The organism is Niastella vici (assembly GCF_002077945.1).
In the GTDB taxonomy this organism is placed as follows: Bacteria; Bacteroidota; Bacteroidia; order Chitinophagales; family Chitinophagaceae; genus Niastella; species Niastella vici.
The window spans coordinates 1-57,671 of record NZ_LVYD01000065.1; the positions used below are offsets into that span (position 1 = coordinate 1).

General features: G+C 39.9%; 56 protein-coding genes, 1 pseudogene and 2 riboswitches (1 of these 59 running past the window's edge). Of the genes and pseudogenes, 52 read left to right on the forward strand and 5 right to left on the reverse strand.

Translation table 11 applies throughout. From position 1 onward, the window contains the following. Positions 1–488 precede the first annotated feature (488 nt). From A3860_RS29270 to A3860_RS40685, 4 genes are all read left to right on the forward strand, one after another. Positions 489–1,409, forward strand: a complete 921-nt coding sequence (locus tag A3860_RS29270) for a tyrosine-type recombinase/integrase (protein ID WP_158085398.1) — start codon at positions 489–491, stop codon at positions 1,407–1,409. A 1,007-nt stretch (positions 1,410–2,416) separates the two neighbouring features. Then, positions 2,417–4,783, forward strand: a complete 2,367-nt coding sequence (locus A3860_RS29275) for a translocation/assembly module TamB domain-containing protein (protein WP_081153442.1) — start codon at positions 2,417–2,419, stop codon at positions 4,781–4,783. 10 nt (positions 4,784–4,793) lie between these two features. After that, complete coding sequence (locus tag A3860_RS29280; RefSeq protein ID WP_081153444.1) at positions 4,794–5,930, forward strand: hypothetical protein; 1,137 nt, start codon at positions 4,794–4,796, stop codon at positions 5,928–5,930. A gap of 5 nt (positions 5,931–5,935) precedes the next feature. Then, positions 5,936–6,214, forward strand: coding sequence for a hypothetical protein (locus tag A3860_RS40685; protein ID WP_143774317.1), 279 nt, complete (start codon positions 5,936–5,938; stop codon positions 6,212–6,214). 1,206 nt (positions 6,215–7,420) lie between these two features. On the opposite strand, the gene A3860_RS29290 is transcribed toward A3860_RS40685, so the two are convergent. From A3860_RS29290 to A3860_RS41290, 4 genes are read right to left on the reverse strand one after another with little or no spacing between them, the layout of a single operon-like run. Further along, a complete protein-coding gene (locus A3860_RS29290) occupies positions 7,421–8,113 on the reverse strand; it encodes a hypothetical protein (RefSeq protein WP_081153447.1) in 693 nt (230 codons plus the stop codon). A 12-nt stretch (positions 8,114–8,125) separates the two neighbouring features. Beyond that, positions 8,126–9,031 carry an ATP-grasp domain-containing protein gene (locus A3860_RS29295; protein ID WP_143774318.1) on the reverse strand — a complete coding sequence of 302 codons (906 nt, stop codon included), beginning with the start codon at positions 9,029–9,031 and terminating at the stop codon, positions 8,126–8,128. Positions 9,032–9,048: 17 nt separating this feature from the next. Then, positions 9,049–9,921 carry a hypothetical protein gene (locus tag A3860_RS29300; protein ID WP_081153451.1) on the reverse strand — a complete coding sequence of 291 codons (873 nt, stop codon included), beginning with the start codon at positions 9,919–9,921 and terminating at the stop codon, positions 9,049–9,051. Positions 9,922–9,941: 20 nt separating this feature from the next. Further along, a complete protein-coding gene (locus A3860_RS41290; RefSeq protein ID WP_081153453.1) occupies positions 9,942–10,961 on the reverse strand; it encodes a hypothetical protein in 1,020 nt (339 codons plus the stop codon). A gap of 1,277 nt (positions 10,962–12,238) precedes the next feature. Between A3860_RS41290 and A3860_RS29310 the strand changes: the two genes are divergently transcribed. The 37 genes and pseudogenes from A3860_RS29310 to A3860_RS29495 all read left to right on the forward strand — a co-directional run bounded on the left by A3860_RS29310 (position 12,239) and on the right by A3860_RS29495 (position 47,900). After that, positions 12,239–13,531 (forward strand): phage integrase SAM-like domain-containing protein, encoded by a 1,293-nt coding sequence (locus tag A3860_RS29310; protein WP_081153455.1) that lies wholly within the window; start codon positions 12,239–12,241, stop codon positions 13,529–13,531. Between the two features lie 698 nt (positions 13,532–14,229). Further along, complete coding sequence (locus tag A3860_RS29315) at positions 14,230–15,531, forward strand: site-specific integrase (RefSeq protein ID WP_081153457.1); 1,302 nt, start codon at positions 14,230–14,232, stop codon at positions 15,529–15,531. Between the two features lie 876 nt (positions 15,532–16,407). Continuing rightward, positions 16,408–16,887 (forward strand): DUF3347 domain-containing protein, encoded by a 480-nt coding sequence (locus A3860_RS29325; protein WP_081153461.1) that lies wholly within the window; start codon positions 16,408–16,410, stop codon positions 16,885–16,887. A 78-nt stretch (positions 16,888–16,965) separates the two neighbouring features. Next, a complete protein-coding gene (locus A3860_RS29330) occupies positions 16,966–17,568 on the forward strand; it encodes a DUF3347 domain-containing protein (RefSeq protein ID WP_081153463.1) in 603 nt (200 codons plus the stop codon). Continuing rightward, positions 17,565–17,873 (forward strand): annotated as a pseudogene (locus A3860_RS42360) (heme-binding domain-containing protein); the annotation flags it as partial. The gene A3860_RS29330 and the pseudogene A3860_RS42360, both read left to right, overlap by 4 nt. A gap of 67 nt (positions 17,874–17,940) precedes the next feature. Further along, positions 17,941–18,015, forward strand: a complete 75-nt coding sequence (locus A3860_RS42145) for a heavy metal-binding domain-containing protein (protein ID WP_394334800.1) — start codon at positions 17,941–17,943, stop codon at positions 18,013–18,015. 86 nt (positions 18,016–18,101) lie between these two features. Further along, on the forward strand, positions 18,102–19,106 hold the full coding sequence (locus A3860_RS41755) for a multicopper oxidase domain-containing protein (RefSeq protein WP_216823532.1): 1,005 nt from the start codon (positions 18,102–18,104) through the stop codon (positions 19,104–19,106). Next, entirely contained in the window at positions 19,057–19,710 is a 654-nt protein-coding gene (locus A3860_RS41760) for a hypothetical protein (RefSeq protein ID WP_216823533.1), read from the forward strand. Before A3860_RS41755 ends, A3860_RS41760 begins: the two co-directional genes overlap by 50 nt. Before the next feature lie 134 nt (positions 19,711–19,844). Continuing rightward, a complete protein-coding gene (locus A3860_RS29355; RefSeq protein ID WP_081153471.1) occupies positions 19,845–21,932 on the forward strand; it encodes a copper-translocating P-type ATPase in 2,088 nt (695 codons plus the stop codon). A 387-nt stretch (positions 21,933–22,319) separates the two neighbouring features. Beyond that, positions 22,320–22,706 carry an HYC_CC_PP family protein gene (locus tag A3860_RS42450; RefSeq protein WP_449406714.1) on the forward strand — a complete coding sequence of 129 codons (387 nt, stop codon included), beginning with the start codon at positions 22,320–22,322 and terminating at the stop codon, positions 22,704–22,706. A gap of 151 nt (positions 22,707–22,857) precedes the next feature. Beyond that, positions 22,858–23,289: a heavy metal-binding domain-containing protein gene (locus tag A3860_RS29365; RefSeq protein WP_158085399.1), complete on the forward strand. Its 432-nt coding sequence runs from the start codon at positions 22,858–22,860 to the stop codon at positions 23,287–23,289. 53 nt (positions 23,290–23,342) lie between these two features. Next, a complete protein-coding gene (locus tag A3860_RS29370) occupies positions 23,343–23,933 on the forward strand; it encodes a hypothetical protein (protein ID WP_081153474.1) in 591 nt (196 codons plus the stop codon). A 272-nt stretch (positions 23,934–24,205) separates the two neighbouring features. Beyond that, entirely contained in the window at positions 24,206–24,742 is a 537-nt protein-coding gene (locus A3860_RS29375) for a hypothetical protein (RefSeq protein WP_081153475.1), read from the forward strand. Between the two features lie 192 nt (positions 24,743–24,934). After that, positions 24,935–25,873 carry a 4Fe-4S dicluster domain-containing protein gene (locus A3860_RS29380; protein ID WP_081153476.1) on the forward strand — a complete coding sequence of 313 codons (939 nt, stop codon included), beginning with the start codon at positions 24,935–24,937 and terminating at the stop codon, positions 25,871–25,873. A 16-nt stretch (positions 25,874–25,889) separates the two neighbouring features. After that, a complete protein-coding gene (gene nrfD / locus A3860_RS29385) occupies positions 25,890–27,269 on the forward strand; it encodes an NrfD/PsrC family molybdoenzyme membrane anchor subunit (protein ID WP_081153478.1) in 1,380 nt (459 codons plus the stop codon). Continuing rightward, positions 27,259–27,852, forward strand: a complete 594-nt coding sequence (locus A3860_RS29390; protein WP_081153479.1) for a hypothetical protein — start codon at positions 27,259–27,261, stop codon at positions 27,850–27,852. The genes nrfD and A3860_RS29390 overlap by 11 nt, the downstream gene beginning before the upstream one ends. After that, positions 27,849–28,268: a c-type cytochrome gene (locus A3860_RS29395; RefSeq protein WP_081153480.1), complete on the forward strand. Its 420-nt coding sequence runs from the start codon at positions 27,849–27,851 to the stop codon at positions 28,266–28,268. Before A3860_RS29390 ends, A3860_RS29395 begins: the two co-directional genes overlap by 4 nt. Positions 28,269–28,320: 52 nt before the next feature. Continuing rightward, positions 28,321–29,484 (forward strand): hypothetical protein, encoded by a 1,164-nt coding sequence (locus A3860_RS29400; RefSeq protein WP_081153481.1) that lies wholly within the window; start codon positions 28,321–28,323, stop codon positions 29,482–29,484. Between the two features lie 25 nt (positions 29,485–29,509). Further along, positions 29,510–29,773 carry a c-type cytochrome gene (locus A3860_RS29405; protein ID WP_081153482.1) on the forward strand — a complete coding sequence of 88 codons (264 nt, stop codon included), beginning with the start codon at positions 29,510–29,512 and terminating at the stop codon, positions 29,771–29,773. A 6-nt stretch (positions 29,774–29,779) separates the two neighbouring features. Then, on the forward strand, positions 29,780–30,715 hold the full coding sequence (locus A3860_RS29410) for a hypothetical protein (RefSeq protein ID WP_081153484.1): 936 nt from the start codon (positions 29,780–29,782) through the stop codon (positions 30,713–30,715). 5 nt (positions 30,716–30,720) lie between these two features. Then, positions 30,721–31,116 (forward strand): DUF6799 domain-containing protein, encoded by a 396-nt coding sequence (locus A3860_RS29415; RefSeq protein WP_081153485.1) that lies wholly within the window; start codon positions 30,721–30,723, stop codon positions 31,114–31,116. A gap of 111 nt (positions 31,117–31,227) precedes the next feature. Then, positions 31,228–31,758, forward strand: a complete 531-nt coding sequence (locus A3860_RS29420) for a YceI family protein (protein ID WP_081153486.1) — start codon at positions 31,228–31,230, stop codon at positions 31,756–31,758. A gap of 31 nt (positions 31,759–31,789) precedes the next feature. Further along, positions 31,790–32,419: a DUF4136 domain-containing protein gene (locus A3860_RS29425; RefSeq protein WP_081153487.1), complete on the forward strand. Its 630-nt coding sequence runs from the start codon at positions 31,790–31,792 to the stop codon at positions 32,417–32,419. An 80-nt stretch (positions 32,420–32,499) separates the two neighbouring features. Beyond that, entirely contained in the window at positions 32,500–32,664 is a 165-nt protein-coding gene (locus tag A3860_RS41295; RefSeq protein ID WP_158085400.1) for a hypothetical protein, read from the forward strand. A 10-nt stretch (positions 32,665–32,674) separates the two neighbouring features. Further along, a complete protein-coding gene (locus A3860_RS29430) occupies positions 32,675–33,193 on the forward strand; it encodes an SRPBCC family protein (RefSeq protein ID WP_081153489.1) in 519 nt (172 codons plus the stop codon). Further along, positions 33,190–34,878, forward strand: coding sequence for an alpha-amylase family glycosyl hydrolase (locus A3860_RS29435; protein ID WP_216823534.1), 1,689 nt, complete (start codon positions 33,190–33,192; stop codon positions 34,876–34,878). The genes A3860_RS29430 and A3860_RS29435 overlap by 4 nt, the downstream gene beginning before the upstream one ends. Positions 34,879–34,997: 119 nt before the next feature. Continuing rightward, entirely contained in the window at positions 34,998–35,303 is a 306-nt protein-coding gene (locus tag A3860_RS29440; RefSeq protein ID WP_081153491.1) for an ArsR/SmtB family transcription factor, read from the forward strand. Between the two features lie 58 nt (positions 35,304–35,361). Next, positions 35,362–36,633, forward strand: a complete 1,272-nt coding sequence (locus tag A3860_RS42150) for an efflux RND transporter permease subunit (RefSeq protein ID WP_081153492.1) — start codon at positions 35,362–35,364, stop codon at positions 36,631–36,633. 14 nt (positions 36,634–36,647) lie between these two features. Next, a complete protein-coding gene (locus A3860_RS42155; RefSeq protein ID WP_081153494.1) occupies positions 36,648–38,594 on the forward strand; it encodes an efflux RND transporter permease subunit in 1,947 nt (648 codons plus the stop codon). Between the two features lie 20 nt (positions 38,595–38,614). Next, complete coding sequence (locus A3860_RS29455) at positions 38,615–39,868, forward strand: TolC family protein (protein ID WP_081153495.1); 1,254 nt, start codon at positions 38,615–38,617, stop codon at positions 39,866–39,868. Positions 39,869–39,871: 3 nt separating this feature from the next. Then, complete coding sequence (locus A3860_RS29460) at positions 39,872–41,212, forward strand: efflux RND transporter periplasmic adaptor subunit (RefSeq protein WP_081153496.1); 1,341 nt, start codon at positions 39,872–39,874, stop codon at positions 41,210–41,212. A gap of 10 nt (positions 41,213–41,222) precedes the next feature. Then, complete coding sequence (locus tag A3860_RS29465) at positions 41,223–42,362, forward strand: efflux RND transporter periplasmic adaptor subunit (RefSeq protein ID WP_081153497.1); 1,140 nt, start codon at positions 41,223–41,225, stop codon at positions 42,360–42,362. A gap of 230 nt (positions 42,363–42,592) precedes the next feature. After that, the gene (locus A3860_RS29475) at positions 42,593–42,877 is read left to right on the forward strand and encodes a DUF5676 family membrane protein (RefSeq protein ID WP_081153500.1); all 285 of its coding nucleotides are present in this window, start codon (positions 42,593–42,595) and stop codon (positions 42,875–42,877) included. A 6-nt stretch (positions 42,878–42,883) separates the two neighbouring features. Then, positions 42,884–45,595 carry a cation-translocating P-type ATPase gene (locus A3860_RS29480; protein WP_081153501.1) on the forward strand — a complete coding sequence of 904 codons (2,712 nt, stop codon included), beginning with the start codon at positions 42,884–42,886 and terminating at the stop codon, positions 45,593–45,595. Positions 45,596–45,818: 223 nt separating this feature from the next. After that, on the forward strand, positions 45,819–46,706 hold the full coding sequence (locus A3860_RS42160) for an Arm DNA-binding domain-containing protein (protein ID WP_081153502.1): 888 nt from the start codon (positions 45,819–45,821) through the stop codon (positions 46,704–46,706). Beyond that, positions 46,703–47,392, forward strand: a complete 690-nt coding sequence (locus A3860_RS42165; RefSeq protein ID WP_081153504.1) for a KAP family P-loop NTPase fold protein — start codon at positions 46,703–46,705, stop codon at positions 47,390–47,392. Before A3860_RS42160 ends, A3860_RS42165 begins: the two co-directional genes overlap by 4 nt. A 37-nt stretch (positions 47,393–47,429) precedes the next feature. Continuing rightward, positions 47,430–47,900, forward strand: coding sequence for a hypothetical protein (locus A3860_RS29495; protein ID WP_081153505.1), 471 nt, complete (start codon positions 47,430–47,432; stop codon positions 47,898–47,900). 302 nt (positions 47,901–48,202) lie between these two features. Here the strand turns inward: A3860_RS29495 and A3860_RS29500 are convergent, their stop codons facing one another. Further along, entirely contained in the window at positions 48,203–48,487 is a 285-nt protein-coding gene (locus A3860_RS29500; protein WP_081153506.1) for a hypothetical protein, read from the reverse strand. 18 nt (positions 48,488–48,505) lie between these two features. Beyond that, a riboswitch (Fluoride riboswitch) is annotated at positions 48,506–48,581 on the forward strand. A 45-nt stretch (positions 48,582–48,626) separates the two neighbouring features. On the opposite strand from A3860_RS29500, the gene A3860_RS29505 reads away from it, so the two are divergent. From A3860_RS29505 to A3860_RS29555, 11 genes are all read left to right on the forward strand, one after another. Then, a complete protein-coding gene (locus A3860_RS29505; RefSeq protein WP_081153507.1) occupies positions 48,627–49,988 on the forward strand; it encodes a voltage-gated chloride channel family protein in 1,362 nt (453 codons plus the stop codon). After that, positions 49,973–50,338, forward strand: a complete 366-nt coding sequence (locus A3860_RS29510; protein ID WP_081153508.1) for a DUF190 domain-containing protein — start codon at positions 49,973–49,975, stop codon at positions 50,336–50,338. Before A3860_RS29505 ends, A3860_RS29510 begins: the two co-directional genes overlap by 16 nt. Positions 50,339–50,346: 8 nt before the next feature. Next, entirely contained in the window at positions 50,347–50,715 is a 369-nt protein-coding gene (gene crcB / locus A3860_RS29515; protein WP_081153510.1) for a fluoride efflux transporter CrcB, read from the forward strand. Between the two features lie 13 nt (positions 50,716–50,728). Continuing rightward, positions 50,729–51,169: a universal stress protein gene (locus A3860_RS29520; RefSeq protein WP_081153555.1), complete on the forward strand. Its 441-nt coding sequence runs from the start codon at positions 50,729–50,731 to the stop codon at positions 51,167–51,169. Between the two features lie 41 nt (positions 51,170–51,210). After that, a riboswitch (Fluoride riboswitch) is annotated at positions 51,211–51,278 on the forward strand. A 31-nt stretch (positions 51,279–51,309) separates the two neighbouring features. Continuing rightward, positions 51,310–52,674: a chloride channel protein gene (locus A3860_RS29525; protein WP_081153511.1), complete on the forward strand. Its 1,365-nt coding sequence runs from the start codon at positions 51,310–51,312 to the stop codon at positions 52,672–52,674. Positions 52,675–52,698: 24 nt separating this feature from the next. Beyond that, entirely contained in the window at positions 52,699–53,928 is a 1,230-nt protein-coding gene (locus A3860_RS29530; RefSeq protein ID WP_081153513.1) for a cation:proton antiporter, read from the forward strand. Positions 53,929–53,960: 32 nt separating this feature from the next. After that, entirely contained in the window at positions 53,961–54,149 is a 189-nt protein-coding gene (locus A3860_RS29535; protein ID WP_081153514.1) for a hypothetical protein, read from the forward strand. A 34-nt stretch (positions 54,150–54,183) separates the two neighbouring features. Further along, positions 54,184–55,416, forward strand: a complete 1,233-nt coding sequence (locus A3860_RS29540; protein ID WP_216823535.1) for an MFS transporter — start codon at positions 54,184–54,186, stop codon at positions 55,414–55,416. A gap of 31 nt (positions 55,417–55,447) precedes the next feature. Next, positions 55,448–56,728 carry a phosphopyruvate hydratase gene (gene eno, locus A3860_RS29545; protein WP_081153515.1) on the forward strand — a complete coding sequence of 427 codons (1,281 nt, stop codon included), beginning with the start codon at positions 55,448–55,450 and terminating at the stop codon, positions 56,726–56,728. A 10-nt stretch (positions 56,729–56,738) separates the two neighbouring features. After that, positions 56,739–57,278, forward strand: coding sequence for an inorganic diphosphatase (locus tag A3860_RS29550; protein ID WP_081153516.1), 540 nt, complete (start codon positions 56,739–56,741; stop codon positions 57,276–57,278). Beyond that, positions 57,275–57,671: the 5' portion of a metallophosphoesterase family protein gene (locus tag A3860_RS29555; RefSeq protein ID WP_081153517.1), read on the forward strand. 395 nt of this gene lie beyond the right edge of the window; the window shows 397 of its 792 coding nt (coding positions 1–397); it begins with the start codon at positions 57,275–57,277; its stop codon lies off the right edge, out of view. Before A3860_RS29550 ends, A3860_RS29555 begins: the two co-directional genes overlap by 4 nt.

The window sequence follows — 57,671 nt, forward strand, 5'->3', positions numbered from 1 at the left end:
ACGAAGAACCAACATGACAAGAATTTACATTTTGGTTGAAATCTAAGATAAAGTCTATCCCCCAATGTAACTCCCCGCTAAATATTTGTCTCAATTCATATGGCAATTGAAAATTATCAGGAAGAAACCATTTGAAGTCACAACGACAGCTTAATGTTAGTAAAGCATTTTTGAAGTCGGCAGGTATTTTGTAATTCAGCTGCTGTTTAATCTCATAAACATTGTCAAATGATGTTGGGGTATCAAAAATTAAAGATCTTGCATTGCCACCTAGAATTTCTATCTGATGTAAAATATTTGTAAGTCGTTCTTTTATTGTCGAATTAAATAAAATCTAACATAGAGAGGCTTATCGAAATAGCGGATATCTATGTTCCTGCTTAACCGAGTTGACAATTGTTTTTCTGTTGAATTTGGCACTGCTGCCGACACTTTGGTAAACCAGTGTTAATCGTTTATTCTTTTCCATCAAGTCTACAAATCTTCCGTTGCTAAGACAATACATTACCAGTAAAATAGGGTTGGTCAAGGAGGCGACGCTATGTACTATGGGCCAGATGAAAAAGCATGTACAATCCTATCAGCGCTTTCAAAAAAAGAAAATTACATTTGATTCGTTTGGGCCAGAGGTTTATCAAAAATTTGTCAAATATCTTAGCTATGATATTCCACTGCTCAGGCGCAATAAACCAACCAGGGGACTTAGGATTAATACCATTGGCAAAACAATTAAACACCTAAAGTCTTTCCTGAAAGATCGTATGGCCAGAAAAATTATTCCCTATCAGGATTTAAGCTTTTTTAAATACCTGGAAGAAGAGGTAGACGCGGTGTATTTGGATTGGAGTGAACTATCCACCATTTATCACTTAGATTTATCCAAGAAGGCTTATTTGGTTAAATATAGAGATTTGTTCGTGCTGGCTTGTCTGACAGGCTTTCGGTATGGCGATTTTACCAACCTGCAGGCCAGTGAACTTAGAAATGGGTTACTACATGTGGTGCAAGAAAAAACGGCTGGAATTGTCATTGCTCCCCTGCACGAAGATGCACGCAAAATTCTGATTGATCAGTACCATATGCAAATACCAAAAGTAAGTATGGTCAATTTCAATTACTATGTAAAGGAAGTTGCGCGCCTAGCTGGGCTTATTCAGCCGGTAATGATTACCCATAAGAAAGGAAATACGATAGAAGAAGAAACACGCCCCAAATATGCCTGGATATCTTCCCATACGGCGCGTCGTTCCTTTTGCACCAATGAATACCTGGCTGGGACACCCGCTGATTTGATAATGACTATTAGCGGGCATAAATCGGAAAAAGCCTTTCGCAGGTATATCAAAGCCGATCAACTGCAAAAAGCAACGCTGATAAAAAAGCTCTGGGAAACTCGTCCGGGATTATAAGGCGCCGGTTCGCTCTTGGCTCCTGTAAACCGATCTACCTGCAAGTGGCATATGTCAGAATGCGCCCTTGTCACTTTCATAAATGAACGGTCATATAATTAAGCCACCATTATTGAAACTATCAATTTTTTTCGAAGGGACCGTCGTATGCCGTTTTGGTACCTGGATAGACTAAGAGAGACTGCAAAGGACTCGTGGCAAATAAAGGTTTGGCGCCAGTAAAAAATAGAAAAATTCGATCTCTTTAGATGCCATGTGAAGAGGTTGTTTTTATAGATCAAAAAAGCTGAGGAACGAATTTTTGCCAGATAGCCCTACTTGGTCATAGACCTGTTGAGGCAAAAGCGTGAAAATCGTCCTTTCATTGATTTTAAATACTGATCAGTTGATCAAACGCCTTTACCATAATCATATAGTAACTATCAAAAAAACAGATGTTGATCAACGAATTTTTATTCCTGCTGGATTTGCTGGTTGAGTTAGGGAGTTCCACTGCCTACCTGTTTCGGGAAAGCGATCAGCTACAAAAACATGGTTAGTCCTCAAAAGATAAACCTATTAGATCAAAAGCTCTTGCCTTTTAGTAACACATTAAGGAAACGATTTAGCAGTCATCTAGAAGGCATCTTTTGAAGTTACCTAAATTGCTTAGAGAGTGTTCATAAAGCAAAGAGTATTAAGAAAACGATGAAAAGAATACCGTTAAAAAACGGTACCTGAAACCACAGAATCTTGTTTATATTTAATTTAATATTCGTTGAAGCACTATTCTAGAAGCCGCATATAAAGGCGTGTCTTTGATAACATTTGGATATAGAGTGATTTGTATTTTTTAAAAAATCAAAAGACTTTGTGATCCGCACTAATTAGGATTACTCTTACATCAATCATGACCCGATAAATTCACTTACCCTTTTGAAAACTAAGCAGGCGAATTAAAGTAGATTATTATCTGTTTAATTTAGCAGTGAAAAGGATAGTACAAGGACATTATTTTAACATATAATATGCGGACAATTAATTATTTGCTGCTTTTAGTTAGCTTATCTTACTTTCCCACGTCCTTAACTGCTCAAGATTCTCAGTTTAATGAGCTATTTAAGAGTCTTGACAGTGCAAATTTCAATCTTAAAATAGGGCTAAATCCTGGAGTCTATTACAAGAAACTATCGAATAGAAGTCTCTTTTTGGAAATTATTAAAGGTACCTCTGCTATTGGGAAAATACGAATGAGCGGTGGAAAAATTGTCTATTTAAATTATCAATTTTCACAGCCCGTGATATTGAGTGATATCGGCAACGAACACTGTGATGGATTATATATAAAATCAATATTATTCCAAAATGACTTTCTCTCTATCGATTCTTTTTCCGTATCAAAAAAGAAATACTGTAAGGCTTCCGATCTTAAAAATATAAAAGCATTAAGAAATAACTTAGCGAAGCCAGATAGTATAAATAAGGTGTTACGCGGTTCTTTATTCAAATCAGAGAGCATGACGGAGTGGGATTCCTGCACTTCTAATTTCAATAATTGCAAATCTATAAAAAATATTGTTGAAAGTGTTTCTTTAGAAACGCCTGATGGATATATTCGATTCAAGAAGGACTTCAAGTTCTTGATTGGCGATCAAACAAATTATAGTAATTACATAATAACGGGCGACTCTGATTTTGTCAAATTTTCACAACTTGATGTCATTACAGATCCACTTTCTTGTGAAATTAATGCAACCGGCACTTTTTCGACCCTACGAGAAGCAAACTTGGAAAGCCAAGGTTGTAAATTTAAGCTTGGCTCACCGAATTTCTCTGACCTTCAAATCCGATTATCATCAAAAATAGGAATTACTCGGCTTTCAGGGAACATAAAAGCAATTACTAATGACGCGTTTATAGAATCAATGGGAGCAAACACATCGTGCTTTTTTATTGGTAATGGTTCAGAAATAAACTTCCAAAATTTCGAATTAGTAAATCTCCCTGAAAATTGTGTGCACTTAAAAATAGGTATGGGGTCTACGATCAGTATGAACATTGACAGTGCGGAATTAACCGTCAATGAGCTCACCTCGCTGCGCTTAATAAATTCTAAGATTCGAACTTTGCAAATTTTCGGCGAGTTTTTTAGCGAAAAGAAAACAAATTATATTCAAGCATCGGCATTTGATGTTACATTTAATTTAAGGGATAGCAAGATTGCCGTAAATCCATATTCCACCCTGTTTATAACAGCTGGAAATTTTCATGCCAGATCACTAGAGATGAATACCACATTGTATCCTTTTGTCCGGGGGCAATTTGATGTTTGGGATCTCACAATAAAACCAGGTACTATTCTCGCCGGAAGCAAAGATGGTTTTGCTTTTCAATTGAGTGAAGGTTCGAAAATAAGTCAGGATCCCAAAGATCCTATTCGTTTTGAAAAAGACGAGCCTTATCCGTTAGGTACAATAGTTTGTAATTTATCATTTTCACAATTCCTTGCAAACAGTCAAAAGCAATTCAGGTTAACAAGTGGCATCCTTAGAGGAAACTTGTCGTATTTGGGGAATGAGCAATTTGTAGGGGCCAATCTAAATTTAGAAGGCGATTTAAACACAATTGTAAATTTTAACGTACAGACACCAGTTTCTACCAGGTTTAAGATTTCCGAGGGAAGGCTCACCTTTTCGAAACAGATGCTACCGGATTTTACAGGGAGTGCATCATTTCAACTCAATCCAATAACAAATCCGCTTGTAATCCAGACGCCTTGCTTTGACGACGATCAACTAGATTGGCAAGGCCTCAAAGATGAACACCTTTACCCATTAAAACTGAATATCTACATAGATCATCCTGTAGTTTTTCGGCGATTTAAGATTGCATTTAAGAATGACATAATTCAAGGCTTTTCAGGAGAGTCAAGCCCTACTTCCTTAACTCTGGAAACCCCTGCGGGATACGGTGAATATGACCCTGACCATGATGATTGCAATGAAATTAGTACAAATACAAATAACCAAGACAGGGGTGATGACGACATTAAAGATAAACAGGAAATAGGTAGAGCTTCGACTGGTGTTGTTCCTAGTTGCACTATTCATGCATGGCTCAAAATTGCACGTTACCCGGTACCCTACTCAATAAATTTTGAGTATAAAATTTCTCCAATTTCGAAATTGCCGACAATTGTTTTCTTTCCGAAAATTAATACTACAGATTTAAAGTTAGAATATATTCGACATGGCTGCGATGATATTGTTCGTGAAACCATCGGTAGTTTTTTTTTAAATATAGATGATCTGCTAACAAAAAAAATTCAGGATGCTATTGATAAAGTAGCGGCAAGAATTTCTCAAGGCATAACTATTCCAATTCCACGATACTAAATTTTTAACAATGAATAAGAAACTCCTATTGATTTGTGCGTTGGTTATGCAGTCCCTGTTTTCAATTGGTCAACAAAAATTCGTTACTATCTGCACAAGCGATTCCTTGACTGATCGGCTAATTCAATCTTTATTTCCTCTAGAATGTACAATAGGGCAAACTAATTATCGAGTTACATTTTTTGAGGCACATTATACAAAACCTTTAACAAGTTTAAGTGGGCAATTCATAATGGTCGGGAAGCCAGGAGCAGCCGAAAAAATCAGACCTCGTAGGGTTTTACCGTCCGGCAATTTAAACAACGTGCAATTAGCTGCCGCTTTAACAAATGGAGCCGAAGTCTCAGATAGTCTCTTTATCGGAGTAATCCGCATTATCTGGGTAGGTGGAATACTAAAAATAAAAGCCGATAATGTAAAATTATTTGTGAAGGGAGCTCCTGCTACTTTTGAACCAATACTTTCTCAACTTACGAAGAATGAAAAATTGAACTTTTCCTTTCCAGTTAAAAATATCAATATTTCAGTAGATAATGATTCCGCCGAAAAGCAAATTACATTTAACATCAAACCATATTTCAGAACTAATAATTTGGATTTCGTTCTAGCGCCTGCGAAAGTTTTTATATTAAATAACATTCCAAACCCTATCGCTCGGTTTCAGTCTATTGTGTATGGAAATAATTCAGTTATTATTCTTCCGTTCGAATTACTTAATTACTTATCCTCGACAACCTTTGCAGCTTTCAAAAAGAGATTGTCAAGAGATGGGTTTGATTTTGATCTTAGCAAGTTTAGGATCAAGAACCAACAGGCATTAACTCAACTACGCTTCGATATGTCCAATCCACAAACCGGAACAAAATATGATGCTCAACTATTTAGCGATAGTGATGGAAAGTTTCAGGAATGCAAGATCACAGCACTTACGGGTGGACTTATAGCTCAAAATTTTGCCAGAGATATGCAGACCAAATTCAACTCGAATTATGCGAACAAGCCGCTTTTTAGTCAAACAGACATACATAAGGAATTTACATTCAAAATACGAGAAAAGGACTATATTTTATTTTTAGACATAGTTGATATTAAATCTAGTCAGACTGACATGAGAGCTTTTAACCATATTCTTTTAGTACAAAAATGAATACAATGAAAAGGATGATTATTGTTATACTAATCCACAGTTCAGCACTTTTATCATCGTGCGAAACTTTGGAAGCGATTTTTGGCTCTGGAAGTGACGAAAAATATGTAATACGAAGACAGTCTACGAGTAATGTATGCCAAGTATGGATTTCTACTGCATCGCCAGTTGGAGATCGGATTGGTGGAGAATATAATTCAAGAGAGGAGGCTCAAGCAGCAATGTGTGAATTTTTGCGTAATGGCACATGCCAAGAAGTAAACCCTTCGGGTGCATGTCGATAAAAATTCAGCAGCTCTTTTCACTTCGCAATCTCAGAACATCAACATTATGACTGACCTATTCCAAGTTGTCTATCATATATTGAATACATGAATAAGTCTTGTGCATTAGGCCTAATAATGGCATAATGCGATTAATTTTGACATTATTAAGATCTTTAGGAATCCAGTGTATTCACGCCATGAGATGTAACAGATTGTCAATGTATCGTTTTATAACTACTACACAGGGTCATTTTTTTCTGTTAGGCAAAAGAAACTTTCACAATCTGGATAGGGGGTAACTCGAGAGACATAAAAATGATTTACCTGTTCAGAATCTGATAAATTTCCAAATCCCCGACGTTTTCTCAAAAAAAACCGTTACCTATTCAGCACGGAACGGCTGGCATTTGGGAACCCAACGAGATTTTTTGAATGGCTATGGGTTAGGAGATGATTATCCTTGTTGTCCATATTCACGCTGGTGCCGTAACCTTCGTATTGTTCCTATCCGTCTTCCTATCCGCCATATATTTGGCTACCGGCGTTTTAATTTTTTGAAAACCCGATATACCCCGTCTCCACCATGGGATTCAACTGGATGTACTTCTGCAGCAACTTGACCGGTTTGCAGTGTATCGGAAAATTGATCCCACGCAGCGGCCTTGTGATGCTGTATTTTCCCTCCAAGATAAGCCGCACGATGTTGTTGTTTTTATCACCGCTCAACATGCCGCCACCAATGAAATAGAAAGAGATTCCCGAGAAAAGAGATGGACAAAGATCTCTGGCCTATCTATTGAAGAATCAAGAAGTAGCGTTGGAAAATCCATCACTTTCTTTGATCAGTTAATGTGAACTTGGATTAGACAAAATTGGACTTTTGTCGAGATTAAACACATTGCTGTAAAAAAAAGACAAGGCAGATATTGGCAACGGTAATGATGACAATGACGATGACTCCGATGAAAGTGAACAAGAGATCGCTGTCATGGTAGAAGAAGCTATTACAGTTATCCAAAATATTAGCTGTGAACTATTGGAAGCATCGGGGCAGCCAAGAGGTTAAAAGAGATAAGGGGGCGGCTGTCACTATAGAAGATTACGAACACTGAGGCATTGACGAACTTACCCAAATAAAAAAAACACTTATAGAGTTAGCGAAAACAATTGAGGCACTTCAAAGAAGTTCACTATTTTTTCCAGTCGCCCTTAAGCTCCTATCGCTTACCAGTAGGCCATCCAGGTATTGTTCAAATTAATAATATGTCCTTGCAAGGTGATTCTTTTTTCCGTGCCTTCGACTAATTGAATAGGAGCAATTCCGTGTAGGTATAATCCTTCAAATATTGCTATTTTACCAACCTCATATGATTGATAGGCCGATTGAATGGAGCCTGTTAGAGCGGGGATATCCTGGAAGCGTATACCCTTAGACATAACTTCATCATAGGATAAATTCCATAAATTAATGCCGGCCCCTGATTTTGGTAGTTCTAATGCGAGTGTAAAGGTTATAAATCTTGGCAGGATTTTTACCGGCATTTTCCATGATAAACTTTGATGAGGCAAATCAAAGTGCATGCCTCCTCCTGCATAGGGAGTCTCCAAAACAAAAATGTGAAAGCCTGGTATAGACACATTTTTGTAAAAAAACACTTCATCCATTACATAGGCGGATAAAACCAGTAATACTTTTTCATATAGTTGATTAAAATTGGCCCAAAGAAGTTCATTAAAAACCTTGGCTTTATAATAATAAGCACTCATGTTACATGTGTTTTGATACACAGGTGAACCTAAGGTATAAAGGACATTGCCATGTGCTTCCCAGTGTTCAGAAAGCTTTTCAATTTTATTAACTGCTTGTTCGCATTCACCAGAGTTTAACACTTCATAAAACTTTGCTAAGTAGCTCATGGCAAAATGGGTTTAAGATAGAAGATGATTCAAAATATCAATTGATATAGCATTCCCCAGAACCCTGTCATAACTATCATAACCAGGCATTGGATTCATCTCAAGACAATGCCATTCATTGGTTTCAGTCACTTTAAAATCAAAACCTGCAAGAACTATTCGCCGTTCTTTGGCATATGAAATACATAAGTTTATTAACAACTTAGGTGCTTCAGTGTTATCTATCGCTTTCATATTCGAATAAGTGCCTTTCTTTTTATAATAGCGATAATCTATAGCATCCGATTTTATTTCAACAGCAAATGCCTTATCATTGAAAATATGTATACGGACATCTTTGCCAGAGATATATTGCTGAAAAAAGACCGGCGCATTAATCAAAGTTTCCTTTCTGGATGAATCTTGTGGTTGGGTAACATCAACAATGCTTCTGGTCGAACTGTTAGATTTATAAATAGAAATGAATTTGTTATTGAATTGCTCGAAATCAGAAGGAATGGATGTAGACATTGAAGTCGGGATTTTAAAACCATGTTTCATAAGCAAATAAGTCTGGAAGGGTTTTGAAGCATTATCCCAACCCGCATTAATCGGGTTTATGATTTTAAGCTTAGTCGCTAAGAGAACATAATGCAATGCCTTGTATCTTGACATGGCTCTCATATAATTAATGCTGTCATACTTCTCAGGTAGAGGCGGAGAAAGACGCTGGTAGATACCTGAAAAATCTTTAAGACAAAATCTTTCAAAGTTATAGACAACTTCTGGGTCGGTTGTGTTTGCAGATTCTATATAGCCGTTTTCATAATAGGCCTTTAAATTTAAAAACCTGAAAGGATAGTTACCCATTGTTGCAATATTCAATATATGATAGATTGTATTGTCGCCAGGGAATCCTATTATTAATACTTGTTTCATGCCATTCTGAATCTTTGTTAATGGAAGCAACCACTTGATTTTTTTAAACAACTTTTTATTTCTTCTTTAACTTTAATGGGCAAAGGCACTGGGCTATAGGTGGAGATAAAACTAAATTGAGGCCCCATTTTGTCTATTATAAATACACAAAAGGCAATATCTAATTTAAAATAGCCTAATAGGTCGCCGACATATTTTTCAATAGAGGAAAGAGGTAACTCGACATAGGACATATTGCTCTTATGCGAATAAGAAAAATAAAAGGATCTATCATCTATCTTCAAACATATAATATATTCACTTTCCGCATCCCATTTTCCTGCGAAGTACATCTTTTCTCCATCTAATTGCCCCTGGTCATATAAAAGGAAGTTATGATGATCAGATAAATCGATTACAGATAACAATATATTATTTTCAAAAATCTTCGCCAACTCAGCACCTTTAAAAAGTTGTTCATTATAAGTAGGAATTCCAAGCTGTCTTGCAAGTTGCCTTACTTCACATCGATCCCAAATTTTCATATCAATGCCCAATGACGGTCTATTAATAACTGGTCCCTGGGACATTTCAAGTAATGCAGAAAACATAGCCCTTATTTCGCTTACACTGTATTCCTTGTCAATCCAGTTAACCCCTCTGTGATTTCCAATTATCGGGTACAGGTAAATAATCAAACTGTCATGTTCAAGTTTTGTTTTTGCTCCTTCCTTTGTTACTAGTTTTATATTACAATCACTTGAATTGAAATTTATTGTAGCCTGCAAGGATGACAAATCATCAATAATAACAAATGGATATTCTGACTCTTCTAGCGCTTCTGCTATTAGGTATACAAGTGGATCTGAAGGACTACCAATAACAAGGTTATTTGTAAGTGAAAACTGCATGATCTAGGCTATTGAAGCGTTTATATAAGGGGGGTAAAATGGGCATTTTTTCCATATCGATTATATCTGAAAACACCTAAAGAATTATATATCTTGTAAAGCGAGATTCTATCAATCACCATAACAGGATCAAAAACAATACTTCCTGGATCAAACACGGTTTCACTGCCACCTATTTTTGCATCACCGGAACCTTCTTTATCTTCCTTGTCTTTATCATCTTTATCCCCTTCTTTTGTATCTTTGTCTTTATCCTTTCCATCCTTCGCCCCATCCTTCGTCCCATCTTTCGTCCCATCTTTCGTCCCATCTTTCGTCCCATCCTTCGTTCCATCTTTGGTCCCATCCTTCGACCCCTCTTTTCCACCTTTATCTTCTTTACATCCTGAACAACAATCAATAGCATTTACATTAAAATTGGGTGCAATCAACTGTGCAAGATCAGTTTCTTCATATAATTTATAAGTTAAAGATGGACGGTGCTCAAAAGTTATAAAAGTAGAGTAACGAATAACTGACCGATTGTCTCCAAAATAATCATGTAATTCACTTTCTGCTAAAAATTCCACTGGAATTCTTCTTTCTTTAATTTTTCGATTTAAATCCTCGACAAAACCATGATGGCTTTTTTCCGAATGAGCTTGCTTATAAAATACTATTTTCTTTACAGGCATTTTTTGCAGCGCATTCATTATAAGCGCCAGTAGTTGTACCTGCACATTCTTTATTTCTCTGGGGGTTTCTGCATTGATAAGCAAATACGGAATAAAGAGCGAATGGGGATACTTCTTTAAATCCAAGATGACAGAACCCACCACCATATCGTCTTTTACTCTTCTTACCATGATAAGGGACAGATTCAACATGGCATCGCTAATTAAAGCAGTATGGAATCGGCTGGAATAAAAAGAACCAAAGTCTTTAGGCCAAAGTACTTCAGCTATTGCATTAAAATCATCTCGTCCCTCACCTATGTGAAAAAAATATTCCTTTTCAGAACTATGATTTTTTTCAAAATCATGAAAATGATTTCGTTCCATAAAATATAGTTTAGTTGTTTATAAATCCCCACAGAGACAAATGCTACACCAACAAGGGTGTAACCAATAACTTCACTAAAACTTTCTGGCTTTCAGAATTTAAGTAAATATTGACTTGACGATTTTAAAAATTAAATGTCTACTCTTTTATTGGACCTTCGGCTATTCCATTTATTGAGCACCATTTTAGGGGGAAGGATTAATTCTTTAACTGTAGAGTATTTTCCCCTGTTGTATGAAACAATATAAATTTACAACTCTGTCCTAAATTAAAAATCGGTAAAAACACCCTATTTTCACTTAGTTTTTACTGTATATAAGCGCCTGACAAAATGATATACTAAATATTCTCTTTATAATTTTTTGCAAAATTGAACAACAGTTATTTTTGTATGATTGAATTTTGTAGCTTTTAACCTTATTATTCTAGTATTAAATCTTTTTTCATCTACTTTCTAGCCCTCATGTTGTTGTAACAGAGCGTTTATGTAAAGTTGCTTTTAAATAAAAAAGGACCCATGTTATGCGATCCTTTTACGTGAGGTTCCAAGCAGACTCGTCGAGCCGTATAATTAATTGAGAATAAACTTGTGCCATTTTTTAGTCGATTAATGGTCAATCAAAACGATCCTTCTAACCTACAAACACAATCGCACAAAAATTTCTGTCACGGCCGATTAGATCAATGAAGTAAAAAATCTAGATGTTTTCCTTTTTGATAAATACTTAGAAACACTAACCGTATTAGTTTGGAGCGAAAGTCCAGAGATTAATGATAGCTCGACATTATTTCTTTTATTTTTCCATAGACTCACCCCCTTGATCTTACTAGAATAAATAAACTGTTCAAGCTCTTAAGCATTGAACGGAGTAGGAAAGCGCTGGTTAAATTAATTACAAGTGTTTACAAGGTTGTACAATGAGGATTATTTTATAAAGGTTGCATTGGCGTAAATATTCACAATAAAGCCCGCTATATTCATTAGGCAGCTGCGGTAATGGCAATTGTTTTGTACTACCTTCCATGATCTGCTTAGCAATCGCGCAGTATAAAACGCCTACAGCCGGATCGGACCAAAAAAAATACACAAGTGTTCCCAAAAGGGTGTTTTGTCATTTGTTAGTTCCGGTGTTTGTAGGTTTCTTGTCCCTTTCTACTCGCCAAAATTTGTAAAAGCTGTAAATTTGCTTCTCTCTCTGCTGTTCTATCATTTATAGGCCTTTTCTTAGCTTATCCTTCCACAAGCGCCCTTTGATCGCATTAAAACTTTGCGAACATGCGACAGCCAATAAAATTAATCATCAAAAAAGGGAATGTGCATAAAGATGAGACCAGCCCGATTTTTGTACAATACTGTTATTCAACACAAAAAAGGGTTTTACTTAGCACAGATATAAACATCCCTGCAAAATATTGGAATAAAAAAACTTGCTCCATACTGACCTCCTTACCTACGCAATACGGAGATCCGAAAAGGCTTGAAGCGGATTTGCGAGCTAAGCTTAGGCGGGCTGAACAAATTGTTGACTATGCTTTTCAGGATGCCAATACCAACCCTATACGATTTTTAAAACGGTACTTTAAAGAAGGAGATGATCAATATTTGCATCATGTTGATTATGATAATAACATAAAGGATGTGTTTTACCAGATGGACCTGTATATTGAAAGTAAAACAGGATTGGTTAAAGACGCGACCTTATCTACACTAAGGCAAATGAAGCGGCATGTACAAGCTTTTCAGCGCTATAAAAAAAAGAAATTCACCTTTGATTCGTTTGGCCTGGACTTTTATCAAAAATTTGTCAAATACCTTACCTATGACATTCCGGTACTCCGGCGCAATAAACCTACCAAGGGACTTAGAATTAACACCATTGGCAAAACGATCAAACACTTCAAGTCTTTTTTGAAGGATCGCATGGCCAGAAAGATAATCCCCTATACGGATTTGAGTTTTTTTAAGTACATGGAAGAGGAGGTGGACGCCGTGTACCTGGATTGGAATGAGCTCTCCACAATTTATCATTTAGATCTATCCAGGAAACCTTATTTAATTAAATACCGGGATTTGTTGGTACTAGCTTGTCTGACCGGCTTTCGGTTTGGAGATTTTACCAACCTCAACGCAAGCATTTTAAGAAATGGGCTGCTGCATGTCTGCCAAGAAAAAACGGGTGGAACGGTCATTGCCCCCCTTCATGCAGATGCGCAGAAGATCCTGATCGATCAGTACAACTTGAAACTCCCACGGGTTAGTGAAGCCAACTTTAATTTCTATATCAAAGAGGTTGTCCGCCTGGCGGGTATTACGCAGCCGGTGTCCATCACGCATAAAAAAGGAAACACAGTAGAGGAGGAAATCCGACCAAAATTTGCCTGGGTATCCTCTCATATTGGCCGCCGCTCTTTTTGCACCAATGAGTACCTAGCTGGCACACCTGCTGATTTGATCATGACCGTTAGCGGGCACAAATCTGAAAAGGCGTTTCGCAGGTATATCAAAGCAGACCAGCTGCAAAAAGCTACCCTGATAAAAAAGCTATGGGACAACCGGCCTGGCCTGTAACGCTGGAGATCTACTAAAAACAATAACAATCAACGCTTGCCAGCAGCTTTCGTTTTGTAGCGAATTGTGAGGCATTTAAGCATCCAAGACCGGCCGGTAGCATTTAAAGCAATTACAGCGCTTTGTGGGATCAAGGCACTTCAATCATCATAGCTCAATCAAGGTCTATCATTAATGGGCAAAGTCTATCGAAATTTCGAGAGAAGTCTATCTAGGTTCATGGGCCAGTGGCCATATTGTTGGTTGACCATCACAAGGAGAGGTAATCAGTTACAATTCATTAGCGCTCCTAAAGAGATGTTATGACAAAATGACTCAAGGCCGTTCAAGTCCTTTTGATTTATATATTTTTAAGCAGATAGACTAAAATAGACTTTCGCAAGCGACCGGGAAACCAACGATTATTACCAATGAAAAATAAAGTGATTCACTTTTTGGAGGAAGCGAAAATAGCGGCAGTTTGATAGACTAAAAAACAACCCTAAAATCGCTGAAACCCGCGCTGGGCGCTGGTTTCAAGCGATTATTAAGCGGACCGGACGGCAAATTGAACCCATTTTTGAACTGGTCTTAACTGGACTTAACCTTACGGTAAATCGCTGTTTTTCAATATTCTGCAACGTTTTTCGCAGGAAAACAGCGATAGCTTTACCTAACAGGAATGCACTTTTAGAGAACAAAATGAGACCTGTTAGATTATGCGCAGACACCCACTTACACTCATCGTAAAAAAGGGAAAAGTAAGAAAAGACGGAACCAGTATCGTCTTCTTGCAGTATTGTTATTCCGACAAACAGAGACCACTGCTTGATACCGGGGTGGCTATACCACCTGCTTACTGGAACAAAAAAAGCCGAAAGATTTCGGACAGCCTTCCGGCTGAATATGGTAACGTCGAAGCATTGGAGACGATTCTAACTACCAAGCTCCGAAAGGCTGAAGACATGATCAACGAAGCCCTTAAGAGAAAAGTATCGCCCGTAGAATTCTTAAAAATAAATTTTCCCCTGGCCGATAATTGGCTATTGAGCCAATTAAAAGAAAATAAAGATGAATTGAACGTGTACAGCCAGTTCGATAATTATAAAGAGGAAAGAAGAACAGAAGTGTCCAAAGCCACCCTCAATGTAATTGGAATGGTTAAACACCACCTTAAGAGCTTTGAGAAATATTCAGGTAAGGCAATCACCTTCGACAGCTTTGACTTTGATTTTTACCGAGAGTTTGTAAAGTTTCTCACCTATGACTACGTTCTTTTAACCAGGAAGGAGATAACAAAAGGATTGCGTGTAAACAGCATCGGGAAAACCATTAAATGGCTAAAGGCATTTCTCAGAAACCGGATGGCCAAGAAAATAATTCCCTACATAGACCTAACGCTATACCTGGGAATGGAAGAAGATACGGACGCGATTTACTTAAACTGGAAAGAAATATCTGCAATATATCGGCTGGATTTATCGAGCACCCCGGAAATGGAACATGTAAGGGACGAATTTATTTTAGGCTGTCTTACCGGCTTTCGATTTAGTGATTATAGCGAGGTGGCTCCTGAAGAGATTAGAGATGGGATGCTGTTCGTAAAACAACAAAAAACCACTGATCGCGTCGTTGTGCCACTGCGGCCTGAGGCTCTTGCCATTCTACGAAAATATAACATGCAAATGCCACCAGTTAATAATGTTAACTTCAATTGCTGGATAAAGGAAGTAGCCAAACTTGCTGAAATAAACGAACCGATCAAATTTTCGTATAAGCGGGGTAATGTAATAATAGAGGAAATCCGACCAAAATATGCCTGGGTTACCTCGCATACCTGCAGGCGTTCTTTCTGCACAAATGAGTTTTTGGACGGTACACCAATCACCTTAATTATGGCTATTAGCGGGCACAAGACAGAGAAAGCCTTCAGGAAATATATTAAAGCGGATGCCCTTGAAAAGGCTTTGATGATCCAGAAGATATGGAAGGATAGGCCATCATGGCAACGTGCTGGATAGATTACCTATTACAATTGTCGAATTTTTAAACCCCAAGTCTTACGGCCCCCGAACCGCATAACTAAATCTGGTCTGCACTCCATTTATTCTGCAGCAACCCAATAGACATATGTAAACACTGTGCCGAGGAATGTGAAAAACATTCTCACATGGAGCACTGCTGTCAATGGGCCGAAATCTGCCGACGATGTGCTGAACTATGTGTGCAACGGCTACTCATGCCTGAGCGTATTGTTGTCAGGTAAGATATCACGCTGATCTACCTGGCTTATTTATTATTAAATTTATATCACCTTATAATTATATAACATCTGCCCATAATTATATAACAAGAGTAATTCTCAATAAATGTAATTTCACATTAAGTATTTGATAGTTGGTTGTAAATCAATATATTATAGGTGATTTATCAATTTTGCAACTTTAAAACCGAACACTTCCATACTTTTGTTCTACTGTTATCATGGCTAATGAACACCACAAGCATGAAAAAGACCATGGCCATCATTCGCATAAATCAATTCCATTAAGCTTTCTATCGGGGTCCAAAATAAAAGGTCCTGTTGAGGACTGCAGTGCCGGGCAGGTAACTGATTTTGCAAAATTAGATAAGTCAGTAAGTTATAATAATTTAATAATTAAAGCGCCAGTTTCCTTTATAATACTGGCATATAACGACTTCCTTAATTTAGAAAGCGGACAGATCAAACCCTTTTTCAATTCCAAATTCCAGTTTGTCCGACGAAGTTGCTTTCTCAACGATATTAATATTCGAATTGCGATCCAATCTTTTCAGATTTGATCTGGTTTAGTGTTTGCTGACATGATAGTTATCATGGCATGGATTATTCTTATAACATTAAATCAGGTTAAAAAATGAAAAAGCTATTTTTTATAACCACCTTGTTGGTGGCGACTTTCGTACAAAAAGGTATCTCCCAGAATAGTACGCAATACCCTTTAACTCAATTACTCGCCCAATATTACGGTATTAAAGACGCTTTGGTAATAGGAAATTCCAACCAGGCATCCATGAAAGCGGAAGAGTTCATTAAAACTGCTAATAGCATTGATTATAAACAAATCTCTGAGGGAAATATCAATGCTTTGCTTAAAGATGCTACTCCCATCTCTGAAACAAAAGACATAAAAACCCAGCGCGAACATTTTGCAAATCTTTCAAATAATATGAAAGCCCTGGGTAAAACGGTAAAATTTTCTTCACCACCTGTTTACCAGCTTTATTGTCCCATGAAAAAGGCAAATTGGCTAAGCGACAATAAGGAGATAAAAAATCCTTATTTCGGCAGCTCGATGCTCACAGGCGGCAAAGTTGTAGCTACAATCAATAAATAAGACAGCTCATTAGAAAGTTAGGAGTTCTGTTGAGCAGGATTCCTAACTCTACATTTTTAAACAAAAAACTAAATTATTATGAAAACTTTCCTTTCAATATTTTTTATGGCAGCTTCCTTATTTGCAGCCTCCTGCAATGGTAATAGTAATCCTGCAAAAGAAACTGACACAAAAAATGCTGATTCAACTACTACACAAGCTGCCCCAACTGGTAGTGAGCAAAAAACTACCGACACACCTGGTACCATTAATGATCTGGTAACAGGATACCTTAATTTAAAAAATGCTCTTGCCAGCGATGACGGAAAACAAGCTGCGACAGCCGCAAACGAAATGGGCAGCGCTTTGACTAAAGTTAACGCATCAGAATTAACGGGCGATCAAAAGAAAGTTTATGACGATGTAAAAGACGATATAAAAGAACACGCGGAGCATATTGGCTCAAACGCCTCCAACATAGCCCATCAAAGAGAGCATTTTGATATGTTAAGTAAGGATATGATTGATTTGGTTAAAGCCACCGGCAGCTCTACTACCCTTTATCACGATTTCTGTCCAATGTATAATAATAAGAAAGGAGCGTCCTGGCTAAGTGAAAAAAAAGATATTAAAAATCCTTACTTGGGTAAATCAATGCCAACATGCGGAGAAGTAAAAGAAGAATTTAAACCTAAAGGATGAAGCGATTAAAAAAAATATTACTGGGTTTGTTGATTGTTTTTCTGCTTATTCAGTTCATTCAACCAGATAAGAACATAAATAGGCAAGAGCAATCAACAGATCTGGTAAAAACCGTTAATGTTCCCTATAATATACAAGTAATTTTAAAGAATTCCTGTTACGATTGCCACAGTAACAGCACTCGCTATCCCTGGTATGCAAGGGTTCAGCCATTAGGATGGTTACTGGCAAATCATATTAGGGAAGGAAAGGCAGAGCTGAATTTTAATGAATTTGGTTCTTACGCTTTAAGAAGGCAGATAAGTAAACTCAACGGAATCGGGTGCATATTGTTTTTTTTATGCGCAGAACAAAGTTATATATACCTGTCCAATGCATCCCCAAATAAAAATGGACAAGCCCGGCAAATGCCCGATCTGCGGAATGACCCTGGTAAAAAAACTGTGAAGGTTACTTCACCTTAAAACCAACCGGGTAATGAAAATAAACCAATCCGGCAGGAGGAACCAAAGGATCAAATGAAAGACATGGACATGAAAAAGGATACCGGGAAGCAAATGAAAATGCCCATGAATGAACCTAATATGAAAATGGATACAACTGCTGCTGAAGCAGCAAGCCAAATACAAAGTAAGGTGAATGTGCTTCCGGGAAAGACCATTCGCTATAATCTGTTTGTAAACGATACTCTTGTAAATTTTACAGGCAGGAAAAAACGTGCCATTGCCATCAACGGTAAAATTCCTGCGCCCGCCCTCACTTTTACTGAAGGCGACACGGCAGAAATATATCTTCATAATATGCTACATGAAGAAACTTCATTGCATTGGCATGGTGTTATTTTACCCAACCAGGCAGACGGGGTTCCCTTCCTCACAACTGCACCTATAGCACCTGGAGAAACACATTTGTATAAATTTAAAGTAGTGCAAAACGGCACTTATTGGTATCATTCGCATAGCGCGCTACAGGAACAGGCCGGGATGTATGGCGCTTTGCTTTTTAAGACAAGGGACAGTTCCCAGCCTAAAAAAAGCACTATGCATCATTCTTCAATGGAAATGCCGGGCAGCAATGAGCTATTCGATAAAGAATATACCGTAGTGTTAAGTGAATGGGCAGATGAAAAGCCTACCCAAATCCAACGTCGCCTTCGTACCGGAAACGATTGGTACGCTATTAAAAAAGGAAGTACTCAAAGCTATGCCGAGGCAATAAAAGAAAGACACTTTAAAACCAAATTGACCAATGAATGGAAACGGATGAAAGCGATGAATGTTAGCGACGTTTACTACAATCGCTTTCTTTTGAATGACAAATCGGAGAATACAGCACCTGAATTTAAAGCCGGTGATAAGATTAAACTAAAGGTGGTAAATGCAGGGGCATCCAGTTACTTCTGGCTTGGATATGCAGGAGGAAAAATTACCGTAGTAGGAAATGATGGAAATGATATGATTCCCGTTGAAGTGTCATATACTCTTTCATATGATGGCAGGAATGGGAAAAGTATTTACTTATATCAATTCCCCGGTTAATCCTGAACTGCCGGATGCAGAAAAAGCCTATAAAATGTTCAGGAATCACAAAGACCAGAACATGCACTATTTAATGATACGGGCCGGGCTGGAAACAAATGGCAGTGATGGAGAATTGATGGTTTCTTCGAACCGGTACGCATTACAGGGGCTTTGGCACTTAACTATCCTCAGGTTTATAACCCATGAAGGTGAATTAAATTTTGGGCGTTACATTGGTGTTAACCAATGGCTATTTCCATATATTGGTTTTGATTATCATTACAAAAAAATAGATGGAGATCCGATAAAACAAACAGATTATAAGAACTTATTCGGGCAAATCAGCAATAAAAATGACCGCAAAACAATCGTAGCTGGTATTCAATATACACTCCCCTGGTTAGTAGTAGCCGATGGAAGAGTTGATTGCAACGGAAAACTGAGGTTTCAATTGAGCCGGGAAGATGTACCTATAACCAAGCGGTTGCGATTTAATATTATGGGAAATACTGATAAAGAATATGCTATAGGGTTCAGGTATATTGTATCAAAATGGTTTGCACTTTCTACCCATTATGATAGCGATATGGGTTACGGGGCCGGTATAACCTTAACCTATTAAAAATACTATTTCTTAAAACAAGAGAATGCCAACATCAAAAACCAAATAAAATGGATCATTCCCATCATAGTCATTCAGACAATAACGTGCATAGACAATCTGGTAGCGCTGGCAGTCAGCTGTATACCTGTCCTATGCATCCACAAATAAAACAGTCGCAGCCTGGCAAATGCCCGATTTGCGAAATGGATTTAGTGCCGTTAACACCTGCAAACGATACCGGGTCGACGCATGACCATGCACATGCAGAAAATCAACTCCATGGGCATATGGGACACGATCACCATGCAATGATGATCGATGATTTTAAAAAGCGTTTTTATGTAGTGCTGGTGCTTACGGTACCTATTGTGGTATTGTCGCCCATGATACAACACTGGCTTAACTGGCATATAGCATTTTCCGGATCTCAATATGTATTGTTCGCATTATCATCGGTCGTATTTGTGTATGGTGGCTGGCCTTTTTTGAAAGGTTGGGTAAATGAAATGAAAGCAAAAAATCCGGGCATGATGACCCTAATTGGCTTTGCTATTACCGTGGCTTATGTATACAGCACAGCTACTGTTTTTGGATTGAAGGGCATGGATTTCTTTTGGGAACTGGCAACTTTAATACTCATCATGTTATTAGGCCATTGGATTGAAATGAAATCGATAGCCGGCGCTTCCCGCGAATTGGAATTGCTGGTGCAACTGATGGCTGCCGAAGCGCATTTACAACATGGAGATCACGTAATGGATGTAAAGACTGATACTTTAAAGCCCAACGACATCATATTGATAAAACCAGGTGAAAAAATTGCTGCCGATGGAATTGTTGTAGAAGGCGAAACCTCAGTCAATGAATCGATGCTCACCGGTGAATCGAAACCTGTGCAAAAGAAAAAGGACGATAAAGTAATTGCTGGAAGTGTAAATGGCAACGGTGCCATAAAAGTGCAGGTGCTACACGATATGAAAGATTCCTACCTAAGCCAGGTTATTAACCTGGTGAATGAGGCACAAAAAGCAAAATCTAAAACACAACTCCTGGCAGATACTGCTGCACGGTGGTTAACCACCATTGCAATTGTGGCTGGAATTGTAACCTTTTTGTATTGGTATTTCAATGATCAGTCACTGTCCTTTGCAATTGAAAGAATGGTAACAGTGGTAGTTATCTGCTGTCCGCATGCACTTGGTTTGGCAGTACCACTTGTAGTAGCCCGTTCAATGGCCCTAAGTGCAAAAAATGGCCTCCTCATCAAAAACAGAACGGCCTTTGAAAATGCACGCAAAATCACTACCCTGGTATTTGATAAAACTGGTACTTTAACGGTGGGAAAGTTTGAGGTGGTGCGTATTGGGGCAATGCAAAAGGAATATACTGATAATGATGTACTGCAACTGGCAGCAGCACTGGAACAGGGATCAGAACACCCGATTGCCACAGGCATTATGCAAAAAGTGAAAGAGCTGAACATTCAACCGGTTAAGGCAGAAAATATTCAGGCACTTATAGGCAAAGGCATTTCGGGAACCGTTAATCAAAAACAGGTACAGGTGGTTAGTCCGGGTTATATGAAAGAAAAACTGGGCAATTCATTTTCTGCCATCGATATCAGGGCTGGTGAAACGCTGGTATATGTACTGGTAAATAATATGCCGGCTGGCTTTATTGCGCTGGCCGATCAAATCAGGCCCGAATCATATGAAGCGATTAAGACATTACATCAACATCACATAAAAACCGCATTGCTAACCGGTGATAATGCTAAGGTAGCCGAAAGTGTAAGTAAAGAGCTGGGGATAGACCAATACATCGCTGAAGTATTACCGCATCAGAAATTAGAAAAAGTAAGAGAACTCCAGGAACAGGGCGAATTTGTAGCCATGACAGGCGATGGTGTTAATGACGCACCTGCATTAGCGCAGGCCGATATTGGTATTGCTGTTGGCTCGGGAAGTGACGTGGCGGCCGAAACAGCAGGCATCGTACTGGTAAACAGCAATCCGAAAGATATAGTCAACCTCATCTTATTTGGTAGAGCCACCTATCGCAAGATGGTGCAGAACCTCGCCTGGGCAACGGGATATAATGTAGTTGCATTGCCGCTGGCAGCAGGCATTTTATATAAAGCAGGCATTTTGTTAAGCCCAGCAGCGGGCGCTGTGTTGATGAGTGTCAGTACAGTTATTGTAGCTATTAACTCTAGTTTATTAAAAGTCAACAATTCCTGATTATTAAACAAACTCCTTTGGAGATTTTCTCCATTGTGATTTTAAGTGTTGCCGGGCAGGGTCTCCTGCCTGGCTTTTTTTTCCAATAGATGTTTTGACATGATATACACATTACCGACTATCTTATGCGAATTTATTTGCATAATTACGGGGATAGCCATATGATAATGGATAAAATTGCGAAATCAGCGTAAATCACTTGTTTTGAGAATTAATTCGAATTGCTGTCGCACCGATTTTACCTTTGACGTTCAATTTGTTACATCATCTAACTGATGAAAGCTAGCTAAAACAGACATAGGGCTGACAAAAATCATACTGAATAACAATTTGAATCATTAAGTATTGCTAATTAGAAAAGTACCTTTATGTTGACAATGAAATAAAGTGAAAAAATTAATAGTCATATTCCTTCTGACTTTATATGCTTCCAATTCAGTAGGATTAAGCATTAATTTTCACTTCTGTTGCGGACATTTGGCAAAAATATCTTTATCTAACCTTTCGCATATTAAAGGGTGTGGTTGCGATCATAATGATAAGCCAAAGAAATGCTGTAAAAATGTATTAGCATTTTATCAAAGCGACAATCATAGGATTACTCAATTTGCGCAGATTGCAGAGCTAATTTACTTTCCTGTTGAACGGCCTATAGAAAATTATCAGGTAATATTCTTCTGTCCGGATTCTTATAATACTCATTTCAAAGTTGTAAATGTTCCGGAACGTGGAGCACACCCCATTTTTCTGCTTTGCAACGTTTTCAGAATTTGAAACGTCCAGCCGGATAATTTCTAGCGTATAGAATTCATTTTTCCGTTTCTGAATAAGGTCTTCGTGGATTTATCGCATAATAATTACTGCAAACTTAAATATTATGCCGCGCAGTTTAAACTGTCTTTTTACACATTTAAAATCTAAAATAATGAAACAGGTATTTTTTCTGGCATTTGCCATTCTGATCACTTCATCTTCGTTATTGGCCCAAACCAAAGCAGGAAAAACAGATACAACCAGGCACATAACATATTACACATGCTCGATGCATCCAGACCTCATCAGCAATAAACCAGGGAAATGCCCTAAGTGTGGTATGGATTTAATTCTTTCAAGTAAGGAACAAATAAAATCAGCCATAACCAAGAGTTACAATTGTCCCGTTCATGTGAATGTGTTCAGCCATGACCCAGGGAAATGCCCTCAATGTGGCAGAAAGCTTCGGCTATCACCTAAGGAGCAAATGAAGGCTGAAGTTGGAAAAGTATATACTTGCCCGATGCATCCGGAAATAGCACTGGATAAAGAGGGGAAATGCCCTAAATGCGGTGCTGCTTTAGTTGAGAAAAAGAATAATTAATATCCATTGACACATCTAATAGAGTAAATATTTAATGAATTAAAAGTCAAGAAATGAAAAAAATAACTTTATTGGTTACTATTGCTGGTTTGCTAATTATTACCCAGAACAGTCACGCTCAAAATGATAGCAGTGGAATTTATAAAACTGCTGCTGATTTTCAGAACAAAAAGCTATCCTATGCCATTAACTTTAAAACAGAGAAACATAAAATAAAAAGCGCAATGCTTTTTAATAATGAAGAGGTAAAAGTTAAACATCAGGGTGTAAATTATTCTTTAAAAAAAAGTGAGACCTATGGCTATAGAGATATGAAGGGAAGGGATTTTAGATTTGTCGATGGCAAAGAATACAGAATCCTCAATTCCTACGAACCTGTATTAATATATGTTTACCAGCATCAGGCACATTCGGCAAAAGATATAAGTATGGGGAATTACAAACCTGTATATTATTTTAGTTTAGATGCCGCTTCACCTGTTGAAACATTAACACTCAACAAAATAAAAGCTGCCTTCCCGGAAAATCACAAATTGCACGATGCAGTGGACGCACAGTTTAAAACAGACGCAGATTTATATGCATATGACAACTTTCATAAAATGTACAAGTTAAATTGGATTTTAAAAAGCACGAATAAGTAAGCATAAAAACCGGGTTATGACCGCTAGCTGCCTACATATTAAAACATGTGTTGCAAAACAGATGCATTTAAATTTCAAGAAAGCTGTTGCAGCAAGCAGGTTATAACTCGAGTTTCAGTTGAAGGGTCGGTAACTTTTTACATCTTCCATTATATAAATATCGGTATATGTATATAACAAAAATCACAACCAGAGCTGACGAAAGTCATTATAAATAGGTACTGAAATAACATAATTTTAGATAGCTAAATTATTTTCTTTCGAAAAAAAGTATGAAATCCTCGAGGACGATAAAATACAAAGCGCTGTTTCTGCTGGTTAGCTTCTCGCTCAACACAGTAGTAGGCTTTGCCTGTTCTCTCGGGCTTGATATGGGATTTAATGCACATCATCACCATGAGGATTGCGAAGAAAAACAGGAACATGCTTCTAAAGGTCATCACGATGACCGTGAGCATCATTCTTATATTAATGATGCTGACAAAGACCATCATAATCATCATCATAGCCAATCCAGCGGTCACCAGCATGATGAAGGTAAAAAAGGAAATAATTACGCCACCATTAATGCTTCGGAAAATGACAATTGCTGCAATGGCCTGGTCGTTGGTTTTCAAAATATAGATAAGCAGTTAGCGCAGAAATATGCTTCTGCAAAACCAACCAGTGCATTTACAGCGTTTATTCAACCTGCAATACTTACTCTTAAATATAACACGAGGAATACGGAGTCTTTCAGGACTCCTCCCAAAATACAGGAACATTCCCCTCCCGACATACGAATTCTGATTCAGTCTTTTCAAATTTGATTTTGAGTTTAATTCTTATTAGTGTGTAAGAAGGCATAAAGTTTCTTCATACTGTACTTAAGCAACCCTCTTTTAATATGAATAGGGTTGCCTGTGGAATATATTTTGATAACTGTGAAAACAGGATGTGACGGCTTTTAACTGAAGCCAATCTTCTATTCACACAGGAATTAAACTTCAAAATCAAACAATATGGCATGCGGTAACAACTGTACATGTAACCAGGATAACCCTGGCAACAAAGATAACTCCCGCAGAGATTTTCTGATTAAGGGATTAATGGGTGGCATTGGCGCAGCTTTTCTCAGCGGCTGTTCTTCCAATGACAAATCCAAGCCGGTAAGCAACGAGAAAGTAAACGTCTTAACGCATGATGGGAAGCTGGTTGCCGTAGATAAATCGCAGGTGGCGAATTTTAAACCGCATATCTCAGAAGAAGATGTGCGTACAGGCATACCAGGCAAAAAATTTGTCATGGTCATTGACCTGGCCAAGTGCGATGGGTGCGGCAAATGCACGAAGGCCTGTAATAAAATGCACTACCTGCCTTCCAATAAAAAATGGATAGATGTAGTGGAAATGCAGGATTCTCCTGAAGTAGCTCCTTACTATTTTCCAAAGCCGTGTTTTCATTGTGATAATCCGCCTTGTACAAAGGTATGCCCTGTAGATGCCACATTCAAAAGGGAGGATGGAATTGTTGCCATAGACAATGAACGTTGCATCGGTTGCAGGTTTTGTATGGCTGCCTGTCCATACTCAGTGCGTCTTTTTAACTGGACGGAACCTGTTAAGCCCAACATCGAAGAAACAACCCCGGCGCCTGAACGCGTTATCCAAAGTAAAAAAGGTTGTGTAGAAAAATGTGATTTCTGCCCACATATGGCAAGGGAAGGCAAGCTGCCGGCCTGTGTTACCCATTGCCCCATGAATGCTATCTGGTTCGGAGATGCCAATGAAGATGCCGTTACCTGCTACGATGGCACCACTACCAAATTATCGCAGTTGCTGGAAGACGGAGCAGCATACCGCTTTATGGAAGATTTGGGCACTGAACCACGGGTATATTATCTGCCGCCGGTAAACCGCACTTATAACGCAAAAGAAATTAAAATAAAAAACGCTGAGTAGGCAATAAAACTGTTTTATGGATAAACTACATCAGGAAATTAAAAACAGCATACAACGGGAACTTCTCAGCACAGTAGGCAGAAGATACCGGCGTGAAACTTTCTGGGTACTCTTTCTTGCTATGATCTGTGTTGGCGGAACAATTGCCTGGATTATACAACTGCGAAAAGGCTTAGGCGTAACGGCTATGAGAGATTATGCTTCCTGGGGTTTGTATATTTCGTTACTATTCTTTTTTGTGGGTGTCAGCCTGATCGGGGCTTTAGTTTCCTCTGTATTACGCTTTTCCGGCGCCAAATGGCGCTATCCACTGATTCGTATTGCAGAAGCTGTTACACTTTCCTCGATATTCTTTGCAGGTTTCATGCCGGTTCTTGATATGGGACGGCCCGAGCGATTATACTTTCTCATTACGCATGGCCGCATTCAATCACCGATTTTATGGGATGTAGTAGCGATTGCTACTTATTTTATTGGCAGTGTAATTTATTTCTACCTGCCATTGATCCCTGATATGGCTATTATGCGGGATAAGCTAACTGACGCACCGCCTCGCAGAAGAAAAATATTCCGGTTCCTGGCCATGGGATGGGAAGGTAATCACAGGCAAAAGTATTTTTTGAAAAAAGCAATGAATATTATGTCTGTGGTGATTTTGCCGGTAGCCGTTTCGGTTCATACAATCAGTGCCTGGTTGATTGCCTTGACCTTACGACCAGGGTGGAATACCAGCATCATGGGGCCTTATTTTGTGTTCGGCGCCTTAATGGCGGGATGCGCCATCATGATTTTAATCATTGCCAAACTGCGTCATGGTTACAGGCTGGAACATTACCTCACACCAAAACATTTCAGTAACCTCGGTATGCTGTTGATGGCGCTCACTGTATTTTATCTATATCTGAACTTAAATAAGTACGGTGTGCCGGCATTTAAAATGGCAAAGGATGAAAGGGGATTATTAAATGATCTGTTCTTTGGCCATAATGCTTTATTGTTTTGGTTTACCATGATTGCCGGTCTGGTTATTCCAGTTATAATGCTTTCCATTAAAAAATTGAGGCAATCCATCAGGTGGGTAGTCTTCGCTTCCTTGCTTGTTTTACTGGGTGCATTAATCAATCGCTACCTGATCGTAACGCCCAATATGCTGCATCCTTTTATACCAATTCAACATGCACAGCCGGGTTTTACTATTTACAATCCTACCGTTATTGAATGGACAATTACCGCTTCCTCGCTCGCCGGGTTTGTGCTGCTTATCATTTTACTGTTTAAGCTCTTTCCGGTGATCACTATGTGGGAAGTTATTGAAGGAGTGGAAAAAAACGGTGAGGAACAGGTTGGTATAGAAGATTTATCAAACCTTCAAATTATACAAGGTCATGCCAGTTAAATTAAACATATTAATAGTCCTGCTTGCCTTCTCTATCCCTGTTTTTTCACAAAACCGGGGGGATACATACTCCACTGATGAAGATGCAGGTAAGAAAGCAGCGGTATTGTTGCTGCAGATGGGCGCTAACGACACCATGCATGTGGCAACTGCTATTTTAAAAGATGCAGCCACCAGTGGCCCCATAAAAAATGTGGATGTTACTTTCTATGTACAGCGAAGCTTTGGCCTGATGAAGGTGGGCAATGGAACCACCGACACAACGGGGACAGCTTCGGTTGAATTTCCTATCAATACGCGGGCCAGTGATAAAAGCCAGCTATTCACTCTACTTGTCAAGGTAGAAGATAATGATAATATCAGGGATGTTACTGCGCAGGCTGTTGTGAGATCAAACATTCCTTTTCCTACTAACGAAGCGGTTCCCCGAGCATTGATAGGCTCAAAAGCGCCCTGGTGGATGGTTATTTCTTTTTGGGCAGCGGTGGGGTCTGTTTGGGCATTTTTTCTATATACCCTACTCCTTATTTATAAAATCAAAAAATCGGCTAATTATTCTTTCACTACAAATCAAAAAAAATGAAAAAACAAAACATATTTCCGCACCGCAAAACGATGGCATTAATGCTCACTATTATTTCATTTATAATGCTGTCGGCCTTCCATATCCAACAGCAGGAATGGAAAGCGCCTGCCTCCGCCGATGCAAAAAAGAACCCGCTGACAAACGATGCCACTACTATCAGCGCCGCCAAAGCAGTATATGTAAAGGAATGCCAGAGCTGTCATGGTAAAAAAGGTAAAGGTGATGGCCCCTCGGCTACAGACCTGGATAAACCGGCTGGAAATTTTACTACTGCCAAAACACAAGATCAGAGCGATGGCGCTTTATTCTGGAAAATTTCAGAAGGCCGTAAGCCAATGCCTTCCTTTAAAAAGAAACTTACGGAATTGCAGATATGGCAAACCGTTGTATATATGAGAACATTTAAACAATAATCTAATCCACCCATAGATAGCAGGATAACCTTAAAATGGACAATTTATATTTATGAGAACAAAAATTTTTATCACGCTACTGAGCTTTTCATTGATTGCTTCCGCTTCTCATGCCCAGCAATACAATGAAGAATTAATTGACAGCCTTATAAAAAGTAAGGCCCAGGCCCAGGTAGCGCGCAACAGCAAATTTCTGATCTCGGGCTATACCAATATGACGGCCCGGTTTTCAAAAGATGAATCATCTTTTTCCAACATCAGCCTGGTACCCATTTTACTTTGGAAACCATCTGAAAAAATCCTTGTGGAAGCGGAACTGGAAACAGGACTGGAAGGTAGTGAAACAAGTATTGAGCTCGGTTACGCAGATGTTTCTTTTTTCGTAAACAAATACCTGACCATTCGCACCGGCAAGTTCATTTCTCCTTTTGGTATTTTCCAGGACAGGTTGCATCCCTCTTGGATCAACAAATTACCCACATTTCCTGTAGGTACGGGAGAAGATGAACTGGGTGTAGGCCCTACTTCAGAAATAGGAGTTGATTTTCGGGGTGGCGTACCGCTTGGTACGGCAAAAATGAATTACAGTGTTTTTTTAGCCAATGGCGCCCAACTCATCACGGATCCTGCTGAACCGGAAAAACAAGGCACCCTTACTTATGGTAATGCAGAAGCCATTAGCAAAAAACTTACCGCGGGTGGCAGGCTGGGTTTACTGCCCTTCTCCAACTCGTCTTTGGAGCTCGGTGTTTCCTACCGAACCGGAAACGTAGGCGATAAAAACTCAACATACAAAAATGTCGGCGCCCAAATGTATGCGTTTGATCTCACTTATGTTCATCAACTGGAATTTATTAAAGGATTGTTTGATGTAAAAGCCCAGTACAACAAAGTGAATGTAGATAAGGCGGCATATATCGACCCCGACGATCAAACTGGCAATACCCCCTACACTTTTGATAATAAGAGAAGTTCTTTTTTTACACAGGCAGCTTACAAACCAACGATGCTGCAAAATAAATTTCTGAAGAAAGCCGAACTGGTATTTAGATATGCAGAATATAACCCGCCGGATGGAGCTAAAGATGCAGACGACATCAAACAATATACCTACGGCCTTAATTATTGGTTCACCTGGAGAACGGTACTCAAAGCAGCTTACCAGTCGCAGAAAGACAATAATGTTTTCTTTTTACAGATAGCCGTTGGTTTTTAATTCGCCATTTTAAAAAACTGAATGTATGAAACGAAAAATAATTATAACAGCCTCTTTGCTTGTAGCGACACTTATTGTAATCATTCAAAGTTGTGTATCCACAAAAGTAACCGATAAAAGCGGTAACCAGTTATGGAGTGAGAATTGCCAGCGATGTCATAATACACCGCCCAGTTCAGCATTTACCAACATACAATGGGAAATCGTGAACACGCATATGAAGCAAAGGGCTATGCTCACCGATGAGGAGTATAAAAAGATACTTGATTTTATGCAGCAGGGGGATTAAAGAAAAATGAAAAAGGGCATCGCCAACATTCCAATGCCCCTTAAAAAACAGGTTATGAATAAGACAACTTTTTTTACCGGCGTTCTTGTGACTCTGATTACAATTGGAGTACACACTTTCGCACAACAACAACCAACAAGTGATTCAATATTCAATAGCAATGGTAAGGACAAATCATATGCCTTAGTTGGCATGACATATAATAGCGATATTGTTTTTTTGGGTCGCAGGAGCCCGGTAAAATCCCCTTATGTATCCGCGTCATTAAGCTATTATAATAAAACTGGTCTGTATTTAACAGGTACTATTTCCTGGTTGGCATCGTCTAAAGGAAAAGGAATCGATTTATTTACTGCTTCAGGCGGATACGATTACAATAAGAAAAAATTTGTTGCTGGCATTTTTGCTACAGGATATGTTTTTAATAGCAAAAGTCAAACAGCTAAATCTGCATTAACCGGTAAACTTAATGCCTATGCTGATTATGATTTTGATATACTGGAAATTTATGGTGATGGCACACTTTATTTGAGCAATGAAATGGATTACGTTTTCAGTTTGGCAGTAAGTCACAATTTTTACGCAAGGAATGGCAAACTGGAAATCAGCCCTTCTTTTTCGTTGTATGCAGGCACCCAAAACTATTTCAGCAATTACAATAATAACATGCGTTTTGGGCAGCACATGCTTAATAACATAAATATCCCTTCGATGGGAACCGGTATGATGGGTAAAGGGACATTTAATATGCTGGATTATGAATTCGGCCTGCCGGTGCAATATCTGCTCAAACGGTTTCAATTTTTTTTCTTCCCGGTATATGCAATACCGGTCAATGCAGCAACCATTACAGAAAATCAAAATACTTACAAGGAAGACCTTTCAAACACCTTTTACTGGTCTTTGGGGGTGAGTTATAAAATTTCTAAACTAAAAAAATAAGCAACATGAAAAAGATATTCTTAGCGGCTTTGTCAGTACTATTATTTACAACCATAACCATGGCTCAGCAACAGGGCGAAAACAAAAATCAGCAAAATGCCGTGGCAAATGATGAACACCTCATGATGAAAGAAGGGAAGATGTATCATAATGTGACCGGGAAGGAAATGATGCTGGAAAATCCAATGACCATGCCAAACGGAACTGTGATCCATCCGGATGGGTCTTATCAGTTAAAAAACGGAAAACAAAGGAAGCTGCTCAATGGGCAATGTATGGATATGAATGGCAAAAAATACCGGTCACATCAAATGTTCCAAAAGAGCGTGATGCGAACGCAAGGTGCAAATATGCATGCTGGTAGTAATCATCTAAATATGAATATGAGTGGTCATCATTAATTTTTGACCTCGTGTATTTGCGAAGCATGCATGTACTGTTGCTATTTCTATATGGAGATGAGAACTTCCCCTTGCGAAAAAAGGGGAAAGGAATTAAATAAATAACTGTATATGCGCAAAAGTTTAATAATGATCTGGTTTCTGTGCATCGAAATTACTTTGTCTGCGCAGGTTTATGTAACGCAAACAGGCAATATTCAAATAAGTGGGAAATATGGCGACGTAGATATATCAGCGGTGAGCGCTCAACTGCATATGCAAGTGAATTATGACAGAGCGGAAATTAATATGCGGCTGGTGCTTCCCAGTCTGGTAACAGGTAACGATTCGTTAAACCGGTTGTTGCGCAACCAAACGGATGCTGAAGTACACTTTAGCGGCAAAATGAATATCAGCTATATTCAAACTAAATCGCATCCCAGGCAAAAATTTTTAACGGCAGGCACGCTGACAATAAATGGTGTCAAGAGGCCTTTCAGCTTTAATTCAGTACTGGAACATTTTCCCGCAGGAAATAAGAGCTGCAATCTGACGGCTTCATTTACCATTAACCTGGATGAGTTTGGAATCAAAACCGGCCCCCATGAGAACATGGTGCGTATAAAAATGAATCAACTGGTCTTAAAGAGACCTGGGGAGTAGTAAGGTTGTCAACAAGTAAAAAACAAGTTATATGAAATACATTATTTTAATAGCAGTCTCCCTCTTAATCATAAGCGGCTGCGGCACATACAGTAACCTTTATTCCGACTACGACAAATCAGCAGACTTTACAAAGTATAAAACGTTTGCCTGGCTGCCTGATAAAGCAGATACCACTAATACACCTTATAACAATGAAATTATCCGGAATAATATCCGAAACTATTTTGGGCAATGCATGAGCGACAGGGGTTATTCCTTTAATGCAGAAAATCCGGATGTACTGATGCAGTTGGTAATTACAAATACCCAAAAAGAAAGGGTTACTACCACCTATCCATCTAATTATTATTATCGGCCATATTATTATGGCAGTTATTATTACCATCCGTATACGTTTGGATACTATTACCGCTATTATCCATCCTACAATTATTCGGATGGAAGTGGATACTCCACCACCCGAACAACAGCGTATGTAAACGGCGCTATCACTTTAAATTTTATCGATAGAATAACCAACAAGCTGGTATGGACGGGCACCGCAGAAGGAGACATTTATGACCCAGGTATGATAAGCCGTGACTTGCATCCTGCAGTGCACCGCATTATTGAAAAGTATCCTGTAAAACCCATTAATGGCAAAAACCACCGCATATAATAAACGATTACAGATGAAAACGAATAACGAAATCATATTGCAATCCCTCGGTGCCGCCCAAACCGTAACAGGTTCTAAACATGATGGAAACGATTGGCCATTTGAAAAAAGCAGGCATGAAACCACCAATATGCATCGAAATTGCAGGTGACCGGATGTATTCTATTACCCATCTTTCCAACGCAATTAAAGTGGATGAATTGCTCGCAGAGGAGATTTGTAAAAATTGTTTTGTGGTTAATTAAACAAAGTTTTATGAAATCTATTTCAAGAATTGAAAACTATAATGCAACACCTGAACAGGTATTCAAGTGTATTGATGATCTAGGCGTAACAGGCATGCACATGACGGAATCTTCTGCGATGATGATGGGCAGCAAACTTCACCTTGAATACCTGACAGAAAACCATACGGGTTTGGGTTCCCGGTACAGGTGGACAGGTAGAATGATGGGTACGTCAATGGGTTTTAACGTGGAAGTAACGAAATGGACTGCCGCCGAAGAAAAGATTTGGGAAACCATTGGGAATACTAGACTCATAATTTATTCCTGGTACAGAATACATTTAATAGTTACTCCAATGCCTGATGGAGCTAAAGCCGAGTTGTCTATCAGCTATGAAAAACCAAAAGAATTCTTTAATAATATTTTGTCTTTCCTTTTTGCTGATTGGTATTGCAAATGGTGCTTAAAACACATGTTGGGGGATGCAAAAAAAGCGCTCGGGATGAAGGCAAATAATACGAAACATTTTAAAAACAAAAAATTATGAAATCGGTTCATGATATAGACCTGTCTCCTAAACCGGGTAAAAAATACTGGAAGAGTTGTCATCGCGAATGGCGGGAGGAGTTCATCTATTTTTTATTGGTTGACCGCTTTCATGACAGCAATAAACGGCACAAAGCAGATTTTGATGTAAGGCATCCCGGTTTTGGTGATGATGTGCAATTAAGTAAGCAATGCGGCGGTACACTTCGCGGTATCATCGATCAACTTGAATATATCAAAAACCTGGGGTGTACATCCATCTGGCTCAGCCCTGTTTTTAAAAATAATCCTGAATCGTATCATGGTTATGCTATTGAGAATTATTTGGAGATAGACGAACGTTTTGGCACAAAGGACGACCTGGAAGATTTGGTAGAAATGGCGCATGATTATGACATGCGGGTGTTCCTTGATATTGTGTTGCATCATGCCGGTAATAATTGGACTTATCCGGGTGGTTACGACTATTATTATTACGAAGGTATTGAATTTCCATTTGGCAACTGGCGATACGAAGACAAGCCAATTCCCATTGAATTGCGTAACCCCGCTTTGTACGGGCGCAAAGGGCAGATAAAACATTTTGATGCATACCCTGAAACAAGAGATGGCGATTTTTTTAGTCTAAAAGCATTTAAAAACGATGAATCGAGAGAAGCGATTTATGTACAAAAAATACTAACCGCTATTCATTGTTATTGGATACGGGAGGTTGATATAGATGGTTTCAGGCTGGATGCCGTAAAGCATATGGGAGAGCTGGCCATCAGCCGTTTTTGTTCTTATATAAGAGAGTATGCTTACTCTCTGGGTAAAAGAAATTTCTTTTTGTTTGGAGAATTGGTTGGTGCTGATGCTATGTTTAGCCATTATGTTGGCCCCAAAACACTGGCCACCTATAATGACCAGAATCTTTATTACGGATTAAATTCCGTGTTGGATTTTCAGTTATACTTTGCACTGGAAGGAGTAATCAAAGGAAAGGATTCACCAGGAAAATTAATTGAGAGATATACTGAATTGCAAAAAAATGCTTTGGACAGGGGCGAATATGGTGAGTTCCTCGTGACCTTTCTTGATAATCATGACCAGATAGGTGATGAATTCAAACACCGGTTTGGGTACAATTCCGAACCGGAACAAATCATTGCCGGCATTGCCTTTTTACTTTGTGCGCTGGGTACCCCTTGTATTTATTATGGTACGGAACAGGGACTGGATGGATGCGGTAAAGGAGACCGTTACATCAGGGAATGCCTGTTCAATCCGAACGATAAGACTACAGATTTACTCAATCAGCAATCAGAGATATATAAAGCCATTGCTTCAATTGCACACTTCAGAAATGAAAGCAACATATTGAGATTTGGTAGAATGTTTATGCGGGAAACCTCAAAAGATAATATTCACTTCCATTTGCCTGAATGCAACAAATGCACTCTGGCGTTTTCCAGGATATTATATGACCAGGAAGTAGTGTTCGTTTTTAATTCATCTATCTGTGATGCAAGAGAAGAGCACATCATGGTGGATTGCCAGTTAAACCACAGTCGTAAATGGATGACACCTGTTTATGGTTATAAAAGCAATGTGGAAATACTGCATTCAGAGAATCCTGCTAACCCCGTTTGCTATATCAAATTGTATTTAAAGCCGATGCAACTGGTGATATTGAAAAATTATTGAGATTATTCAGCTAACTGTATAATCAGATATTGGTATGACAAAAATCAGTTTTAGCAGCAATGGCAGTCATGTTTTTTTCACAGGATTTGAAAGATCTTTAAGACTAGCAATCTGATAATATGGCTAAAAACATTAACAAGAGACCCAATAAAGATGAGATGCAGGAAATGGCCGAAGCAATGAAGGCAATGGCGCATTCAGACAGGCTGGCAATACTGAAACTGTTATGCAAAAATCAGGCAGATGGTTTGACGGTGAAAACATTATATGAAAGGCTACAGCTTCAACAACCCATTGTATCCCGTCACCTGAATATATTAAAAAGCGCAGGAGTGGTAAGACGGATTCGGGACGGCCAAAAGATATCTTATTGTGTGTGCATAGATAAAAAAAATATAGAATCGCTTTTAAAATGCTTTTGCTGATTTTTTTTAACGGAACTAATCATGCATCCTCTTAATTAAATAATTAAATGGTATTACTATGATTGAAAAAATAGTTTCCTGGTCAATTCGAAACCGATTCTTTGTTTGGATCGGGATCATCATGATAGCGGTCGGTGGTGTTTATGCTATACAGCAAACACCAGTCGATGCATTGCCCGACCTTTCCGAAAACCAGGTTATTATTTTTACCGAATACATGGGTCGTAATCCCAAAATCATGGAAGATCAGATTACCTATCCGCTCGTTTCAAATTTGCAGGGAATTCCCCGTATTAAGTCGATAAGAGCGGCTTCTATGTTTGGCATGAGTTTCATTTTTGTGGTTTTTAAAGATGATGTGGATGTATATTGGGCACGCACCAGAGTGTTGGAAAGACTTAATTATGCACAAAAATTTTTACCACAAGGTGTAACGCCTTCCCTCGGACCTGATGGAACAGGTTTAGGCCACGTTTTTTGGTATACACTGGAGGGCAAAGGATATAACCTGGGAGAATTAAGGGCGCTGCAGGACTGGTATGTAAAATTTGCTTTACAAAATGTTGAAGGAGTAAGCGAAGTGGCTTCTTTCGGTGGCTTTCAAAAGCGGTACCAGGTAACGCTTGATCCACATAAACTCGTTTATTACGGTATTCCATTAATGGATGTAACCAGGGCTGTTGCTGCGAATAATCGGGACGTAGGCGGTAGTTTGTATGAAATGAATGCCACCGGTTACCTTATTCGCGGGCTGGGTTATATTACCAGCCTTGATGATATCAAAGAAATCCCTATTGGTACTTATAGATCAATTCCAATCAGATTAAGCGATATAGCGGAAGTTCAAATGAGTTCTGATTTAAGACTGGGCATTGTTGATGAAAACGGAGAAGGTGAAGTAGTAGGTGGCATCGTGGTAATGCGTTTTGGCGAAAACGCCAAGGATGTAATAGAAAGAGCTAAGGTAAAAATGAAGGAAATTGAAAAAGGTCTCCCTGCGGGTGTAAAATTTAAGGCAGCTTATGATCGCAGCGATCTGATTTTGGCAGCCATTGGTACTTTAAAGGAAGCCTTATGGCAGGAAGTACTGATCGTTTGTATTGTGGTAATACTTTTTCTATTCAGCATTAAAAGCGGACTGGTTGCTATTATGTCAATTTTATTGTCTGTTCTTATAGGTTTTATCCTAATGAGATTGTTTGGCATAACCGCCAATATTTTGTCGTTAGGTGGTATTGCACTGGCAATAGGTGATGTGGTTGATCCGGGCATAGTAATGGCTGAAAATGCATATCGATCGCTGACAAACCGTGTGCTCAAAATCAAATAAAAAAATAATCCTGTATGGCAAAGGAAAAGGAAATACAACCTAAAGAGCGTATTGGTCATACAAAGGAAATCCCTGAAGCAGAACGGGTCGCGATCATAGAAGATTCGTCCCGTACAGTGGGAAGGTCTGTCTTTTTTTCTGTTATTATAATGATCATTTCGTTTGCACCTATCCTGTTCTTAACCGGCCAGGAAAGGAAGTTGTTTTCTCCTCTGGTGTTAACCAAAACATTTTCATTATTGGGAGCAGCCATCCTTGCCATTACAGTGGCGCCTATGCTTACCAGAACTTTCATGAAATGCCGGCTGGTACCTGAAAGCAGAAACCCTGTTTCAAATATCTTTATAATTCTCTACAAACCGGTTGCCCGCTGGTGTTTAATATGGCGTAAAACGATCCTTGCCATATGCCTTGCCATAATAATAGGCAGTATACCCCTGGTTATTAATCTGGGTACGGAATTTATGCCACCATTAGATGAAGGATCACTCTTGTTAATGCCTGTTACCCTGCCAGATGTATCTAATTCAGAAGCAAAACGCATTACACAGCTTCAGGATAAGATCATAAAAGGATTTCCTGAAGTCGAAAATGTTTTGGGCAAAGCTGGCCGTGCCTACACCGCAACGGATAACGCGCCAATCAGCATGATTGAGACAATTATTGTTTTAAAACCTAAGAACCAGTGGCGAAAGGGCATGACTAAAGAGAAATTGATTCAGGAAATGAATGAAAAAGTGCAGATTCCGGGCGTGGTCGTGGGCTGGACTCAGCCGATTATAAACCGTATTAACATGCTTTCTACCGGCATCCGTACTGATGTGGGTGTTAAAGTGTATGGTAAAAACCTGGATACCATCTATGATATTAGCCGCAGGATTGAGTCCGCACTGAAAGGTATACCTGGATTAGCAGATCTCTATGTGGAGCAGCTTACCGGTGGTAAATACCTTGATATAAAGATCAGAAGACCCGATGCGGCACGATACGGATTAAATATTGATAACGTAAACATGGTAATTGAAAGTGCATTAGGGGGTATGATATTAACAACTACGGTTGAGGGCAGAGAGCGGTTTAGTGTTAATCTGAGGCTGGCCCAGGAATATAGAAACGATATAGATGAAATAAGACGCATTCCAATACAAACAATGAAATACGGCGTTGTTCCACTTTCTTCTGTAGCAGACATTAAAGTTACAGTAGGGCCTCCCATGATCAATTCTGAAAATGCCATGCTGCGGGGAACAGTCCTTTTTAATGTTCGCGGTCGGGATATGGGAAGTGTGGTAAACGACGCCAAAAGAAGAATTGAAGAATCTTTTAAACAACTTCCGCAAGGCTATTTTATAGGATGGAGCGGCCAATATGAAAACCAGGTAAGGGCGCAACAACGGCTAAAAATAATTATTCCTATTGTGCTCCTGGTTATCTCCTTTATTCTCTACATCACATTTCATTCCTTTAAAGCTGTAATTATTGTGTTAGTCAGTGTGCCGGTAGCTCTAATGGGTGGTGTATACTCTCTATACTACTACCATGTGAATTTTTCCGTAGCAGTGGCAGTCGGTTTTATTGCATTGTTTGGCGTGGCAGTAGAAACCGGAGTACTCATGATTGCATATCTAAATGATTCAATAAAAAAATTAGTAGAAATAAAAGGAAACGGCCCACAAAACATTAGTACCGAAGAATTGAATGAGACTTTTTTACAGGGTTCCACTCAAAGAGTTCGTCCACTACTAATGACGGTACTGGCAAATATTATAGGCCTGATACCTGTAATGGCAACAACCGGCACAGGTAGCGATGTGATGAAACCAATTGCTATTCCTTTTGTGTTTGGCCTTATTACTTCCACTTTATTCGTATTAATTGTATTGCCGGTAATATATAATCTAATAAAAGAATGGGAACTCAAGAAGCGAGGCGGATTAGTTGTGCTTGAAATTCAGGAGTAGAGCTTATAAAGAACTAGGTTATGAAAAAAATCGTGATATATGTTTTGTTGTTACAGGGTATAACCTCATTAAAGGCACAGGACACTATTCGGCTTGGTATGGGCGATGTATTTTCTTCGATTGATAAATCCTATCCTCAATTACAATTTTATGAATCAAAGATTGCCTCTATCCGATCCCTGGCCGAGGGAGCTAAAGCATGGATGCCACCTACTGTAGCAGTTGCTTTTGACCGGTTCCCCTATAAACTTTCAATGATTAAAGAGGAAGTGCCCGATAATCAGGCCGGCATTATGCTTTCTGCACAACAGATGATTCCTAATCCTGCAAAACTAAGTGCAAAAAGAGATTACCTCGTATCTCTCGAAGATATTCAGCGCAATGACATGGAATGGCAAAAGAATGTACTGCATTTTGCTGCAAGGCTTTACTATTACCGCCGTTATATCGCAGAGCGAAAATTAAAGCTGGTAAAAGAATATAGGGACTTGTTGAATATGCTGATAAAAACAGCTAAAGATAAATACACTTATAACCAGTCTGATCTGTCAACCATATTTAAAGCAGAAGCCTCACTGAGCGAATTAGGTAACATGGAAAGTATGTTGTTTTCTCAAATCGCTGAAAGCAATATTGGCCTTAATACGTTAATGAATCGTGATGTAAATGCGGCTTTTAATATTGATACCCTTTTAGTGCCAAAAGATTATAGCAAAGATCTTATTCAGCAGTTTGATAGTGCACAACTATTTCGAAGCGACATATTATCTATGCAAAGTCAAATCCGTTCCATGGAGTTAAACCGCCGGTGGATGGGTACTAACAGTAAACCTGATTTTGGAATACAGGCATCTCATGGGCAAATGTTTGGAATGCCTAACCAGTTTTCCATTATGGGAATGGTGACTATACCGATCGTACCCTGGTCGTCTAAAATGTACAAATCTGAAGTGAAATCAATGGCATTTGAAATACAGGCGATGCAAAAAGAGAAAAGCACTATGGTATTAATGGCCACTCAAATGACCCGTGAAAAAATAACCATGCTTACCTATGAAAACCGGCAGTTAGAAAACTATGACAATAATGTGCTCCCATCATATAGGAAAAACCTCCAAAGCAATCTGCTTGCCTACAGGCAGAATACAGGTAACTTTTTTGTATTGCTGGATGCGTGGAATATGTTATTGATGAAAGAGCTTGAACGAACAGATAAGTTAGGCCAGGTCTTTACGGTGCAATCCGAGTATGAATACCAAAGGGAAATTAAATAAGTCATGTTTAATCTATTAGACCATATAAGATTTTGGGTTAGCGGTTACAAAAGACACCTGCAAAGTATTGCTTTTGTATTCCTGTTAGCTGCCTGCAATAGCAACAATGTAAACGAAACAGATAATAAGCATAGTTCGAACCATTCCGGTATGCCCGAGATGGAAGCTGAGGCGAATGAACATAACGGAAGCACTGATTCAGGAAATCATAATTCACATACAGGGTCGGAGAAATTGGCAGACACAGCATCAGACACCTCCAATTGGAACGCATTATCTACCAATCGAACCGTAATATCAGCTCAGCAAGGGATTTCACCTACCTTGAGTAATATGGATTTCACCTTCACTGGCAATGGCTATATCGCTTTTGATTATCGGCGAAACAAAAAAGTTGCTATTCGCGTGGCAGGGCGTATTGAACGGCTTTTTGTGAAATTCAATTATCAATATGTGTATAAAGGAGAAAGAATAATGGAACTCTATAGTCCCGAATTAAATACCTATATAGAAGAATATCTTTTTGTTAAACAGCAATCGGATGACACAACCCTTCAGATGAAAGCTAAACAAAAATTGTTATTGTTAGGCCTTACTGCATCCCAAATAAAGCAAATTGAATTAACCAAACAGTCAGCTCTGGCTATTCCTATTTATAGTCCTTATGACGGGTACGTTTTATTTAACTCCTCAGAATCTCCCGCTTCTGCTGACATGCAAGGCGCGCCCAGCGCTGCCGCCGGCATGGGAACCCAAATGAGCGTTGGCACGGGTCAAACGTCAACTCCTGCAGCTACAAGGCTAGAAGATAACAGTATTCGTGAAGGTATGTATGTAAGCCAGGGGCAGACATTATTTTGGATAAACGATTTTAAACAGGCCTGGGGAATTATAGCATTTACTAAAGAAACTGAAAAATATGTTAAAAAGGGAATACCAGTGGAAGTTCGGAGCGAACTTATGCCGGAAAAACCTATTTATACTTCTATACAATTAATAGAGCAGGTTTACCAGAAGGGACAGAAGTTCACTCAGGCAAGAGTGTTCTTGTCAAATTCAACCGGTATGCTCAAACAAAATTCATTATTAACTGCCACAATTACTTTGCGGACTAAAACTTTAATGGTTCCCGCCAGCAGCGTCTATTACCTCGGAAAGATAAGCATCGTTTGGGTTCGCATGGGTCTTACAAAAGGCGGTAATAATGTTTTTCAATCGAGAGTAGTTAAGACAAGGCATCGCACTAAGGATGAAATAGAAATAGTAGAAGGGATAAAGCAAAATGAAACTATTGCCAAGGATGCAGGCTATCTGGCAGACAGTGAAACTATTATAACCTATTAAACCGGAAAACATGAATAGTAGAACAGTAATATATGCTTTGGCTGCATGCACTGCGGTATCTGGCATGATAGCGTGTTCCGGTAAAAAAACTAAAAAGATTGAAGCGGAACATGCTACTAGCCATATAACCCGTGCAAATGATTCTGCCCAGCATGCCGACATGATAACCCTGACCGCCCGTGATGAGCAATATGCAAATATTACGGTGGATACTGTAAGAATAAAACCGATTTCAGAATACTCTACGCTATTAGGTACCACCGCATTTGATGAAAGGAGTATCACTTTGATTACATCCCGCATAAAAGGGCGCTTGGATAAATTGTTTGTTCGCAATCCCCAACAATGGGTGGCCAAGGGGCAACCACTTTACGCAATATATAGCGAAGAATTATTATCGTATGAAAATGAATTATTAAATGCCTTGCAGCAACAATCGCAGTTTAGTACTATGAAACAGATAATAGACCAGTTGGTAGAAGGATCACGAAAAAAGTTATTGCTGTGGGGATTGACGCGCGAGCAGATTGCGAACCTGGAGAAAACCAGACAGACCTCTGCCCTTGTAACTTTTTATAGCCCCGTATCAGGAACTTTGGTGGATCTTTCGGCAACAGAAGGCCAATATGTTGAAACAGGTACCGGATTGTTCAAAATAGCTGATTTATCTAAAGTGTGGGTGGAAACGCAAATGTATACCAATGAACTAAGATGGTTATATGAGAAACCAACCATTACCGTAGAGTTTGACACCTATCCCAATCAAATTTTTGTGGCAACACCCGTATTTAATAACCCATCCATTGAAGCCGATCAAAAAATAAGCCTGGTAAGGTTTCTGGTTAACAATAATGCTATTCAATTAAAACCGGGGATGATGGCCTATGTAAACATAAAGCGCAATGAAAAGAAAGCCCTGGTTATTCCTAAATCATCCCTGCTATTTGGCAACATGACAATGGCCTGGGTAAAAACTGCGGAAGGAATGTACCAAAATAGAATAATAGAATTGGGTATACAAAATAAGAAAGAAGTTGAAGTGATCAGCGGATTAAAAGCCGGTGAAGTGGTTGTAACAAACGGAGCATATTTACTGAATAGCGCACTTGTATTGAAAAAAGGCGCAGGTATGGAGGGAATGAAAATGTAGCAATAAGCAAAAGAAGTAAAATGGTAAAACTTAAAACAATTTTATGCGATGGAAACATATATTAATGATGTTGATCGGTTGCGGTTTGCCGCTTTTGCTGATTATTTTGGCGCCTGTTTTTGGCATTAAGGGTAACTGGTCGACGCTCATTTTTGTGGTAGCCATGTTTGCCTGCCACCTACTCATGCCAATGCATCAGCATTCTTCGAAACCGTCAAATAAAACCAATCATGAATCGCATTCACATTAAAAAGTTTGGTTTTTCCTGTGGAATAACCGGCGTGCTACTTTACGTTGGTTGCGCAATAGTGATGGCAGTAGCCGGGCGTGAAACAAGTATACAATTTTTTAACGCTCTTTTTCATGGCGTCAACACCGCTTCTATAATTCGCATGAACGTTTCTCCTACCGAAGCATTCATGGGCGTAATTGAGACCTTTATCCTTTTCTGGCTTATTGGGGCGTGCATTGCCGCGTTCTATAACGTATTAAACCGCGAAACCTATAAAGCCTAAATAGATATGTCAACCATCAACTCCATACAACAAAATGATGGCCTTAAAAATCCATGGGCCGTTGATCACCCAGCGATGTTGAAGCTGTTACAAACGGATGCGGATGCGGGGCTTTCAGCAGAAGAAGTCGTAAAAAGGCTTCGAAGCGCAGGCTATAATAAAATCGAGTCAGGCAAAAGAATCAGCCTGGCAATGGTGTTGATAAATCAGTTTATAAGTCCATTTGTTTTGCTATTAGGTATTGCAGCAGGTCTATCCTTTTTCTTTAAAGAATGGCTTGATGGCATTGCTATTATTGTCGTAATTCTTATTAATGCCATTATTGGCTTTTTAATGGAGTTACAGGCGGAACAGTCAATGGAAGCACTAAAAAAATTAACGAGGGTTCCTGCCCGTGTAATGAGAGATGGAAAGCAAATAGAAATCCCTTCTGAAGAGCTGGTGCCAGGTGATATTTTATTTGTCGAGAGTGGCGACATGGTTACTGCTGACGGAAGGTTAATTCGGCTAAGTCAGTTACAAACAGATGAGTCAGCGCTTACTGGTGAATCATTGCCTGTAGAAAAATTGGTACCGCCATTAAATGAACAAACGGCTTTGGCTGAAAGAGCCAACATGATTTATAAAGGCACATTTGTAAGCAAAGGTAATGGCTATGCCGTAGTTGTAAGCACAGGCATGTCAACTGAATTCGGTGCCATTGCCCGTATGGTGCAACAGGCAGAGCAGGCGGCAACACCATTGGAAAAAAAGATCGCTATATTCAGTAAAAAACTCATTTGGATAACAGTTGCCCTATTGGTACTCATATTTACCGCTGGTTTATTAAACGGTAAACCCTTTGTATCAATGCTCGAAACATCCATTGCGCTGGCTGTAGCGGCTATACCAGAAGGCCTTCCTATCGTATCCACACTGGCGCTTGCTTATGGAATGTTACGTATGGCCCGGCATAATGTTATTGTTAAAAAACTGTCTTCGGTGGAAACCCTCGGTGGCACCAATGTGATCTGCACCGACAAAACAGGAACCCTTACCCAAAATAAGATCGAGGCGGTATATATACACATTCATCAGGCATCAACCGAAATTAAATTGGATCTTCCCAACCAATCAATTCATTTTATTTCCAATACATCTATTTCCAACGCGCCAGCGTACCATCATCTGGGACGTGTAGCAGCATTATGTAATACTGCCTATTTCGACCTGGATGGTAAGGGGGAAACGGAATCAGGTGACCCTTTGGAGATTGGGTTACTAAAAATGGCATACTGTGCCGGCATAAACCGTCAGGATTTGCAACAGCTTTTCCCTAAGATAGATGAAGTTCCATTTTCATCAGAAACTAAAATAATGGGCACCCTGCATAAAAACAACGAAGGGTATTACATTGCTGCGAAAGGAGCAGTTGAAGAATTAATAGCGCGTTGTACCAGTGTTTTGGAAGGGAGTGAAATTGTGCCGCTGACTGAAGAAAAAAGAAATCAATGGCTTGATATAGCAGAAAAACGGGCGCAATCGGGTTTGCGAATGCTTGCTTTCGCATTTCGGGATGAAGACGTTATCCCAAAAGACTTCCTTCATCAATTAACACTTACAGGACTCATTGGTTTTATTGATCCTCCAAGGCCGGAAGTGCGGGCTGCTATTGCTGAATGCAAATCAGCCGGTATTAAAGTTGTAATGATTACCGGAGATCACCCGGCAACTGCCAAAAACATAGCAGTTCAATTGGGCCTGGCAAAGGAAACAGATGGGGTAATACATGGAGGTACCATGAAACACTTTAATGAACTCACACAAGGCGATAAAGAAAAATGGATAAACGCCTCTGTCTTTGCGCGGGTGTCGCCAAAACACAAACTAGACCTGGTTACTTTATATCAAAACGAGAAAATGGTAGTTGGAATGACCGGCGATGGAGTAAATGATGCACCAGCACTGAAAAAGGCAGATATCGGTATTGCAATGGGCGAACGTGGCACACAGGTAGCCCAGGAGGCCGCCGCAATGGTTTTAAAAGATGATGCTTTTTCCTCTATTGTATTGGCAGTTAAACAAGGAAGAGCAATATTTGAGAATATTCGAAAATTTGTAATTTTCCTTTTAAGTTGCAATTTGAGTGAATTGTTAATAATTTCAACGGCATCAGTACTAAACCTCCATTTTCAACTCTTCCCGCTTCAAATATTATTCATCAATCTGGTAACAGATGTCTTACCCGCCTTGGCCTTGGGTGTAACAGAGGCTGAGCCGCATATTATGCAGCGTAAGCCGTACCCATCCGAAACTCCAATAATTGACAAAGAGAGATGGACTGCCATATTTGTTTATTCAATAATTATTTCAATTGCGTGTATAGGCGGTGTTTTTACAAGCCATGAATTATTACATAATCAGGAAGGTTGGAACACGGAACTCTGTAACAATGTATTATTTTATACGCTCATATTCTCCCAGATACTTCATGTTTTGAACATGTCGTTTGAAAAAGGGATAGCTTTTTATAAAACTGAGATATTCAAAAACCGCTACGTTTGGTATGCAATTATTCTTTGTATTGCTATTACTGTACTTTCCTTTTTGATAAGTCCAGTCAGAAAAGTACTTGACGTATCAATTTACGGATGGAACGACTGGACGATTGTTACCCTGTTTTCATTTCTTTCCTTTTTTGTTATTCAATTGATAAAGCGGCTACGATGGGTTATTTAGGGTTTGTGGCAGCCTAAATAATTCACTTAGTTAGAGCCGGTCCATTTTGCCAACCGCCCTGTGTCACCACATAAGTCAGCGATTTCTATAACAAAATGTTCCTGCTAAACGGATTATTTTTAAAGATTATTTTTGTATTTCAATTCCTATCCCTCCAATTATAACGACCTTTTCCAGTTTATCCTTAACTAGTTGGCCCTTGATACAGTAAAAATTTTCAACTATGCGCCAGCCTATCAAATTAATCATCAAAAAGGGGAAGGTACACAAAGATGGTACAAGCCTGATATTTTTGCAATACTGTTATTCAAAAGAAAGAAGGGTTTTAATTAGCACAGATATCAGCATCCCCGAAAAATACTGGAATAAGAAAGCTTGTTCCATATTGCCTTCCCTCCCTAAGCAATACGGGAATCTCCAAAGCCTCGAAACCGACTTACGCGAAAAGCTTAGGCGCTCTGAACAGATAGTAGATTATGCTATCGATTGTGGAAATACAGATCCCATACGATTTTTAAAAAGGCACTTCAAAGAAGGGGTAAATCAATACACCCCACAGGCGGGAAATGACAAAAACACAAAAGACGTAATGTATCAGATCAGCCAATACATTACCAGTAAAATAGGTCTTGTAAAAGAGCCGACCTTATCTGTCATTAGACAAATGAAAAATCATTGTATAGACTATAACCACCTTATAGGGGCTGTAACCAGTATTATTGACAACCAGAATTTACTTCCATGCAGTATTGGTGTCTTTGGCGATTGCGGTGGCGGTAAATCCAGCCTCATGCGTATGGTTGAAGAAAAATATAAGGGTCAGCCAGGTGTGTTGGTGATTCGATTTAATAGGTGGCTGTTTGAAGAATATTACGATGCAAAGACAGTTCTGATGGGAAGGATTGTGGATGAAATCATTGCCAAGCGAACCCTGTCGGCCAAAGCTTTAAAAGCAGCAGCCCGCTTATTGAAAAAAATAGATATTCTGAAATTAACCGGTTCCGCCATCAAGTACGGTATCGGTTTTGCAGCGCTCGGGCCTGCTGGTTTAGCTGTCTCAGGTGCAGAACTATTAGGAAAGCTTAAAGATGTAAATTATGAGGATATGTGACCCAACGTAGTGAGAACCCTGATGACAATATAAGAAGCAATATCCAGGACTTCCATGAAAACTTTGACGAGTTGATCCGCGAAACCAGCATTGAAAAAATCATCGTTTTTATAGATGATCTTGACCGGTGTTCTCCAGATACGGTCATTGGCACCCTGGAGGCCATTAAATTATTCCTTTTTACCAAAGGAACAGCTTTTGTGATTGGCGCTGATGAACGTCTGATCAAATATGCTGTACGCAGAAGATTCCCTGAAATACCCGCTGATTCCACAGAGGTAGGCAGGGATTACCTTGAAAAGCTAATCCAGTATCGCATACGGATACCCCCGTTAAATACAAACGAGTTAATCAATTATGTGAACCTTCTTTTCTCTCAACTGCATATAGACGCCGGTGAATTTGAAATTGCAAGGGAGAATATTTTAAAGGAAAAACAAAAAAATGGATTTGATTTCATCTTTGATATAAACAATGCAGATAAGTTTTTTCATCTACGTACAGACGAATTAAAAGAATCATTTCAACTATGTTCCCAGGTCGTTCCCATTCTAAGTGTTGGTCTGAACGGCAATCCCCGACAGTGCAAACGCTTTTTTGCAGGACATTTCACAAGGAACCCAGTATCGGCCAATGGCAAAAAATCTTGTGCAGAATGGGATGGAGTAAGCAGAACCAACTGTTAGCCAAAATCAGCAAAAGAAAAGATAAGGATTTCGAATAATGGGAACATCTTCTTCAAACCGCGGCCCTTCGGGCAAAACTGGTTTGTTGCCTACCTGGTATGGCAACGGCACGGTTAATTCGCAGCAGCAAACAGGCAATCCAGATTCCTCTGGTAATGAAACAGCAGATGGCAACCAAAATGGCAACGGGCAAGGTGAATCGCCCAACCAGCAGGTGAACACACCGCCAATTTCCAATACAACGCAGGACTGGAAAGAAGCAAAAGGCGCATTAACCCGGTATTCAAACAACACCCGGGGCTCCAACATCTGCAAGGCGGCTAAATCCTATGTTCGCACATTTGGGGGATCAAGGGGGGCAACCAGATCAGCTTCCAGAGGTGTATCCTCTGGCCGGGGGTTAGTGAACTTTTTAGGGTCAGTCTCGACATCCGGCGGCGGCTTTAGCCAAACCCTCACAGATCTTAATAAACTTTCTGCATTTTTCAGGCACAACAACCGAAATTGATTGAATTGTTGAACAACTTCCTTTTACATATAACAAAAATCTCAATATTTTATTTACAGAACCATTGATCGTTGTTTAATAGTCAAGCGCTGCCAGTGTATATAGCTTTTCTGCAATCCATGCCGGCATGATGTTACAAATTTATAACTAATTTATAACAAATTGAGATTATAATTCAATCACTTATACCCATACTTTCCCAACTGATCTGAATCTTTAAAACCAGAGAAGTTGCCCCTTTAAGGAGCAAACAAAACAGGTTGAATTGTGGTGATGGCTTCCTCTACAACAATCAAGACTTCCTATAGAAAGCCTTTAACCGGGTCCGACCATTTCTCCTGAAGGCAGGTTTGCAATACACCTTTTTTATACAAATCCTCCTGTGCTGGCAAGCCGACCTGAGAAGTTTTACAGGTCTCATTATTGTTTACGAAGGAATCACCAAACAGTAGTTTGAAGTCCCGGAAGGTAGGCTCCAGCGAAGTGTATTTCTTCGCCAACTGCGCCTGTATAGATAGAATGGGAGCTGTATAAGGCAGATAGCCCTGCAGCGCTATAGCGATCCAAAATATTTTAGCATTTATCATAATCCACTTTTATATTTGCACCACAAAGGAAATGGTGTCTTCCTATTTGAACCGTCCCGATGATTAACTAAGGACTGATGGCGCCTACAAATAGACTGTATAATTAAAATGTTATATAGAATTAAAATATTTGTAGGATATGAAGAGATTCCGCGACTCTTTCGAACAGATTTCTATCGCCACTCATCTGCTCAAATGGACACTGTATGTAATTCCTATCTCAGTGACAGTTGGCTCCCTTGTTGCATTGTTTCTTTGGTTGTTGGAAAAAGTTACCTACCTGCACTGGCAGCATCAATGGCTATTGTTTTTACTTCCACTTGGCGGTGTGTTAATTTACTTTCTATATAAGTACCTGGGTAAAAATTCAGACGCCGGTAATAACCTTATTATGGATGAAATACACCAGCCCGGGGGTGGCGTACCTGCCAGAATGGCCCCGCTTGTTTTGGCCGCTACTGTTATTACCCATTTATTCGGCGGCTCGGCCGGTCGTGAAGGCACCGCTGTACAGATCGGTGGCAGTATCGCCAATTTCTTTGCCCGGACACTGCATTTTTCAAAAGAGGATGTAAAAATGCTCCTGATGACTGGTATCGCCGCAGGTTTTGGCGCTGTCTTTGGTACCCCTATCACCGGCGCCATCTTTGCCCTTGAAGTACTTGCCGTTGGCCGTATTAAGCACGATGCCCTTATGCCCTGTTTTATCGCCAGTCTGCTTGCAGACATTACCAGCTCCGCCTGGGGCATCCACCACACCCATTACCATATACTTTTCAGCGAAGTAGAAAAAACATATTTTTCTTTTATTCATTTTGATTTTGTTCTGCTTATCAAAGTGATCGTTGCAGGCACCTTGTTTGGTCTCGTAGGATTTACCTTTGCCGAAGTATCACATACTATCAAAAACTATAGCAACCGGTGGATAAAAACGAAATGGCTTATTCCCGTTATAGGCGGTGTCATTATCATCGGCTTCACTTACCTTTTAGGTACACAAGATTATCTTGGCCTTGGCGTTACCAATCCCCGATCCGGCGGCGTTAGTATCGTTTCCTGTTTCAATGAAGGTGGCGCTACTCGCTTTAGCTGGTTGTGGAAGCTTTTGTTTACCGCCATTACCCTGGGTATGGGCTTCAAAGGTGGAGAGGTAACGCCCCTGTTTTTTATCGGTGCAGCCCTCGGTAATGCCATTGCCGTAGTAAGCGGCGCGCCAGTAGACCTCATGGCCGGCCTTGGTTTCATTGCCGTTTTCGCCGGCGCCACCAATACGCCTATTGCCTGCACCATTATGGGAGCAGAGCTCTTTGGCACACATAATCTGCTGTATTATGCTGTGGCATGTTTTACCGCCTATTACTTCAGCGGTCACTCCGGCATTTACCATGCGCAGCGTGTGGCCGTTTCAAAAGTCAATACGTTAAATCATCATACAGATAAAACACTACATGAAGTAAGAGAAAAACGCATTAAAAACAGAAAGACATGGTTGAAAAGATAAAGACCCACTCGTTGGGTAAACTGGAAATTTTTATCGAGCCCGCCCACAAAGTAAGACATGGCAAAAGAACGCTATTCAGAAAATTATTTCCCAAATCAGCCTATCTGCATATCATTGCAGAAGCCAAAAAAGACGGTATTTTAAATGCATCGGCTCATAACACGCATGCCAGTTATAGCAGCGAAGGCATCCAGGCCTTTGCCGTAGATGGCGACAATTCCAAACTGGCCATGTGTGTCGAATTGATTGATAAAAAGGAAAAACTCGAACATTTTTTCCTGAAACACAAAGACTTGCTTCGTTCCAAAATCGTCATTTATAAGGAGGTGGAATTTTGGGACCTTGACTAAATTACTGTATGAAGCCATTACTCATTATAGGGCTTGGCGGGGGCATTGGCAGTGTTTGCCGCTATCTTGTTCAGGTATATGTAACCAAATACATGTCAGTTACATTCCCGATGGGCACTTTCATTGTCAATATCATCGGCTGTTTTGTCATCGGGCTGCTTTATGGGCTTTCCAACAGGCATGCCTGGTTTACGTTGGAATGGCGCTTATTCCTTATCACCGGCCTCTGCGGCGGCTTTACTACTTTCTCCAGCTTTTCCTACGAAAGTATCAGCTTGTTAAGGGAGGGTAATTACACCTATTTTATGTTGTATGTAATATTGAGCGTAACTTTAGGGTTGCTGGCAACAGTGGGTGGGGCAGTGCTTGTTAAGTAACTAAATGGCAGTTATGAAATATAAAAGGATCTTAATTGCTGTTGATGATAGTGCTCATTCAATGAAGGCTGCCCGTGCAGGGTTTGCATTAGGCCATTGTCTGAAAGCGGTGATAGGCGTTTTATATGTAGTCAATAAATCAAAAGAGGTAGTTAACCCTGACCTGGGCATAACCCTGGAAAGCAGCAAATCGCTCCTGCTCAGGGAAGCAGAAAATACAATCGACCAATACATAAAAATGTTCGACGGCATTGAAAAGGTTTTCCGGTTCACACCCGAAGGATTGCCTGAACATGTAATACTGGACATTGCCAAAGAATGGCGGGCTGATTTAATTGTCATGGGCACACACGCAAAGTCGGGTCTGAGCCGGATTCTCACCGGCTCGGTAGCGGAATACGTTATCAGGCATGCGGAAATCCCGGTAATGGTCACACCGCAAGGAATGCTGTAGCTGAATAAAGAAATTTCATTTATATAAGACAATGCTGTAATTTCAAGTAGGGTGATGGCGTTCCACCTAATTAACCGCCTTTCGGAAGGACGATGACGCCTACAGGTTGAATTAATCATTTTTGGATTAATACTGTAGGTATGCAATTATCTGAAAAATATTCTGCCCAATTTGGCCTAATCAAAAGAACGCTTTGGTGGTCGCTTCTGACTATTCCATCTTCCATTGTTACCGGCAGTTTTGTAGCCCTGTTATTGTCGTCAGTAGATCGTGTCACTTCCACCCGCCTGTATTATCCCTGGCTTTTATTTTTTCTACCGCTGGCTGGTTTTATAACCTGGTTTTTGCTGAAACGCCTTCATGAAAAGAGCGATAATATTATATTGACCGGCATTCATTATGCGGATGCAGGCGTTACCCGGAAATCGGCAGGACCTGTTTTTATTACCACGCTTCTCACCCACCTCTGCGGAGGCTCCGCCGGCCGGGAAGATGCGGCCCTTCAAATAGGGGGAAGCATTGGTAGTTTATTTGCATGGCTGTTCCGCCTGGAAACGACTTTGGTACGGGTAGTCACAAGCTCAGGTATAGCCGCAGCTTTCGGAGCCGCCTTTGGCATACCAGTATCTGGTGCACTTTTTCCGCTGGAAGCGGTAAAATCCGGTAATTTCCCATACAATGCCCTTATTCCATGCCTTACTGCCAGTATTATTGGAATGCTTACTTGTAATTTTTGGGGAATACACCCTACGCAGTTCCAGGTCATTTTTTTTTCTAAGCTACATCCATTGTTCGCTGGTACATTTCATATAGCGCCCCTTTTATTGTTAAAAGTGGCCGGCCTCGGTGTTGCTTCCGGCCTGGTGAGTTGCCTGTTTTTCGGCCTGGCAGGGTGGATCAGATACTATACAGATAAAATCATTTCACTAAAATGGCTAATACCCATTATAGGGGGGATCTTGATTATTATGCTCTATTACCTGCTGGCCACCCCTGACTATTTAGGGCTTGGAGTTACTTCCGCGGGGCAGCAGGCTGTTTCCATTGCATCTGCATTTAAGGCCGGAGGCGCCCATACCTGGAGCTGGTGGTGGAAATTGCTTTTTGCAGTAATAACGCTTGGGTTTGGTTTCAGGGGAGGCGAAATAATACCCCTACTCTTCATTGGTGCTACTTTGGGAAATGTTCTGGCCACCCTGCTGCAGGTGCCTGCTGAATTATTCGCAGCCGTCGGGTTTATAGCCGTATTTGCCGGAGCGGCCAATACACCGTTTACCGCAACTTTTATTGGAATAGAATTATTCGGCGGCCAATACGTGGTCTATTATGCATTTGCCTGCTTTATTGCCTATTTTTTTAGCCCGGTCATCCAAAGCAAACCAGGACACCGGTTTATAGCTATCCCTAAGATTTTTGATACCGGCTTCGTAAAAGATACGCTGCTGGATTTGAAAATAGAAACTGAAAGATTTTACAACAGCAAAAAAGACGCTTCATCCAGCTAGAGGGTATTGTTTTAAAACAGAACGATGCAGAATATTTTTGAAAATATATGGTTTGTTGCAGCAATATGGATGGGACTGGCGCTTATTGCCAGCATCGTTTCTATCCGGTTAAGGGTGTCTGTGGCTTTAATTGAAATTTTAATAGGGATTATTGCCGGTAATTTTTTGGGCATTCATCAAACAACAGATTGGATTAATTTTTTGGCGATGCTGGGCAGCGGCGTAATCACTTTTTTAGCCGGTGCAGAAATAGATCCTGTATCGTTAAAAGCCAACCTGCGTCCAAGCCTCGTTATAGGGATAATATCCTTTCTTCTGCCATTCATACTGGTATGGGCATTTGCGCAATTAGTATTAGGATGGAGCTTGCAGCAGGCACAAATTGCTGGTATTGCCTTATCCACCACCTCGGTTGCGGTGGTATATGCCGTGATGATTGAAACAGGCCATAGCACTACTGCAATGGGTAAAATGATACTGGCCGCCTGCTTTATTACTGATTTTGGAACTGTACTTGCTTTAGGTGTATTATTTGCCAGTTTTAATTGGTGGATGCTATTGTTCGTTGGCGTAATGTGCATTACGCTTTGGTATATGCCTAAATGGACGAACTTTATTATTGTTCGAATGGGCGCCTCACACCAGATCAGTGAACCCGAAGTAAAATTTATCCTGCTCATTTTATTTTTCTTAGGTGGGTTATCAACTACCGCAAAAAGCGAGGCAGTTCTACCTGCCTACCTGGTAGGTTTGGTGGTAGCCGGCGTTTTTATGCGTGATAAAACTCTTGTTCACAGGATGCGAAGCATAGCTTTCGCCATATTCACCCCTTTTTATTTTATAAAGGCAGGCTTGTATGTTTCTCTTCCTGCTGTGTGGTCGGCTATCGGCGTTATCGCATTTCTTTTCCTTCTCAAATTAGCCTCTAAGTATGTAGGAGTATTTCCATTTGCCAGGGTGTTCAGTATGCGCAGCAAAGAAAGTCACTATACTTCCTTGTTGATGGGCACAGGACTTACATTTGGCACCATCTCCGCATTGTTCGGATTGAATAATCACATCATCAATCAAAAGCAATACACAATACTGGTAACGGTTGTTATATTAAGTGCTGTATTACCAACAATTTTTGCTCAAAAGTATTTTAAGCCAAAACCATCCACTATGGAAGCATGGGGGCGGCTGAGAAAGAAAAACGGAATGAAAAAAACAGCAACAACCGGCAAGAAAAAAGCACCTGTGAGCAATGCCTGATAACGAAACCTGTATCATTAATTATTACTTGTATGCTAAAAAAAAATTTAATTCTTTCCGAAGCCGAAAGAAAAGAAATGGAAAACTGGATACAGCTAACATTCGGGGCAGATCAAAACCTACCTATTGATGTACTGCTGTTGATCCTGTATAAAATACACCTGCTGGAAGAAAAAATCGGCCGGATTGAGGTACAAACAAAAACGCACTGGGTAGATTGATAAAGCAGTAAATGCGCGTACAAATTCAATAGGTATGCAGATCGGAATTTTAAATAGTAAACAGGATATGTTAAACACTAACAGGATTAAAACAGCTACAAAATTTGTAGTGCTGCTAGGCTTGGTAAGCCTTTTTGCCGACATGACCTATGAAGCAGCCCGCAGTATCAACGGACCTTATCTTAATGTATTAGGCACCTCTGCTACCACAGTGGGTTGGGTAGCGGGCTTGGGTGAGTTATTAGGATACAGCCTGCGAATGTTATCGGGTTATATCAGCGATAAAACCCACAAATACTGGCTGATTACCATTATTGGATATACGGTAAACCTGATTTCAGTGCCGTTACTTGCCTGGGCAGGATATTGGCAGCTTGCTGTGGTATTAATGATCATGGAACGCATTGGTAAAGCTATTCGCACGCCGGCGCGTGATGCTATGTTGTCATATGGCACCAAAGAAATGGGGCGTGGATGGGGCTTTGGCCTGCACGAAGCCCTGGACCAAACCGGAGCTACCATTGGACCCTTGCTGGTGGGCGCAGTTTTGTTTTATAAAAACAGCGCTTACACTTCTGCTTTTCTGGTATTATTTATTCCTGCCATCATTGCCTTAGGCGTCTTAATGCTGGCCAGGTCATTATATCCTCACCCGGAGCACCTGGAAATAAAAAATACAACCATTGATACAAAGGGATACTCAAAGCGATTTTGGCTATACCTGCTGGCGGTCATATTTATCGCTGCCGGCTACGCCGATTTCCCGTTGATAGCTTATCATTTTAAAAAGACGGCGTTGATAAAGGATGCTTTGATTCCTGTTTTTTATTCAATAGCCATGATCAGTGATGGACTAGCGGCCCTGTTAATGGGTAAGCTATTTGATCGTATAGGAGTTAAGGTTTTAATGGCTGCTACATTGATATCGCTTTGTTTTGCCCCAATGGTATTTTGGGGTACCATGCCCTGGGCACTGGCGGGTATGATTGTTTGGGGCATTGGCATGGGCGCCCAGGAATCAGTAGTAAAGGCTGTGGTAGCCGATCTTATCCCCCAGGAGAAAAGAGGAACAGCCTATGGTGTTTTTAATACCGGCTTTGGCATCTTTTGGTTTATTGGCAGCGTGCTGATGGGATATTTATACGACATATCGCTACCAGCCCTTATTTGGTTCTCGGTCATAACACAACTGATCGCATTTATCATATTGGGGATATTCATAAGCAGCAAGTTTAAAAAGGATAAAACAACGGCATTTTGTGATTAATCAAAACACTTGATAACCAAAATCAAAAATTATGAAGATTACAAAGATCCATGCAAGGGAAGTATTGGATTCAAGAGGCAATCCAACCGTTGAAGCAGAACTGACAATTAATGAAAATTGTACCGGCAAGGCCATTGTGCCATCGGGCGCCAGTACCGGCGAAAAGGAGGCTGTTGAATTAAGAGATGGTGATTTAAAACGGTATAATGGCAAAGGCGTTGTACAAGCAGTTAATAATGTGAACAGCATTATTGCCGCTCATTTAAAAGGTAAAAGTATCGGTAGCCAGATGGAACTGGACAACCACATGATTGAGCTGGATGGAACGCCCAATAAATCAAAACTTGGGGCGAACGCTATCCTGGCCGTTTCTATGGCTTATGCCAAAGCAATGGCCCTGCTTAGAAATATTCCTTTGTACCGTCAATTAAAGGATGCAAACGAGTATGTAATGCCGGTACCCTGTATGAATGTCATCAATGGAGGCCGGCATGCCGATAATAATGTAGACTTCCAGGAATTTATGATCGCACCGCACAATGCACCATCGTTCAGGGAAGCAATAAGGATGGGCGAAGAAACTTTCCATTCGCTCAAAAGCATTCTTAATAAAAAGGGTTATTTCACAGGCGTAGGTGATGAAGGAGGATTTGCCCCCAACCTGAAATCCAATGAAGAAGCCGTGGAAGTGATTCTGGAAGCTATTGTAAAGGCTGGGTACAAACCAGGTGAAGATATTTCAGTTTGCCTCGATCCTGCTACCAGTGAAATGTGGGAAGATGGGCAATATGTGTTCTTTAAATCTACACAGGAAAAAATTTCATCGCAGCAGTTACTTGATATTTGGGCAAAATGGATCAGCCAGTATCCGATCGTTTTGCTGGAGGATGGTATGGCTGAGAACGACTGGGAAGGATGGGAAATCATGACAAAACAGTTGGGGGGCACGATTGAACTGGTAGGCGATGATATTTTTTGTACCAATCCTGGTATTCTTATAAAGGGCATAAAACAGGGCGTAGCCAATTCCATTCTGATAAAATTAAACCAGATTGGTACGGTCAGCGAAACCCTGGAGACTATTGATCTGGCTTACCAGCACGGGTACAACTGTTTTATATCACACCGCAGCGGTGAAACAGAAGATACAACTATTGCCGATCTGGCTGTTGCTACCAGCGCCGGTCATATCAAAACAGGGAGTGGCTGTCGTAGTGAACGCATTGCCAAGTTCAACCAGCTATTGCGAATAGAAGAAGAATTGGGAATCGCTGCGAAATTCCAGGGAATAAAAGCATTTAAAAACAAATAGTGCCTTTAATATGATTACAATAAAACATCCCTGGCATATTTCCATTGGAGATAGAGCACCCGATGTTGTAAAGGCTGTTATTGAAATACCCAAAGGTTCACGCATGAAGTATGAACTCGATAAACCATCAGGGTTACTCAGGTTAGACCGGGTACTCTATTCCGCGATGTTTTATCCCCTCAATTATGGGCTTGTTCCGCAAACCTACTTTGATGATGGCGATCCATTGGACATACTGGTGTTTTGTTCTATCGAGGTAACACCGCTTTGTGTTGTGGATGCAACGGTTATAGGCATTATGCACATGGAAGATGAAAATGGTATGGATGATAAGATATTGGCAGTCGCTGCACACGACCCGGCTTATCATCATGTAAGCGACCTGGATGATATACCATCCTATCATATGGAGGAACTGAAACATTTTTTTGAAGTATATAAGGTGCTTGAAAAAAAGAAAGTACAGGTAGGTAACATGTACGGGCGTGAAAAGGCCAGAGAATGCATAGTCAGGAGTATGGAGCTGTATAAAGAAAAAATCGGTTTATGAAAGTTGCTATTATCAGCGACATACATGGGAATCTACCTGCCTTGCAGGCCGTTATGGAAGATATCGGCAGGCACCAACCTGATGATATTTATTGCCTGGGCGACCTGGTTAACTTTGCAGGGTGGGATAATGAAGTGATTGACCTGATCAGGAAGCATGGTATTACATGTATACAGGGCAATCATGATGAAGGTATCGGGTATAATAAAAGTCAGTTCCCTTTTTCCTACAAAACTGAAGCCGAGCGTGAATTTGGTTTACAGTCGATTGCTATAGTCAATCAACATATAACAGACGAAAACCGGCGTTTTCTTAAAAACCTTCCTTTTTCCATTCAGTTGCAATTTCGTTTTCCATTTCATCCTGTAAAATTGGTAATGGTGCATGGAAGTC

Excerpts from the sequence above, each read along its gene's own strand:
- A3860_RS41760 (WP_216823533.1), top strand. The coding sequence starts at position 19,057 with ATGATGGCAGGAATGGGAAAAGTATTTACTTATATCAATTCCCCGGTT.
- A3860_RS29395 (WP_081153480.1), top strand. The coding sequence starts at position 27,849 with ATGAAAAAACAAAACATATTTCCGCACCGCAAAACGATGGCATTAATG.
- A3860_RS29550 (WP_081153516.1), top strand. The coding sequence starts at position 56,739 with ATGATTACAATAAAACATCCCTGGCATATTTCCATTGGAGATAGAGCA.
- A3860_RS42150 (WP_081153492.1), top strand. The coding sequence starts at position 35,362 with ATGATTGAAAAAATAGTTTCCTGGTCAATTCGAAACCGATTCTTTGTT.
- A3860_RS29355 (WP_081153471.1), top strand. The coding sequence starts at position 19,845 with ATGCATCCACAAATAAAACAGTCGCAGCCTGGCAAATGCCCGATTTGC.
- A3860_RS29325 (WP_081153461.1), top strand. The coding sequence starts at position 16,408 with ATGAAAAAGCTATTTTTTATAACCACCTTGTTGGTGGCGACTTTCGTA.
- A3860_RS29310 (WP_081153455.1), top strand. The coding sequence starts at position 12,239 with ATGCGACAGCCAATAAAATTAATCATCAAAAAAGGGAATGTGCATAAA.
- A3860_RS29315 (WP_081153457.1), top strand. The coding sequence starts at position 14,230 with ATGCGCAGACACCCACTTACACTCATCGTAAAAAAGGGAAAAGTAAGA.
- A3860_RS29430 (WP_081153489.1), top strand. The coding sequence starts at position 32,675 with ATGAAATCTATTTCAAGAATTGAAAACTATAATGCAACACCTGAACAG.
- A3860_RS29540 (WP_216823535.1), top strand. The coding sequence starts at position 54,184 with ATGCAGATCGGAATTTTAAATAGTAAACAGGATATGTTAAACACTAAC.
- A3860_RS29480 (WP_081153501.1), top strand. The coding sequence starts at position 42,884 with ATGTCAACCATCAACTCCATACAACAAAATGATGGCCTTAAAAATCCA.
- A3860_RS29330 (WP_081153463.1), top strand. The coding sequence starts at position 16,966 with ATGAAAACTTTCCTTTCAATATTTTTTATGGCAGCTTCCTTATTTGCA.
- A3860_RS29275 (WP_081153442.1), top strand. The coding sequence starts at position 2,417 with ATGCGGACAATTAATTATTTGCTGCTTTTAGTTAGCTTATCTTACTTT.
- A3860_RS42160 (WP_081153502.1), top strand. The coding sequence starts at position 45,819 with ATGCGCCAGCCTATCAAATTAATCATCAAAAAGGGGAAGGTACACAAA.
- A3860_RS29520 (WP_081153555.1), top strand. The coding sequence starts at position 50,729 with ATGAAATATAAAAGGATCTTAATTGCTGTTGATGATAGTGCTCATTCA.
- eno (WP_081153515.1), top strand. The coding sequence starts at position 55,448 with ATGAAGATTACAAAGATCCATGCAAGGGAAGTATTGGATTCAAGAGGC.
- A3860_RS29500 (WP_081153506.1), bottom strand. The coding sequence starts at position 48,487 with ATGATAAATGCTAAAATATTTTGGATCGCTATAGCGCTGCAGGGCTAT.
- A3860_RS41295 (WP_158085400.1), top strand. The coding sequence starts at position 32,500 with ATGATGGAAACGATTGGCCATTTGAAAAAAGCAGGCATGAAACCACCA.
- A3860_RS29425 (WP_081153487.1), top strand. The coding sequence starts at position 31,790 with ATGAAATACATTATTTTAATAGCAGTCTCCCTCTTAATCATAAGCGGC.
- A3860_RS29530 (WP_081153513.1), top strand. The coding sequence starts at position 52,699 with ATGCAGAATATTTTTGAAAATATATGGTTTGTTGCAGCAATATGGATG.
- A3860_RS29535 (WP_081153514.1), top strand. The coding sequence starts at position 53,961 with ATGCTAAAAAAAAATTTAATTCTTTCCGAAGCCGAAAGAAAAGAAATG.
- A3860_RS40685 (WP_143774317.1), top strand. The coding sequence starts at position 5,936 with ATGAAAAGGATGATTATTGTTATACTAATCCACAGTTCAGCACTTTTA.
- A3860_RS29390 (WP_081153479.1), top strand. The coding sequence starts at position 27,259 with ATGCCAGTTAAATTAAACATATTAATAGTCCTGCTTGCCTTCTCTATC.
- A3860_RS29475 (WP_081153500.1), top strand. The coding sequence starts at position 42,593 with ATGAATCGCATTCACATTAAAAAGTTTGGTTTTTCCTGTGGAATAACC.
- A3860_RS29400 (WP_081153481.1), top strand. The coding sequence starts at position 28,321 with ATGAGAACAAAAATTTTTATCACGCTACTGAGCTTTTCATTGATTGCT.
- A3860_RS29435 (WP_216823534.1), top strand. The coding sequence starts at position 33,190 with ATGAAATCGGTTCATGATATAGACCTGTCTCCTAAACCGGGTAAAAAA.
- A3860_RS41290 (WP_081153453.1), bottom strand. The coding sequence starts at position 10,961 with ATGGAACGAAATCATTTTCATGATTTTGAAAAAAATCATAGTTCTGAA.
- A3860_RS29440 (WP_081153491.1), top strand. The coding sequence starts at position 34,998 with ATGGCTAAAAACATTAACAAGAGACCCAATAAAGATGAGATGCAGGAA.
- A3860_RS29370 (WP_081153474.1), top strand. The coding sequence starts at position 23,343 with ATGAAAAAAATAACTTTATTGGTTACTATTGCTGGTTTGCTAATTATT.
- A3860_RS29300 (WP_081153451.1), bottom strand. The coding sequence starts at position 9,921 with ATGCAGTTTTCACTTACAAATAACCTTGTTATTGGTAGTCCTTCAGAT.
- A3860_RS29510 (WP_081153508.1), top strand. The coding sequence starts at position 49,973 with ATGGTTGAAAAGATAAAGACCCACTCGTTGGGTAAACTGGAAATTTTT.
- A3860_RS29505 (WP_081153507.1), top strand. The coding sequence starts at position 48,627 with ATGAAGAGATTCCGCGACTCTTTCGAACAGATTTCTATCGCCACTCAT.
- A3860_RS29280 (WP_081153444.1), top strand. The coding sequence starts at position 4,794 with ATGAATAAGAAACTCCTATTGATTTGTGCGTTGGTTATGCAGTCCCTG.
- crcB (WP_081153510.1), top strand. The coding sequence starts at position 50,347 with ATGAAGCCATTACTCATTATAGGGCTTGGCGGGGGCATTGGCAGTGTT.
- A3860_RS29460 (WP_081153496.1), top strand. The coding sequence starts at position 39,872 with ATGTTTAATCTATTAGACCATATAAGATTTTGGGTTAGCGGTTACAAA.
- A3860_RS29415 (WP_081153485.1), top strand. The coding sequence starts at position 30,721 with ATGAAAAAGATATTCTTAGCGGCTTTGTCAGTACTATTATTTACAACC.
- A3860_RS29290 (WP_081153447.1), bottom strand. The coding sequence starts at position 8,113 with ATGAGCTACTTAGCAAAGTTTTATGAAGTGTTAAACTCTGGTGAATGC.
- A3860_RS29455 (WP_081153495.1), top strand. The coding sequence starts at position 38,615 with ATGAAAAAAATCGTGATATATGTTTTGTTGTTACAGGGTATAACCTCA.
- A3860_RS29365 (WP_158085399.1), top strand. The coding sequence starts at position 22,858 with ATGAAACAGGTATTTTTTCTGGCATTTGCCATTCTGATCACTTCATCT.
- A3860_RS29420 (WP_081153486.1), top strand. The coding sequence starts at position 31,228 with ATGCGCAAAAGTTTAATAATGATCTGGTTTCTGTGCATCGAAATTACT.
- A3860_RS29465 (WP_081153497.1), top strand. The coding sequence starts at position 41,223 with ATGAATAGTAGAACAGTAATATATGCTTTGGCTGCATGCACTGCGGTA.
- A3860_RS29375 (WP_081153475.1), top strand. The coding sequence starts at position 24,206 with ATGAAATCCTCGAGGACGATAAAATACAAAGCGCTGTTTCTGCTGGTT.
- A3860_RS42155 (WP_081153494.1), top strand. The coding sequence starts at position 36,648 with ATGGCAAAGGAAAAGGAAATACAACCTAAAGAGCGTATTGGTCATACA.
- A3860_RS29410 (WP_081153484.1), top strand. The coding sequence starts at position 29,780 with ATGAAAAAGGGCATCGCCAACATTCCAATGCCCCTTAAAAAACAGGTT.
- A3860_RS29495 (WP_081153505.1), top strand. The coding sequence starts at position 47,430 with ATGGGAACATCTTCTTCAAACCGCGGCCCTTCGGGCAAAACTGGTTTG.
- A3860_RS29295 (WP_143774318.1), bottom strand. The coding sequence starts at position 9,031 with ATGAAACAAGTATTAATAATAGGATTCCCTGGCGACAATACAATCTAT.
- A3860_RS29525 (WP_081153511.1), top strand. The coding sequence starts at position 51,310 with ATGCAATTATCTGAAAAATATTCTGCCCAATTTGGCCTAATCAAAAGA.
- A3860_RS41755 (WP_216823532.1), top strand. The coding sequence starts at position 18,102 with ATGAAAAAGGATACCGGGAAGCAAATGAAAATGCCCATGAATGAACCT.
- A3860_RS29380 (WP_081153476.1), top strand. The coding sequence starts at position 24,935 with ATGGCATGCGGTAACAACTGTACATGTAACCAGGATAACCCTGGCAAC.
- nrfD (WP_081153478.1), top strand. The coding sequence starts at position 25,890 with ATGGATAAACTACATCAGGAAATTAAAAACAGCATACAACGGGAACTT.
- A3860_RS29405 (WP_081153482.1), top strand. The coding sequence starts at position 29,510 with ATGAAACGAAAAATAATTATAACAGCCTCTTTGCTTGTAGCGACACTT.